Annotated in this window: 50 protein-coding genes (2 of these 50 running past the window's edge); 20 read left to right on the top strand and 30 right to left on the bottom strand. The window is 48.0% G+C overall.

The features are described 5' to 3' along the window. The 3 genes from HPY28_RS09960 to HPY28_RS09950 form a co-directional block, all read right to left on the bottom strand. A protein-coding gene (locus HPY28_RS09960) for an ABC transporter ATP-binding protein (RefSeq protein ID WP_017247480.1) crosses the window boundary here: on the bottom strand, positions 1–79 show its 5' end (the start). Its footprint begins 1,706 nt before the window's first position; only the first 79 of its 1,785 coding nucleotides appear in the window; it begins with the start codon at positions 77–79; its stop codon lies off the left edge, out of view. Further along, the gene (locus HPY28_RS09955; RefSeq protein WP_174230507.1) at positions 76–609 is read right to left on the bottom strand and encodes a TlpA family protein disulfide reductase; all 534 of its coding nucleotides are present in this window, start codon (positions 607–609) and stop codon (positions 76–78) included. Before HPY28_RS09955 ends, HPY28_RS09960 begins: the two co-directional genes overlap by 4 nt. Before the next feature lie 210 nt (positions 610–819). Next, positions 820–1,737, bottom strand: coding sequence for a PhzF family phenazine biosynthesis protein (locus tag HPY28_RS09950; RefSeq protein ID WP_174230506.1), 918 nt, complete (start codon positions 1,735–1,737; stop codon positions 820–822). 127 nt (positions 1,738–1,864) lie between these two features. On the opposite strand from HPY28_RS09950, the gene HPY28_RS09945 reads away from it, so the two are divergent. Together HPY28_RS09945 and HPY28_RS09940 are read left to right on the top strand one after the other, a co-directional pair. Further along, entirely contained in the window at positions 1,865–2,734 is an 870-nt protein-coding gene (locus HPY28_RS09945; protein ID WP_174230505.1) for a LysR family transcriptional regulator, read from the top strand. Between the two features lie 18 nt (positions 2,735–2,752). Then, positions 2,753–3,130, top strand: coding sequence for a DUF3899 domain-containing protein (locus tag HPY28_RS09940; RefSeq protein ID WP_017247476.1), 378 nt, complete (start codon positions 2,753–2,755; stop codon positions 3,128–3,130). 51 nt (positions 3,131–3,181) lie between these two features. Here the strand turns inward: HPY28_RS09940 and HPY28_RS09935 are convergent, their stop codons facing one another. The 10 genes from HPY28_RS09935 to gmd all read right to left on the bottom strand — a co-directional run bounded on the left by HPY28_RS09935 (position 3,182) and on the right by gmd (position 17,364). Continuing rightward, the gene (locus HPY28_RS09935) at positions 3,182–4,132 is read right to left on the bottom strand and encodes an ABC transporter ATP-binding protein (RefSeq protein WP_026042968.1); all 951 of its coding nucleotides are present in this window, start codon (positions 4,130–4,132) and stop codon (positions 3,182–3,184) included. Next, on the bottom strand, positions 4,129–5,151 hold the full coding sequence (locus HPY28_RS09930) for an ABC transporter ATP-binding protein (protein ID WP_026042967.1): 1,023 nt from the start codon (positions 5,149–5,151) through the stop codon (positions 4,129–4,131). The genes HPY28_RS09935 and HPY28_RS09930 overlap by 4 nt, the downstream gene beginning before the upstream one ends. A 20-nt stretch (positions 5,152–5,171) precedes the next feature. After that, positions 5,172–6,107, bottom strand: coding sequence for an ABC transporter permease (locus HPY28_RS09925; protein ID WP_039960745.1), 936 nt, complete (start codon positions 6,105–6,107; stop codon positions 5,172–5,174). 9 nt (positions 6,108–6,116) lie between these two features. Further along, entirely contained in the window at positions 6,117–7,049 is a 933-nt protein-coding gene (locus tag HPY28_RS09920; protein ID WP_017247474.1) for an ABC transporter permease, read from the bottom strand. A gap of 15 nt (positions 7,050–7,064) precedes the next feature. Continuing rightward, positions 7,065–8,498 carry a dipeptidase PepV gene (gene pepV, locus HPY28_RS09915; protein WP_174230504.1) on the bottom strand — a complete coding sequence of 478 codons (1,434 nt, stop codon included), beginning with the start codon at positions 8,496–8,498 and terminating at the stop codon, positions 7,065–7,067. Further along, positions 8,495–10,570 (bottom strand): sigma-54 interaction domain-containing protein, encoded by a 2,076-nt coding sequence (locus tag HPY28_RS09910; RefSeq protein WP_173622427.1) that lies wholly within the window; start codon positions 10,568–10,570, stop codon positions 8,495–8,497. The genes pepV and HPY28_RS09910 overlap by 4 nt, the downstream gene beginning before the upstream one ends. 75 nt (positions 10,571–10,645) lie before the next feature. Then, on the bottom strand, positions 10,646–12,310 hold the full coding sequence (locus HPY28_RS09905) for a peptide ABC transporter substrate-binding protein (protein WP_174230503.1): 1,665 nt from the start codon (positions 12,308–12,310) through the stop codon (positions 10,646–10,648). An 81-nt stretch (positions 12,311–12,391) separates the two neighbouring features. Next, the gene (locus HPY28_RS09900; RefSeq protein ID WP_174230502.1) at positions 12,392–13,417 is read right to left on the bottom strand and encodes an asparaginase; all 1,026 of its coding nucleotides are present in this window, start codon (positions 13,415–13,417) and stop codon (positions 12,392–12,394) included. 356 nt (positions 13,418–13,773) lie between these two features. Then, positions 13,774–16,242, bottom strand: a complete 2,469-nt coding sequence (locus HPY28_RS30825; protein WP_174230501.1) for a BMQ_0737 family morphogenetic spore coat protein — start codon at positions 16,240–16,242, stop codon at positions 13,774–13,776. A 153-nt stretch (positions 16,243–16,395) separates the two neighbouring features. Next, on the bottom strand, positions 16,396–17,364 hold the full coding sequence (gmd, locus tag HPY28_RS09890) for a GDP-mannose 4,6-dehydratase (protein ID WP_017247466.1): 969 nt from the start codon (positions 17,362–17,364) through the stop codon (positions 16,396–16,398). 229 nt (positions 17,365–17,593) lie between these two features. Between gmd and HPY28_RS09885 the strand changes: the two genes are divergently transcribed. Next, positions 17,594–18,388 (top strand): glycosyltransferase family 2 protein, encoded by a 795-nt coding sequence (locus HPY28_RS09885; protein ID WP_174230500.1) that lies wholly within the window; start codon positions 17,594–17,596, stop codon positions 18,386–18,388. Between the two features lies 1 nt (position 18,389). Here the strand turns inward: HPY28_RS09885 and glf are convergent, their stop codons facing one another. Continuing rightward, positions 18,390–19,511 (bottom strand): UDP-galactopyranose mutase, encoded by a 1,122-nt coding sequence (gene glf, locus HPY28_RS09880; RefSeq protein WP_174226514.1) that lies wholly within the window; start codon positions 19,509–19,511, stop codon positions 18,390–18,392. 106 nt (positions 19,512–19,617) lie between these two features. Between glf and HPY28_RS09875 the strand changes: the two genes are divergently transcribed. Beyond that, a complete protein-coding gene (locus HPY28_RS09875) occupies positions 19,618–21,354 on the top strand; it encodes a phospho-sugar mutase (protein WP_174230499.1) in 1,737 nt (578 codons plus the stop codon). Positions 21,355–21,360: 6 nt separating this feature from the next. Here the strand turns inward: HPY28_RS09875 and HPY28_RS09870 are convergent, their stop codons facing one another. Beyond that, positions 21,361–22,068, bottom strand: coding sequence for an FkbM family methyltransferase (locus HPY28_RS09870; protein ID WP_017247462.1), 708 nt, complete (start codon positions 22,066–22,068; stop codon positions 21,361–21,363). A 227-nt stretch (positions 22,069–22,295) separates the two neighbouring features. Here HPY28_RS09870 and HPY28_RS09865 point away from each other — a divergent pair, with 227 nt between their 5' ends. The 6 genes from HPY28_RS09865 to HPY28_RS09840 all read left to right on the top strand — a co-directional run bounded on the left by HPY28_RS09865 (position 22,296) and on the right by HPY28_RS09840 (position 29,094). Then, on the top strand, positions 22,296–23,162 hold the full coding sequence (locus HPY28_RS09865; RefSeq protein WP_254613022.1) for a hypothetical protein: 867 nt from the start codon (positions 22,296–22,298) through the stop codon (positions 23,160–23,162). A 125-nt stretch (positions 23,163–23,287) separates the two neighbouring features. Continuing rightward, positions 23,288–24,259, top strand: a complete 972-nt coding sequence (locus HPY28_RS09860) for a GDP-mannose 4,6-dehydratase (protein WP_017247460.1) — start codon at positions 23,288–23,290, stop codon at positions 24,257–24,259. Positions 24,260–24,301: 42 nt separating this feature from the next. After that, a complete protein-coding gene (locus HPY28_RS09855) occupies positions 24,302–25,537 on the top strand; it encodes a glycosyltransferase family 2 protein (protein ID WP_174230498.1) in 1,236 nt (411 codons plus the stop codon). A 30-nt stretch (positions 25,538–25,567) separates the two neighbouring features. Beyond that, positions 25,568–26,524: a GDP-L-fucose synthase family protein gene (locus tag HPY28_RS09850; RefSeq protein ID WP_174230497.1), complete on the top strand. Its 957-nt coding sequence runs from the start codon at positions 25,568–25,570 to the stop codon at positions 26,522–26,524. Further along, entirely contained in the window at positions 26,521–27,627 is a 1,107-nt protein-coding gene (locus HPY28_RS09845) for a glycosyltransferase family 4 protein (RefSeq protein WP_174230496.1), read from the top strand. Before HPY28_RS09850 ends, HPY28_RS09845 begins: the two co-directional genes overlap by 4 nt. Before the next feature lie 27 nt (positions 27,628–27,654). Next, positions 27,655–29,094, top strand: coding sequence for an FkbM family methyltransferase (locus HPY28_RS09840; protein WP_017247456.1), 1,440 nt, complete (start codon positions 27,655–27,657; stop codon positions 29,092–29,094). Between the two features lie 51 nt (positions 29,095–29,145). Here HPY28_RS09840 and HPY28_RS09835 read toward each other — a convergent pair whose 3' ends face one another. The 6 genes from HPY28_RS09835 to HPY28_RS09810 all read right to left on the bottom strand — a co-directional run bounded on the left by HPY28_RS09835 (position 29,146) and on the right by HPY28_RS09810 (position 34,917). Next, a complete protein-coding gene (locus tag HPY28_RS09835) occupies positions 29,146–30,033 on the bottom strand; it encodes an NAD-dependent epimerase/dehydratase family protein (RefSeq protein ID WP_174230495.1) in 888 nt (295 codons plus the stop codon). Positions 30,034–30,058: 25 nt separating this feature from the next. Then, positions 30,059–30,652 (bottom strand): FkbM family methyltransferase, encoded by a 594-nt coding sequence (locus HPY28_RS09830; protein ID WP_174226502.1) that lies wholly within the window; start codon positions 30,650–30,652, stop codon positions 30,059–30,061. 14 nt (positions 30,653–30,666) lie between these two features. Continuing rightward, a complete protein-coding gene (rfbF, locus tag HPY28_RS09825; protein ID WP_017247453.1) occupies positions 30,667–31,446 on the bottom strand; it encodes a glucose-1-phosphate cytidylyltransferase in 780 nt (259 codons plus the stop codon). 24 nt (positions 31,447–31,470) lie between these two features. Continuing rightward, the gene (rfbG, locus tag HPY28_RS09820; RefSeq protein ID WP_174230594.1) at positions 31,471–32,562 is read right to left on the bottom strand and encodes a CDP-glucose 4,6-dehydratase; all 1,092 of its coding nucleotides are present in this window, start codon (positions 32,560–32,562) and stop codon (positions 31,471–31,473) included. Continuing rightward, entirely contained in the window at positions 32,555–33,958 is a 1,404-nt protein-coding gene (locus HPY28_RS09815) for a sugar phosphate nucleotidyltransferase (protein ID WP_017247451.1), read from the bottom strand. The genes rfbG and HPY28_RS09815 overlap by 8 nt, the downstream gene beginning before the upstream one ends. A 113-nt stretch (positions 33,959–34,071) precedes the next feature. Then, positions 34,072–34,917, bottom strand: a complete 846-nt coding sequence (locus HPY28_RS09810; protein ID WP_017247450.1) for a hypothetical protein — start codon at positions 34,915–34,917, stop codon at positions 34,072–34,074. A gap of 207 nt (positions 34,918–35,124) precedes the next feature. Between HPY28_RS09810 and HPY28_RS09805 the strand changes: the two genes are divergently transcribed. Both HPY28_RS09805 and HPY28_RS09800 read left to right on the top strand, forming a co-directional pair. Then, on the top strand, positions 35,125–35,973 hold the full coding sequence (locus tag HPY28_RS09805; protein WP_106836735.1) for a DUF1698 domain-containing protein: 849 nt from the start codon (positions 35,125–35,127) through the stop codon (positions 35,971–35,973). A gap of 123 nt (positions 35,974–36,096) precedes the next feature. Then, positions 36,097–37,284, top strand: coding sequence for a glycosyltransferase family 2 protein (locus tag HPY28_RS09800; RefSeq protein ID WP_174230494.1), 1,188 nt, complete (start codon positions 36,097–36,099; stop codon positions 37,282–37,284). 4 nt (positions 37,285–37,288) lie between these two features. On the opposite strand, the gene HPY28_RS09795 is transcribed toward HPY28_RS09800, so the two are convergent. Then, complete coding sequence (locus HPY28_RS09795; RefSeq protein ID WP_017247447.1) at positions 37,289–37,636, bottom strand: DUF1360 domain-containing protein; 348 nt, start codon at positions 37,634–37,636, stop codon at positions 37,289–37,291. 95 nt (positions 37,637–37,731) lie between these two features. Between HPY28_RS09795 and HPY28_RS09790 the strand changes: the two genes are divergently transcribed. Next, a complete protein-coding gene (locus HPY28_RS09790; RefSeq protein ID WP_174230493.1) occupies positions 37,732–38,829 on the top strand; it encodes a peptidoglycan-binding protein in 1,098 nt (365 codons plus the stop codon). Positions 38,830–38,884: 55 nt separating this feature from the next. Here HPY28_RS09790 and HPY28_RS09785 read toward each other — a convergent pair whose 3' ends face one another. Then, positions 38,885–40,270 (bottom strand): hypothetical protein, encoded by a 1,386-nt coding sequence (locus HPY28_RS09785; RefSeq protein WP_017247445.1) that lies wholly within the window; start codon positions 40,268–40,270, stop codon positions 38,885–38,887. Positions 40,271–40,405: 135 nt separating this feature from the next. Here HPY28_RS09785 and HPY28_RS09780 point away from each other — a divergent pair, with 135 nt between their 5' ends. From HPY28_RS09780 to HPY28_RS09760, 5 genes are all read left to right on the top strand, one after another. After that, complete coding sequence (locus HPY28_RS09780) at positions 40,406–41,290, top strand: glycosyltransferase family 2 protein (RefSeq protein WP_017247444.1); 885 nt, start codon at positions 40,406–40,408, stop codon at positions 41,288–41,290. Positions 41,291–41,398: 108 nt separating this feature from the next. Continuing rightward, positions 41,399–42,601 carry a BMQ_0737 family morphogenetic spore coat protein gene (locus HPY28_RS09775; RefSeq protein WP_017247443.1) on the top strand — a complete coding sequence of 401 codons (1,203 nt, stop codon included), beginning with the start codon at positions 41,399–41,401 and terminating at the stop codon, positions 42,599–42,601. Positions 42,602–42,753: 152 nt separating this feature from the next. Further along, entirely contained in the window at positions 42,754–47,172 is a 4,419-nt protein-coding gene (locus HPY28_RS09770) for a hypothetical protein (protein ID WP_174230492.1), read from the top strand. An 83-nt stretch (positions 47,173–47,255) separates the two neighbouring features. Continuing rightward, a complete protein-coding gene (locus HPY28_RS09765; protein WP_145958313.1) occupies positions 47,256–47,444 on the top strand; it encodes a hypothetical protein in 189 nt (62 codons plus the stop codon). A 22-nt stretch (positions 47,445–47,466) separates the two neighbouring features. Then, a complete protein-coding gene (locus HPY28_RS09760; RefSeq protein WP_052168357.1) occupies positions 47,467–47,856 on the top strand; it encodes a M67 family metallopeptidase in 390 nt (129 codons plus the stop codon). 36 nt (positions 47,857–47,892) lie between these two features. Here HPY28_RS09760 and HPY28_RS09755 read toward each other — a convergent pair whose 3' ends face one another. The 6 genes from HPY28_RS09755 to HPY28_RS09730 all read right to left on the bottom strand — a co-directional run bounded on the left by HPY28_RS09755 (position 47,893) and on the right by HPY28_RS09730 (position 54,026). Next, positions 47,893–48,081, bottom strand: coding sequence for a hypothetical protein (locus HPY28_RS09755; RefSeq protein WP_017251140.1), 189 nt, complete (start codon positions 48,079–48,081; stop codon positions 47,893–47,895). A gap of 16 nt (positions 48,082–48,097) precedes the next feature. Continuing rightward, positions 48,098–48,394: a ferredoxin family protein gene (locus HPY28_RS09750; protein ID WP_007726971.1), complete on the bottom strand. Its 297-nt coding sequence runs from the start codon at positions 48,392–48,394 to the stop codon at positions 48,098–48,100. Next, complete coding sequence (locus HPY28_RS09745; protein WP_017251139.1) at positions 48,394–49,689, bottom strand: FAD-dependent oxidoreductase; 1,296 nt, start codon at positions 49,687–49,689, stop codon at positions 48,394–48,396. Before HPY28_RS09745 ends, HPY28_RS09750 begins: the two co-directional genes overlap by 1 nt. Further along, positions 49,682–50,704: an electron transfer flavoprotein subunit alpha/FixB family protein gene (locus tag HPY28_RS09740; protein WP_173622415.1), complete on the bottom strand. Its 1,023-nt coding sequence runs from the start codon at positions 50,702–50,704 to the stop codon at positions 49,682–49,684. The genes HPY28_RS09745 and HPY28_RS09740 overlap by 8 nt, the downstream gene beginning before the upstream one ends. After that, positions 50,701–51,531, bottom strand: coding sequence for an electron transfer flavoprotein subunit beta/FixA family protein (locus HPY28_RS09735; RefSeq protein ID WP_069845507.1), 831 nt, complete (start codon positions 51,529–51,531; stop codon positions 50,701–50,703). Before HPY28_RS09735 ends, HPY28_RS09740 begins: the two co-directional genes overlap by 4 nt. A 233-nt stretch (positions 51,532–51,764) precedes the next feature. Then, positions 51,765–54,026 (bottom strand): immune inhibitor A domain-containing protein, encoded by a 2,262-nt coding sequence (locus HPY28_RS09730; protein WP_017251136.1) that lies wholly within the window; start codon positions 54,024–54,026, stop codon positions 51,765–51,767. A 397-nt stretch (positions 54,027–54,423) separates the two neighbouring features. On the opposite strand from HPY28_RS09730, the gene HPY28_RS09725 reads away from it, so the two are divergent. Continuing rightward, positions 54,424–55,182 (top strand): TrmB family transcriptional regulator, encoded by a 759-nt coding sequence (locus HPY28_RS09725; protein ID WP_017251135.1) that lies wholly within the window; start codon positions 54,424–54,426, stop codon positions 55,180–55,182. Between the two features lie 124 nt (positions 55,183–55,306). Next, positions 55,307–56,494 carry an MFS transporter gene (locus HPY28_RS09720; protein ID WP_174230491.1) on the top strand — a complete coding sequence of 396 codons (1,188 nt, stop codon included), beginning with the start codon at positions 55,307–55,309 and terminating at the stop codon, positions 56,492–56,494. A 77-nt stretch (positions 56,495–56,571) separates the two neighbouring features. On the opposite strand, the gene HPY28_RS09715 is transcribed toward HPY28_RS09720, so the two are convergent. After that, positions 56,572–57,671 carry the 3' portion of an ATP-binding protein gene (locus HPY28_RS09715; protein WP_254613029.1) on the bottom strand. The gene runs 187 nt beyond the window's last position, so only the last 1,100 of its 1,287 coding nucleotides appear in the window; its start codon lies beyond the right edge, outside the window; it ends in the stop codon at positions 56,572–56,574.

Below are 57,671 nucleotides of genomic sequence, written 5' to 3'. Positions count from 1 at the left end.
GGGCAATGGAACAAATGAGCCATAGCTTGCCATGTGCCCAAATCAATCGAACCGTTTTTGTAAAATAGGAACGCGTCATATTGCCTCACCTGCTAGCGCCAGGAGCTTATTTTTGGTTTCCACGGCGGTTATTGGTTTGGCACGAATGACGTCCTGTTCGTCGATCACAAAAACGCTTGGGAAATGATTGATCTGATAGGTTTCAAGCATCGGTTCGTTGCCAATCAGTACAGGGATGCCGGATATGTTGTTTTCTCGCAGCCATTGGGAAGTCGATATGTGCTCGGATTCTGTTGAGATGATAACGGATGCATCTGTGAGTACCCCTCCCTCTGACAATAGTTCGTGCACATGATTGGCACAGTGCCCGCAGCCTGTATGTGTGAAGTTTACGATCAGTGGGCGGGGCAAATGGTTTAGTTGTTGCTCTTGGCCGTTTAGCGTGCGGAAAGGTAGTGATTGTAGTTTGGTGCCGATTGCCGGTCCTGTTTCCGGGATGAAAGGGTGGAAGTGATGGACCTGTCTCTGGGTTTGTTTTAATAGGGTGAGAAGTTTTGCCAATATAAAGGCAAAGATAAGTAGAAAGATCATGTTTAAGGCTATGAGCAAATCTATCGATCCCCTTCCATGCGACTCGAGATTATACGAGAGGCGTAACATATTTTTACAGAGAAAATACCATAATATTCTAGTTTTGTCATTGTTTTATGTTTCAAATATGTTTGTTGGTAGAAAAGATTTTGGTGAGAAAAAGAAACCCCAAACAAGTATTTTACTACTCGCTTGAGGTTTAACTCTTTTTTGCATACATCATAATCTCTATTTCTGTCTCGATTGTGTTAACCCACATATCTGCCCCGCAATCGTCAAATGCGCCTCACCTGCTACTCGAATAACAGGCTCCTCTCCAGATCGATCAACCGTTACATACAGCTTTCCTGGTCGACCAATCGCATGTCCTTGCCCTACGACAAGCTGTGTCACTTTTCCAGCAGGCAGTCTTTCTTCCAATGCCAGATAGCCAGCCAACGCCCCGTTTGCAGCACCTGTTACGGGATCTTCCGCAATTCCGATCGCAGGCGCAAAATCCCTCGTATACAAGTCATAGCCTTCAGGAGCATCCCACGTAAACAAATGGGTTGTTGTGATGCTGTGTTCCCTGTTCATTTCTGCGAGCGAAGAGAGCAGTGGCCGCGCTGCATCAATCGCCTGTCTGGTGCGGACTGGAACGAGTAGATGCATATTGCCAGTGGAAGCGAGCTTCATTGGATAGCGATCGTCCAGATCAGCGGGTGTTATGCCTACCAGCCTCGCTACCTCTTCTCTGTCGAAATCAATCTCCTTCACAGAAGGCTTGATTTGGGTCATTTCCACTCGCTGTAACTGACCATCTTCCATCACCAATTGAACAGGTATCAACCCGACGTTGGTCTCAAACACAATACGGCTACCCTTTTCCAACCATCCGCGCTCTGTTGCCAATAGCCAAGCAGAACCCACTGTCGCATGGCCGCAGAAATCGATCTCAACCGAAGGAGAAAAGTAGCGAATACGAAAATCTGCTTCTGGATGGTCAGACGGCATCAAAAAGGCAGACTCAGGAAGATTCAACTCATTGGCAATTTTCTGCATTTGTTGTAAAGTCAAAGTACCTGCTTCCGGGATGACGCCTGCGGGATTGCCTGCAAATGGCTCTCTCGTAAAGGCGTCCACATGGTATACGCTCACATGATTCATGGTTATTTCTCTCCTTTTGTTAAACGAATGCTTCTCTTACTTTTCATCTTAAAGTGATGCAACCGCGCTGTAAAATGAAGCTTTCGCATACCAACCATGATAAAAACTTCATGAAAGGAGGAGCTCCATGACTTTGTTTCAAATGGAAGTCCTTGTGGCTGTCACGAACGCTGGTAATTTCACGCGAGCTGGAGAACAAATCGGATTGAGCCAGTCAGGAGTGAGTCATACCATCGGCGCACTGGAGAAAGATCTTGGTATTTCCTTGTTCATCCGAAATCGTGGCGGTGTTAAGCTGACCGCAGCTGGCGAAAAAATCGTCGCCTCTGCTCGGACCATATTGGAAAACGTCTCGTTGATTAAACAGGTAGCTGCCGAATCAAGCGAGCATTTGGAGGCGACGCTCCGGATTGCTTCTTTTCCCAGCGTAACCGCTCAGCTCCTGCCAAAATTGCTAAAAGCAATGCAGAGTCACTATCCGCATATGCAAACAAAGTTATATGAAGGAAGCTATCAAGAAATAAAAGAATGGGTTCGCTCTGGGGTTGTCGATGTCGGGTTTCATGTGTGGCCCGATGACGAGCTAGAGGGAATTCTACTGACGACAGACGCCCTGCATGCTGTCGTGCCAGCCCATCATCCTCTGGCAAAAGAGCCCTCTCTTACCTTGGAGCAATTAGCCCGCGAATCGTTTCTCATGCCCATGGCTGGTTGTCACTTGTTGATAGGCGCGGAGTTTGCCAAGACTGGACTTACGCCAAATGTTTCCTATGAAATCGCGGATAATACAACGATACTCGCAATGGTAGAAAGCGGTGTTGGGGTGACAGTCGTTCCGTCACTGACTCTACCAGCGCAACTACCCGATGTCGCTGTCATAGAAATCACACCGCCTCTCTCTCGGCAAATCGGCTTGGCTGTACGCTCGCTTCGTGAAGCCCCACCTGCCGTTCGAGCTTTTTTGCGGGAAGCAGAGCGCATTGTACCCACACTATAAAAAGGACGTGCTTCTTCGTTGACAAAATGGCTCATTCTACTACTCGCTCTCTCGGTGATCAGCAGTGTGATTTTAGGAATTACCATTCAAGCAGGTACGTTGGTTCCATTGATTAACCAGAGCTTTTTAATCGGTCTTTTCCTATTGATCGTTGGGAGTATTGCCGTCGTTACACGCTCTGGATTTTTCACTATATTTCTACGGGGATTCAAACAGCTGAAAGGGATGTTCTTTCGCAAGCCGCGCATGATGGACAGTGACATCGTTCAGGCAAACGACCCTGCTTTCGAGGAAAAGAAAGAGTCATTCGTGCGAGTCGGAACCTCGTTTTTTCTCACGTCGGGCACTGGACTGATTGTCTTCTCGATCATTCTTACCTGTTTCTACTATTTATAATCTCACGAGAAAGGGCTGTCCCACCGATCGGGAACAGCCCTTCTTCCTCTCTTACGACTCTATCAAATGACAAGCCAGCCAATGCCCGGGCTGCGCCTCCTGCCACTTCGGCACTTCTTCCGCACAGCGAGGTTGTACGAGTGGGCAGCGCGTACGAAAACCACAACCACTCGGCTTGTTGGCTGGACTCGGCAAATCTCCCTGCAAAACGATACGCTCCCGCTTCACCGTCGGGTCAGGCACTGGCACAGAAGAAAGCAACGCCTGCGTATAGGGGTGCAACGGACGAGTGTACAGCTCATAGCTCGATGCAAGCTCAACCATTTTTCCCAAATACATGACGCCAATCCGGTTGGAAATATGTTTGACCATGGACAGGTCATGTGCGATGAACAAATAGGTCAATCCGCGATCATGCTGCAAATCCTCTAATAAATTGACGACTTGCGCTTGAATCGAGACGTCGAGTGCGGAGATCGGCTCATCAGCAATGATAAATTCCGGTTCCACTGCCAACGCCCGCGCGATTCCGATCCGTTGGCGCTGTCCCCCACTGAATTCATGCGGAAAGCGCTGCGCATGATCCTTATGCAAACCCACTAGATGGAGCAGTTCCGCCACACGCTCTCGTCTCATCCCGCGACTCAAATGATGAATGTCCAAGCCCTCTGCAATGATATCCTCCACGGTCATACGCGGGTTCAGACTGGCTTGCGGGTCCTGAAAAATCATCTGGGCATCCCGATTGAACTGCCCCGCTTCTTTTCCGCGAAGCTGATGAACATTCTTCCCTTTGAACAGCACTTCCCCATCTGTATGATCATATAGGCGAATAATGGTCCGGCCTAGCGTAGACTTCCCGCAGCCACTTTCGCCGACCAGACCGAACGTCTCCCCTTTGTTGATCGTAAACGAAACACCATCGACTGCTTTCAAATCAAATCCCGTTCCAAGCGAAAAATACTTCTTCAAATCGCGAACATCAAGCAAAGCTTCTGTCATATTCCCTGCCTCCCTGCTGCCACCAGCTCCTCTATTCGCGGTGCCCGTGGATCGTGGAGCCAGCAAACTGCCTGATGTCCACGCCCGAATTCGCTCGTCACGGGCATCTGCTGTTCGCATATCTCCATCGCAAAATCACAGCGGGCAGCAAACGGACAGCCGACGGGCGGATTGAACAAATCTGGAGGGCTGCCTTCGATGGGAATCAGCCGTTGCTTTTCACCTTCATCCAAACGAGGGAGAGAGCGCATCAGTCCCCATGTATACGGGTGACGAGGATTTGCAAAAACGTCCTCAACCGTCCCAGTCTCTACCACCATTCCTGCATACATGACAACCATGCGATGAGCGATCTCGGCTACGACTCCCAAATCATGGGTAATAATCACAACCGACAACTCCTGTTCCTCTTGCAGTCGCTTGAGCAAATCCAAAATTTGCGCCTGAATCGTCACATCCAGTGCTGTCGTCGGCTCATCAGCAATCACCAGCTTGGGTTGGCAAGCAAGAGCAATCGCAATGACCACACGCTGACGCATCCCTCCGCTGAATTGGTGCGGGTACTGATCGATTCGCTTTTCCGGATCGGGAATTCCTACGAGTGAAAGCATCTCTATCGCTCGCTTTCGCGCTTCCTCTCGCGATACTTGGTGGCTGCGAACGAACCCCTCTACGATTTGTGTCCCTACCTTCATCGTCGGATTGAGCGCTGTCATCGGGTCTTGAAACACCATGCCGATCTGCGTTCCGCGAATACCCAGCAGCTCTTTTTTGGGCAGGTGACTGATTTGGGCTCCTTCAAATACAACCTTTCCCCCGACGATTTTTCCAGGTGGATTCGGAATTAATCCCATGATCGCTTGAGCCGTAACGCTCTTGCCACATCCACTCTCGCCTACGATGGCAACCGTCTCCCCTTTGTCCACGTAAAAGGACACTCCCCGCACGGCTTGAACCTCACCACCATATGTCTTGAAATTCACCCGCAAGTTATCGATTGTCAGCAAATGCTGATTCATCCTCATTCCCCCTGTCGTCTCTAATCGCGTAGACGTGGATCAAGTGCATCCTGCAAACCGTCACCGAATACGTTGAAGGCGAACATCGTCAGCGAGATCATCAATGCCGGGAAAAAAAGTCGCCACCAATCACCCGTTAAAATAACGCCCAAGCCATCGTTTGTCATCGTCCCCCAACTGGCGACGGGAGCTTGTACACCGAGTCCAAGAAAGCTGAGAAAAGATTCCGCAAAAATCGCCGATGGAATCGTAAAGGTCAAATTGACGATAATGACGCCAAATGTGTTGGGAATCAGATGCTTTAGCAAAATTCGTGAAAACTTCGCTCCCAGTACTTGGGCAGCCAGAATGAACTCTTGATTTTTCAATTGCAGGATTTGTCCGCGCACCAACCTCGCCATGCCGACCCAACCAGTAGCAGACAGAGCAATAATAATCGTCAGCATTCCCGGTTCCATCACGACCATGAGCAAAATGACGACCAGCAAATACGGCAACCCATACAAAACCTCGATAATACGCATGATGATCGTATCGATTCGATCCCCTCGTTTGCCTCGCCCTGCCATATAGCCTGCAATTCCCCCGACTGTCACTCCGATGACCAGGTCGATCAATGCTGCGACAATGCCAATCGTCAAAGAAATCCTCGCCCCGTACCACGTACGGGCAAACATGTCACGTCCCAGCTCATCCGTACCGAACCAATGCTCCGCAGAGATCTCCTGATTTTTGGTCAGCAAGCTCTGGTCGGAATAACTATACGGCACGAGATTCGGTCCAATAATCGCCATGCCAACCAAAGCGAGAATAATGAACAGGCCAAGCATAGCCAGCTTGTTTTTCAGCAGCTTCCGAATAACCTGCTGCCCATTGCTGAGACTGGGTCGTGCAATGACATTCGCCTGCGTATTTTTCGCCAACGGGCGAAATAACGGGTCCACTTTGTGCTCCATCGCCACAGTTTATCTCTCCTTGTTGGTCAGCTTGATCCGGGGATCAATCAGGGTGTATGCGATATCAATCAGGAAAATGGTAAAAATCAGAATCGCACTGTAAAAAATAGTCGTACCCAAAATGACCGGATAGTCACGGTTGAAAATACCGTCTACGAAATACTTGCCAATGCCGGGAATCGCAAAGATTTTCTCCACGACAAAGGTCCCCGTTATCAAACTGGCAATCAAAGGTCCGAGAAAGGTGACAACAGGCAGAATCGCATTGCGAATTCCATGTCTGACGACGATGATAAACATGGGAATACCCTTTGCTTCTGCTGTTCGAATGTAGTTCTGGTTCATGACTTCAATCATGCTGGCACGCATGTAGCGGGTAATGACCGCAACTGGACCAAAGGCGAGCGCCAGTGAAGGCAGTATTGTATGCAGCCAGGTCCCCCATGTCGCAACGGGAAAGAGCGGCAGCTTGATCGCGAAAAAATTGATCAGAAGCGGTGCCATAATGAAGCTCGGGATCGCTACCCCCAACACAGCAAGCGCCATGGCAACGTAGTCCAGCCATTTGTTGCGATTGAGTGCTGCGATGATGCCCAACGAAATTCCGAAAAGGAGTGCAATCCCGATCGCTTGCGCACCCAACCACGCAGATGCACCAAAGCCATCGGAAATCATGTCATTGACTCCACGAGAGTCTGATTTGATGGATGGGCCCAGGTCGAGCATTAACAGATTTTTCAGATATAAGACATATTGAACAGGCAACGGCTCGTCCAAGTTGTATTTGGCACGTAAATTATTGAGAATTTGCTCTGGCAGCTGATCCGACTCGGAGGCAAACGGGTTCCCCGGAATGGCATGCATCAAGGCAAACGTCATCGTCACGATAATCCACAGGGTGACGAACATCATCAAAATACGTTTTACCAGATAGTTTGACATGGAAGTCCTCCTCGTTTACTTAGCCAGCTCGTAAATGGCATGCGCGTAAATCGCCATGGCACACAGCAGGTCGTCAATCTCGGCATATTCATCAGTCAGATGGGCCATGGATTCCTTGCCTGGAAAGAGCGGGCCGAAAGCAACACCATACGGCATGATTTTGGCATAAGTTGCTCCTCCTGAGGAAAGAAGGGTCGCTGGCTCTCCCGTGTGCTCCTCGTACACCCGCGACAAGGTTTGGATCACAGGATGATCTTTTGGTACATAATGCGACTTGGATGTTCGCAAATCGGCAATCGTCCAATCCAGCTCTGCCGTCCTTTGCTTCAATTTCTCAACGTATTCCTCACAGGAAACAGTCGCTGGATAACGGATATTGAGCCGAACGGTCCCCCCTTCGCTGGAATCGTAACGCAAAATTCCCGCGTTGACCGTCAGCTTGCCTGACACTTCATCCTCGCAAGCCATATGTAGATGGTGAGCAAAATAATCTTCATGCAGGACGTCAGACAACATCGTAAGAAAGGACAAGCAGGAGCCACCAAACGGGTACGAGCGCAAAAAAGTAGCCAACAAGGTTCCCGCATTCACGCCCTGGAATGGCGCCATCCCATGAGCCGGCTTTCCTGCGAGCGTGAATTGCAATTGTCCCAGCCCTACCAGTTCCATACGACCAGTTGTGTGGTTTTCATTCAGAAACATTTCCCATTCTTCCGCCAATCGAGAAAGGACGACCTCCTGCCGTGCCTGAGAGTCCAGTCGTACAAGAGCGATTGCTTTTTCGGGAACACTGTTGCCTTGATCACCGGAGACAAATGACGCTAATTGCCATGCTCCATTTCGTTCGATTGGTTCGATCACTGGAATCGTCAATGTCGGGTTGATCTGTCCCTTCTCGGCATGTGTCATCGGGAAGGAGGAATCTGGTGAAAAGCCAATCGGCGGGATGCGATCATACTCGGCAAAATGCTTCATGCACAGCCAGCCGCTCTCTTCATCTGTTCCGATGATCATTCGCACACGTTTTGTCAGTGGCAAACCTGAATCCTTGACCAGCTTCAACGCATAGTACGCAGCCATCGCTGGGCCTTTGTCATCAATCGCTCCACGCGCATAGATGCGACCGTCGCGAATGCTCGGTTCAAAAGGCGGGGTCGTCCAACCTTCTCCCACAGTGACCACATCGATATGAACGAGCACACCGATCTCTTCTTCCCCCTCGCCGAACTCGATTGTCCCTGCGAAACCATCCAGGTTTTTGATCTGGAAGCCATCCAGCTCACCGCGAGCGAGCATTGTTTCAAGCGCCGCGGCAACACCTTCGCCAAATGGCTTTCCTTCTTTTGCAGTCATCATATCTTCGATGCTGTTAATGGAAAGAAAGGATTTCAAATCATCCAGGTACTGCTCTCTTTGCAGAAGCGCTTGCTGCCGCCAGTAATCGCTCATATGCGTTCCCCTGCTTTCATCTGATGTAGATAGGCAAGAAACGATTCACCTTTTGAGGAAATCTGACTCCCTTGTCTTCCTTTTCCCACTTGAATCAGCTCATCTTGCTGCAAAAGCTTCAGGCGATAGCGCAGCTGTTGCAAGGTAACCGAGTGGCCTCTTTCTTGTAACTGTGCAAGTAGCGTATAGCGTCCACCGCTGCCTTGCCCCAGCTCCTGCAAAATAGCCGTGATTTCATCCAGAAATCCTCGTTTTTTATATTCAGTGACGATGATTTCACATTCCTTGTTTAGACCATCTACAGGCAACGGCGCTTCCGGTATTTCCCGCAGAAACGGCAAATGATACGGATACGCTTCATCCTCGACGACGTGTGCTAAATACTCAATCACATTTTCGAGCTCGCGAATATTTCCAGGCCAATCGTACTCATGGAGCGCCCGCATGGCTTCATTGGTCAACGTAAACGGTGGGCGGCGTAAATCATAGGAATATTTCTTCATAAATTGATGGGCCAACCACGGGATATCCTCCCGTCTGTTTCGCAGCGGTGGCAAATGAATCGGCAAGATATTCAGACGATAATACAAATCAGCACGGAAGGCTCCTTCCGCAATCATCCGCTGCAAATCTTGATTCGTTGCTGCGATGACGCGAATATCTGTCGGGATGATCTTGCTGCCGCCTACGCGCATAATCTGGCGTTCTTGCAATACACGCAGCAGTCGGTTTTGAATAGCCGTGCTGGCATCTCCGATCTCATCAAGAAAAATGGTCCCTTTGTGGGCCAATTCAAACCAGCCGATATGTCCACCTTTGCGCGCTCCGGTAAAAGCCCCTTCTTCATAGCCGAACAGCTCGCTTTCCAAAAGAGATTCCGATATGGCAGCGAAGTTGACCCCGACAAACGGCTCTCTTCTGCGTGGCGAAGCGTTGTGGATAGCCTGGGCGAGCAATTCCTTCCCTGTCCCTGTCTCTCCCAACAACAGCACGGTGGAGTTGCTTCTTGCGATTTTGCGGGCAATCTGAATCACTTTTTGTACAGGCACGCTCTCCCCATAGAAATCATCAAATTGGTACTTGGCTACCAATCCTTTGCTGTAAAGGCGCATGCGATAATCGTGCTCCAGCTTTTCAATTTCTGCAGCCTGACGAAACAAAAGCAGACTCCCGAGAAAGCTTCCTTCCATGACGATGTGCATTTTGCGGAAAAAGTAGGTTTTGTTCGCCCAATCTACCAAAACATCTTTGTTCTCTTCACACTGCCGGATCAACTGATAAAAATTCGCAGGCAAGCAATTGGACGCCCGCTCACCGACGACTTCATTCCCTTCCAACTGCAACGTATCGATTGCTTTTTGATTGACAAAACGAATGTTTTCTTTTTCATCCATGGCAATCACCGCGTCCTCGATCCGATTGACGATGGCCTCCAAATATTTACTCAACAGATGCGCATGCTGAATTTCGTTGTTCAGCTCTTTGGTGATATCGACCAACGATTGCATGGCGCGTGCGGTCACCTTTTGAAAATTGCCGTTTTTAAAATGAGAGTAGATGGCAAGCCACGTAGATAAATCGATAATCCGATACCCGATATCGACAACTTTGCGAATATGCGGGGGGACATGCTCTGCCTCTCCTGGCGTTACAGCAATCTCGATGTCAGGTGGATAGTCAGCACCTGGATAGTAGGGATACAGTTCAAAATCCATCCCAGAGGCACGCAGCAATTCCACATTTTCTTCAGCAGTCTCTTTGGTGTCACTGACGAGAAGCACTTTCACGCCTTTCGGAATTTCCAGCATGCCGCGCAAATTATGGTATGGCAGCATTCGCTTGGCAATGATGATGCTGGATTCTTTTGGCACATACGTTTGTACAAGTGGGACAATGCTTTTGGTGGATACAATGACGAGGGCACCAGGCGTGATCGGGCGTAACGGAAGCTGGTCGACTCGCATCGCCTCGACATGGATATCATCGCCGATCCCCAATTCATGATACTGACTAACGACGGACTGTAGAAACTCATCCATTCTTGCAATAAATATGATCGATTTTTTGTCCATATCAGCCGCTCCAAGATGTAAAGTGAAGACAAGAACGTTTCGAATATTCGCTCTTGTCTTCGCTTATTTTACTTATTACTTATTGCCGATTTCTACCCATTTGTAGTCAATCGTACCAACTGGATGGCGAACGATGCCTTTTATGTTTGGCTGCTCCATAAATACTTTTGTCCCGAAATAGATAGGTACGAGTGGCATATCATCCATGAAAATTTTCTCCGCGTCATGCATGAGCTTGAAGCGCTCTGTTTCGTCGGCAGTGTTGCGAATCTTCTCTACCAGTGCGTCATACTCTTTGTTGCTGTAGTTGACACGGTTTCCAGGATGGTCAGTCACGAACAGCTCCAGGTAATTGACCGGGTCTCCGTAGTCAGCAGGGATCGTCGAGCGGGAGAATTGAAGACTGCGGGCACGCTGTTCAGCCAGGAATACTTTCCACTCTTTGTTTTCCAGCTTCACATCTACCCCGAGATTTTTCTTGTACATTTCCTGCAAAACTTGCGCGATGGCCTTGTGCGCATCACTGGTGTTATACGTCATGGTGACAGGCGGGAGGGTCGTCCACCCTTCTTCCTCCATCCCTTTTTTCAGCAGTGCTTTTGCTTGCTCTACATCGTTATCCTTGAAGAAATCCCCGCCCTTTGTGCGGAAATCCGCTCCGTCTGGCTCTGGGAAGCCTAATGGTACGTGAGCCATGGCAGGTGTCTGTTTCCCTTGCACGACATTGTCGATCAAGGTCTTGCGATCGATGGCCAGCGCAAATGCTTTCCGAATGTTGGCGTTAGTGAATGGAGGCATTGTGGTGTTCATGCGGTAGTAGTAGATGGATGCTTCCGTTTCTACCTTTGCTTCCCCAGAATCGATCAACTGTTTCTTCATATCATTGGGAACGGTCTGGATCATGTCGAGCTGACCTGTTTTGTACATTTGGAATTGCGTATTTTCATCGTTGACCATGACAAACTCGATTCCCGCATATTTGATCGAATCACGGTCCCAGTAGCCGTCGTTTTTCACCAGCTTCACTGATTGGTCATGAACCCAATCTTCCATTTTAAACGGTCCATTCGTCACGATGCTTGCAGCGCCTTCCGCCCATTTTGGATTGCTCTCCACGACTTTTTTATTCACCGGGAAGAAGGTCGGCTGCGTCAGAATGTGGAGGAAGTAACCTGTTGGCGCCTTCAGCTTTACCTCAAACGTCTTCTCGTCTACGGCTTTTACCTGTACGCCGTCTGCATTTCCTGTTCCTTTGTTGAACGCTTCTGCTCCATCAATGTAATAGGCGAGGAAAGCAGACGGGAATGCATTGTTCGGATCGACAATGCGTTTAAACGCAAACTCGAAATCCTGCGCTGTCACTGGTTCACCATTCGACCATTTGCTATCGCGCAGTGTAAAGGTATACGTTTTCCCATCCTCACTCACTGCCCATTTCTCGGCCATGGCTGCTTGCGGCTTGTGATCCTTGTCCAGACGAACCAAGCCTTCCATTGTGGCATTCAACACTTCGTTTGAAGTACTGTCAAAGCCTTTTGGTGGATCGAGCGAAGGTGGTTCCGTCTTCAGATTGAGCTTGAGTTTTCCAGCGACATTGGCTTGTCCACCTGTATCTGTGGACGCTTGACCTGCTGTACCTCCCCCTGCTGGTGGCGTTGCCGACTGACTACAACCGGTAATGGCAAGAACAGTGACAAGTGCAGCGGTACTAAGCAGCTTCCATCCTTTTCGAATGTTCATTGCATGTGACCCCCTTTTCTTTTTTAAACAACAATTAGCCTTTGTTGCTTTATGAATAAACGGCACTGCTGGGAATGCCATTTATACACGTAAAGAAAAATCTGTCTTGGTGAGAATAAAGGATGTCTCGATCCGTCCAACAACGTTACCACTCATGTTTGTAATGGGCGGGTTTGTATATTCCGCGAGCGTTTCCAAAGGACCGTCCATGCCGATTCCCAGTTGACGAAGCACTTCATTGACGACCGGATTGATCGCCCGTGGTCCTCCATCCTCAATTTTGATGGCAATGCCCCATCCTGTTTCTCTATCGCCCAGGCAGTACACGGACTCGGCGCCTGCCTTCCCTACGATACGACCGCCAAAGGCTGTCATGAGGTCTGTGCAATATCGATTCTCGCCTCCGACCATTTCGGGATGAGCGGTCATAGCATCCGTAATTCGCTGAACGGCTTTTCGTCGCTCGGTATTCTCGATCACCTCTGGTCTTGCCAGCTTGGCGAATGCCCACGCGTAATGAGCGAGCGGCAATTGATGGACGGGAACCCCACATCCATCTGTCCCGAGGTTGATTTTGTCTTTGGGGTAGCCTGTTATGTCTTCGACTACATCAAGAATCCGCTGTTGCACTGGATGCGTAGGCAAATGATAGGTAGTCACGTCCTCCCCCATATGTGTCGCGGTGGCAATCATGCCGGAGTGCTTACCGGAGCAATTCGAGAATACAGGTGTAAGCGGCTTGCCCTCTCGAATCAGCTGTTTGTAGCTCTCCTCATGACGTGGCACATGTGTCCCGCATTGCAATGTCGCTTCTGGCTGACCTGCTCGCGTAAGCATAGAGAGCGCACGTGCGCGATGGCGTGGCTCTCCACTATGAGAAGCACAACAGAGCGAAAGATCAGCCGGCTCAAAACCATACCGATCTGCCGTCCCCGTCTCGATTACTGGAATCGTCTGCAACGGCTTCATACTGGAGCGTGCATATGTAAGGCGATGGGGATCACCGTACAAATAGAGCAATGTCCCCTGCGAATCAACGACTGCGATATGTCCGAGATGTGAGCTCTCTACCTGTTCTCCCCGGTATACGTTGGCAACGACGTTCATAGCAAGTCTCCTTTGTGTACATAAGTTTGAATGTTTGTACTTTTCTAACTAAGCAAATAGTGTGCCAATAACTGAAACAAATACGCAACAGGTGGAGTTTGGCTATTTACCATAGAAAAAGAGCAACCCTTTCCCTAGAATGAACAAGAACAGGCTAACTCATTATCTGTAATAGGTTCACCTTAAAAAGCAACAGGGTGACATTTCCGTTTTTATTTCAAAACGGAGTACGATCAGAACACTGCCATAAGCCTATGAGCCACCGCGTTTAGCAGAAAGCTTTGCACGCTACGAAAAAAGAGACGTCCCCTATGAAACGTCCCCTTGGCTCGTGTTGTGATCCTACTTTGTCCCCCCTAATCCTGACTCGGGAAAATCGATTGGCATTGCCGAGGAAATACGAAAGAAGGGCAACGAAAAAAGGGCGTAGGAGTAGGAGCAGGGATGTTATTTGGACGCGGGGAACAAAATTTCCCCAGCACCTCCATTTTGACTTCCGCATGTACCTGAATCTCCTTGCAGATGATCACTTCCAATTCGACCCTTCCGCCAAGTAGAAAGTGTGCATTCGGCGTGCACTCAATACCTGTGATCCGGCAGGTTATATTGTTTTCGTCCAAAGGCTCAGGCAAGCATAGAATCACTTCATCGTCGAACGAAACGACAACCGGGAATTCGAACAAAAAGACTCCGTTCGCAAAGACGCGGAGTAGGACAGTTGCCTGAAAAACAAACTGTACCATACCTGCCAGAAAAGTCGTTTGATTGATTGTCATCTGCACTCTTCGAACGTTGACGATCCTGCAAGAAAAATCGGAGACACATTCCGTGTGTGAGCGTTGAAAGAGCGGAAATGGCGGAGGGACGACAGGCTCTATGCATTGAATAGAGATGTCCTGACCAGATTGTATGGCTTCATCAACCAACGGAAGGAATTCATCTGGGATGGATACCTTGCTCCGTTCCCGATTCGTAGAGACTACCCAGTCGTATACCTCTTGAACCATGATGCATCTAGCCTCCAAATTGTTCGGGATCGGAGGCGTGGCAGTTGGAAATACGTTCGTAACTGTAACAGTAAACGAACAGGAGCTCGTATTTCCAGCCGCATCCGTTGCCGTGCACGTCACCACTGTCATTCCCTGCGGAAACGCCATGGTCTCAACCACTTCCGCTACAGGTAAAGACGGGAAATTGTGAACGACGCCGGACGGACTGCAGGAAATCGAGACGATACCGCAGCTAGGACTTGTCGCTGTTACCGTGTACGTTACCATGCCGAAATCCACACCTGGATCCGTACTGGTGCTGATATCAGGGGGACATGTGATGGTCGGGGGTCCGACGAAAGGAAAACTGATGATGACCTGACCATTGCCAAGCCCAATCCTCGTCAAGTTAAGCTGATTGCTCCCCCCGTTGAATGAGCCACCTCCGCCACCGAGCCCAGCGACTAGAGGAAACAAGGGATCTAATCCGTTTCCGCCTCCGCCACCACTAAAGCCTCCACCACCTCCACCGCCACTAGCTCCGCCTCCGCCGCCTCCTCCAAAACCGCCAGTTCCGCCTCCACCATCAGGAGCTCCACCCGCGCCACCGGCATTGATCGCGGTTCCACCTCCGCCTCCACCTGGGGAGGAAGAACCATTTCCAACAATGCCTGCTCCACCGCCTCCTCCATCGTCTGGCGCTCCCGCACCACCACCTAACCCATTGATCCCTCCAGCTCCGCCAGGCGCTCCTGCCGTTCCGCTTGTGGTTAAAGCTGCATCCCTTCCAGGCAGTAAATTGGCTTCCCCGCCTCCGCCACCCGCTGCTACGAGCAGATTGGCGGCTGTCACCGGGTTTATAGTCCGCCATACAAATGTACCGCCACCGCCACTCTGACTATTTCCCATTCCACCAACCAAAACGGTCAATACTTCACCCGGCGTGACGGAAAAATCCCCCTGGATGAACGCTCCTCTGCCAAAATCAAGTGAACCTCCGCCTCTCGCCCCTACTGCCTGTATCGTCATAGAAGTAACACAAGGAGGGACGACGAAAGTCTGAAGCTCGCCCGTAAAATTGAGTGTAACAGCCGCAAACGTGATGACTACGATACCATCGCCTGTTCCCACACCGGAAACGTTTTTCTGATTGAGTCCGGCATTAAAGGAACCTCCGCCTCCACCTCCTCCGAATGATTCTACAAGGTTTGTACCACCTCCACCCCCACCGCCGCTGTATCCTCCACCGCCGCCGCCACCTGCGCTCCCTGCTCCGCCGCCGCCAAAACCCCCAGTACCTCCCCCGGCACCCCCAGCATTAATAGCCGTTCCTCCAACAGCACCCGTGGAGCCGTTGGCACCGTTTCCAACGATACCAGCTCCTCCAGCACCTCCACCCCCTAGTAATCCGCTGCCCCCTCCACCTCCGAGGCCATTCACTCCCCCTGCGCCACCTAATGCCTCATTACCAGCTTGACCTGATATACTGGACTCATTCGCATTGCGGCCTGTGGAGCCTTGGGTACCGCCACCTCCACCACCTGCTGCAATCAGAATGTTGGCGGCAGTAACGGGACTCGTCGTGCGCCAAACAAATGATCCGCCGCCTCCACCACCTGCCGTTAAGTCACCGCCACCACCTGCTCCGCCTACGAGGATAGACAATACCTCACCTGGTGTCACAGGAAAGTCGCCCTGAATATACGCCCCCCGCCCTCCAGTTGTGAGTCCGTCACCGCCTCGGGCACCTACCGCCCGGATCGTCAACGAGGTAACCGTTGGAGGGACGACAAAGGTTTGAATGGCGCCAGTAAAACCAACGTTCTGTGTAGGCATTGCCCACCATTCCTTTCCAAGCATGGTTATACACACATCATTGCCCATTCCTATATATATGTGTTGACTGTAGATGCGACATAGGCGAGAGAATAGAAAAAGACGTCCCATAGGCAGGACGCCTCGTCACTTGGTCATAGTCCTTTTGAAGCCCTATGCTTTTGCCACCCGCTGCATATCCGCTTCGACCATCATGTGAATCAACTCTTCCAGCTTTGTTTTCGGTGTCCAATCGAGCTCTCTTTTCGCTTTTTCCGGATTGCCCAACAAAATGTCCACTTCTGCTGGCCGATACAATTCCGGGTCGATCACGACGTAATCCAGGTAGTTCAACCCAACATAATCGAAGGCGATTTTGCACATCTCTTCCACCGTCGAAGTTTTGCCTGTCGCAATGACATAGTCATCCGGTTTATCCTGCTGGAGCATCAGCCACATCGCTTCCACGAAATCTCCGGCAAAGCCCCAATCCCGCTTCGCCTGAATATTCCCCATCCGCAGTTCCTTTTGCTTGTTCGCGGCAATTCTCGCTACAGCATGTGTCACTTTCCTCGTTACAAATTCCAGCCCCCGCAAAGGTGATTCATGATTGAATAAAATGCCGTTTGTGCTAAACATCTGAAAGCTTTCCCGATAGTTTTTGGTCATCCAGTAGCCAAACAGCTTGGAGACTGCATATGGGCTTCTTGGGTAAAAAGGCGTTTGCTCCGATTGCTGTGGCTCCTGGATTAATCCGTACAGCTCACTTGATGAAGCCTGATACATTTTGATTGCGGGGTCCGTTTCCCGAATCGCCTCCAGTACATGCAGGACACCCATTCCAGTTACTTGCGCGGTCAAAATAGGCTGCTCCCACGAAGAACCGACAAAGCTCTGCGCTCCTAAATGATACACTTCCGCTGGTTTACATGCCTTCAGTGCACGCGTCAACGACGACACATCCAATAGATCGCCATCCTTGTACTCTACGTGATCTGCGATGTTCAAATACTCCAGCCGCCACCTGTCCACCGTGCTACGGCGTGGTACCAGTCCTACCACATGGTACCCCTTCTCAAGCAAAAATTTTGCCAGGTAAGCGCCGTCCTGACCTGTGATTCCTGTAAGGAAAGCTGTTTTCATCCGCTACTACTCCCCTTCTTCAGGCTGTGCCGTAATATCATTCCGGTAAGTACCCTTGAGCATCTCTTAAGCTTATGCCGGACCATGTTCATACGTTCAGTTGTCAGGGTGAGGGTCAAGAATAAAAGTCCGTAATAAACTAATGAAAGCAAACCGTTGTCAATGATCAATAAGGAGGTAGGCAGGTGACAGATATTTTAAAATGACCAAAAGAGGGGGTTCGACCGCCATGTCGCTCATTACTGTCGTGATTCCAACCTATAATCGGGAAAAGTATCTTCCGACAGCCATCGAAAGTGTGTTGAACCAAACGCACAAGGAATGGAAGCTCCTCATTGTAGACGATGCCTCTACTGACCACACACCGACAATCGTAGAAAAGTACCTCAATGATCCCCGCATTCACTACGTGCTACTCCCTGAAAATTCAGGGATCGGCAAAACAATGGCGGCTGCTCTTGAACGGATTGACACGCCCTACTTTGTCTCACTTGATTCGGATGACTGGTTCGACGAAAAGACCTTGGAAATTTTGTTGGATGAAATGGAACGCCAGCCCGTAACCACGAACGTCGTGTTCTCCAACACCGTTTTTTGGAAGGAAGTGGGTGACACGCGAGAACTGTCCGAAATCATGCGGCCTCCGATCTATGAAGATAAGTATGATTACTTGGAAGCTCCGATGGTTTGGCCTCGTTTTTATCGGACACAGGCGGTTCGTGATGTCGGTGGATTTGAATGTGATGATCCGATGCAGGGAAGGTTTTCTCATGACAAGTACATGTTATTAAAATTGATAGGAACAGGTGATATTCACTGGGTCGATACGAACCTCTATCATTATTTGATTCACGAGAGCAACAATTCTCACACAAAAAACTGGCCGCAATGGGCAAAAGCAAGAAAGTACATCCTTACAAAAATCTTGAAACTGTGGGGCGACGAGTACGAGCCTGCCTTTGTTTACACACCCGAGGGATGGATCTATGTGAACGAGCTCATTCCGAAAGAAAAGCCTTCCTAAACTATTCTGTGACAATCTGCTTAAACAAGGTCAATGCCCGCGCCACTGCTTGATCCATGTTGTAGTATTGATAGTCCGCGAGTCTCCCGGCAAAAAGCACCTGATCGCGTATTTGCTCCGCCTCTTGTTTATAGAGGCTGTACCGTTGGCTGTTTTCCTTGCGAGGAATTGGATAATAAGGCTCGTTTTCGCCAGGTGAATACGGCTGTGGATAGACGAAGGATATGGTTGTGTGAGGAACGACTTGACCTGTGAGGTGCTTTTGTTCGAGGATTCTGGTGAAATCATACTCATTGGGGTAATTGACAGTCCCCACTTCTTGGTACCACTCCTTTTGATGCGTCTCAAAATGAAAGCGCAGGCTTCGATAAGGCAACTGTCCATGCTTATAGCCAAAAAAGGAATCGATCGGGCCTGTGTAAATCATACGTTTATACCTGATTTCATCCGCAATTTCTTGATAGTCCGTATTGAGAAGCACCTTTATATTCGGATGGTCGAGCATACGTTGAAACATTGTCGTAAAGCCATGCAACGGAATTCCTTGATACGTGTCCTGAAAATACCGATTGTCCCTGCTGACATACACAGGAACCCTTGCGGAAACAGACTGATCCAGCTCCTCCGGCTTCAAATCCCATTGTTTAATCGTATACCGATGAAATACTTTTTGATAAATGTAATCAGCCAAAAAACCTAGCTCTTCATGAGCACTATCCCGTAGCTTCAGAATCGGAATCTTCGCCCCGAATCCATATTGACGGATCAGTAAGCTCTCCAGTTTCTGCGCATATTGCGGGGAAAACAAAGCAGACAATGCATTCAGATTGAAAGGCAATGGTATTTTTATGCCATCGACATAGGCACGCACCTCATGGAAGTACGGCCGCCACTGCGTAAAACGCGACAAATAGTCCCAGACCAGCTTGGAATTCGTATGAAAGGTGTGCGAACCGTATTTGTGAATCAGTATCCCCTGCTCATCATAGCAATCATAGGCATTTCCTCCGATATGATTGCGCCCCTCTACCACCAACACTTTTTGATCAAGCCCGTTGGCAATCCGCTCTGCGAGTGTAGCACCCGTAAATCCAGCTCCGACTATCAGCCAATCCACCTTCATGTTAGACTCACATCCTCCAGTCTTAATCACATCCACTCACTCCCTCACCATTTCGTTAATACCCTAGTAAATGATGTCGTACTCTACACACGGGAGTGAACTCTACATGAATGCAAACTGGCACGCACACTATACACGCTGGAACGAGTGTGAATCCCTCGATCCAGAGCTTCGTCAGCAGTTAACCGCCATGCACACTGATGAAAAGCAGCTTGCGGATTGCTTCTCTGCCCCGATTGCATTTGGAACCGGAGGCATGCGCGGGGTCATGGAGCCCGGAATAAACCGCATCAACTTATACACGATTCGCAAAGCGAGCGCAGGGCTAGCTCTTTATTTGCTCGAAACATACCCGGATCTGTCCGTCAAAAAAGTCGTCATTGCCTATGACTCACGGAAACACTCACAATTGTTTGCCACAGAAACCGCCAAAGTTCTCGGTCAGTATGGGATTACTACATGTATATTCAATCAACTGACTCCTACCCCTCTGCTTTCCTTTGCTGTCCGCCACTTTTGCGCGTGTGCTGGCATTGTCATTACAGCAAGCCACAATCCTCCCGAATATAACGGCTACAAAATTTATGGCGCAGACGGGGGGCAAATTACGCTCGCGACAGCCGAACGACTGATGGAACATATCGTTGCAGCCGGAAATGAACTCGAAATCACCCCAGCCGATGAACAAGAGCTGTACAAAAATGGACTTCTCCACTACATTGACGATTCTCTCTTGCATGCGTATTTGGAAAAAGTAAAGCAATTGCGCGTCCATCCAGACTTATCTCCTGCGATCCGGGAGCAAGTGAAGATCGTCTTTACTCCCCTGCACGGAACGACGCATGACTCGATCACACGTGGATTGAAATTGTTCGGGTATAAACAAGTGAGTGTCGTTGAAGAGCAAGCTGTCCCCGATCCTAACTTTTCGACTGTAACCTCGCCTAATCCCGAAGAGCCTGAAGCCTTTCGATTAGCGATTTCATACGCCAATCAGGTGGATGCCGACGTGATCATGGGGACGGACCCTGATGGAGATCGCCTCGGTGTGCTCGTCAAAAACCAGGCAGAAGACTACAGCGTCCTGACAGGGAATCAGCTGGGAGCCTTGCTTCTTCATTACCTGCTGGAAACCAAACAAAAAAAGGGGGAGCTCCCCTCTAACGGCATTGTATTGAAAACAATCGTCACCTCTGAAATGGGCAGAGCCATTGCGACAGACTTCGGTGTATCGACAGAAGATACTTTGACAGGCTTCAAATATATTGGCGAAAAAATCGAAGCCTACGAAAATAGTGGCGCGTACGTCTTCCAATTTGGTTACGAAGAAAGCTACGGATACTTAATCGGCGATTTTGTCCGGGATAAGGATGCCGTACAAACTGCTTTGTTGCTTGCTGACATGTGCGCGTATTACAAATCACAGCACAGAAGCCTCGATCATACACTGAATGACTTATTCATCCGTTACGGTTATTATGCGGAAGAGCTGATTTCTTTCACATGCAAAGGAGGAGATGGCATGCAAAAAATATCGGCAACGATGTCTTCCCTGCGCAGTCAGCCACCTTCCCAAATCGCCTCCCACCCCGTCATAGCCATCGAAGATTATGCCAGCGGAATCCGCACAGATTGCCAAACACGTACATCCACACCGCTCACCTTGCCTGCCTCAGATACGATCAAATACTTTTTCCACGATCATTCGTGGTTTTGTGTCAGACCCTCAGGTACGGAGCCCAAAATCAAAATTTATTTAGGGGTGAAAGGAACGAGTAAGCAGGATAGCCAAGAAAGGCTTTTCACCTTGAAACAAGCTGTCTTGCAGATGCTCGAATTCTAGTAACGACTAGATTTCCAAGTACGGACCGGATTGATGAGGATGTCCGCCCGCGACTGTTCCGTACCGAGGAGGATGATAAGCTTGTTCTGGTGTTCGTTCAGGAAAACCTGATTGGAGAAGCAAGTCGCGTCTTACAAAAAAAGCGTTGACGCCCTTTGAATCTGTCCCCACCAAGGCATACCCCAACCTGGTTCCCAAAATAGCCAAGGAACTCAAGCTGGCACCATAGTAGGTAGTGCCACCCCATTTAAAATCAGGCTGATAGGCAATCACCATTTTTTGTGGGGGTGGAAAAGCAGCATTGTACTCAATAACAACAAGCCGCGGTGTGTAAATAGAAAGAGCTTGCCATACCCAGTAATCATTGCCGTCAATGTCGATGGAGAGCAGATCAAATTCCTTTGGAACACCATTTTCTTCGAATAACCGAGAAATATTTTCTTTCGTGATCAACTCATTCTTGATGATGACCTGGGGATAGGCAGCATAATCAGCAGACATTTTATTGCAACTGTTCAGATCGCCTTCCATCGCCAATCCGCTCCATCCATGCTGCGTGACGAGTTTTTTTATCATGCATTCCGAGCCATCTCCAACTCCGAATTCTACACAATAGCGATTCGTAGCTCCGATTCGCGAAAATATTTCTTCAATGATGCCGTCTTCTCCATTTTGGGAATACACTCGTTTTTCATATTGGTTTAACACATCCATTCTTGCCATGCCTCCATTCACAACATCCCTCTTTACGTATCTTATTTATCTTTTTGCGGATACGATTGGTCATTCAATGAACAGGCTGCAAAACAGGCTATTTGCACGTCTCTCATACAAAATGTTCCACGTAAGAGGCGCCTGCCGTTTCAAGGCCCTCCTCGGGACATATATTAGGAGAAAGTTTACCAATAGGAGCCTATCAGACATTTTGTAAGACAGAGGAGATGTGTATCTTGAGTTTGCCCATCGTGTTTATTCACAGAACGGCTGAAGAGCATGTAGGATTATGCGTGCAACAGGCGAAATACAGCAATCCTTCCTCTCGTGTCATTCTTATTGGAAAGCCAGAAACCAAGCAACTTAGTACCGATAATATAGAGCACTACCTGTTGAGTAAGTATTTCAAAAGCGCCCAAGCTTACTCTTTTGTTTACAAGCACTCCTCCCCCACCTCCTACGAATACAATCTGTTCTGCTTCCAACGCTGGTTTATTCTACGCGATTTTATGAGGAGTCAGGGTATCGATCGTTGCTGCTACCTGGACTCTGACGTGATGCTCTACACCGACATCAGCAAGCAAAACGAAAATGATTTCCACGATTTCACATTCGAGTTTACCTGGACAACAGTGTGCGACTTGGATAAACTCGATCAATTCTGCGAATACACCACCAAATTTTTCCGCGATCCTCTTCACTATGAGAACTTGCTTCAATTTGCAAAAGAAATCGGTGATGTTCCTATTTCAGATATGGTATTGTTTACTCTTTTTCACAATTACGCACTTCGCCGTGGCGCTACGTACGGCTTGGTTGCAAACGGCTTTTTCGATCATAATCTCAATTGTCCGTTTGCCCCATCCTGTCCGCAAGCAAACAGCTTGGAAACGAAGAAACAGATCTATCAAAAGGACGGCATGCTCTTTTGCAAAATAACAGAGACGAATAACTACCTCCCAGCTCATTCCTTGCATTTTCAAGGACATGCAAAAGAATATATCCCCTATTTTCGCTCACAAGACATCCCGAATACAGATGATTACATGTATTTCGACTATCCGACCTGCAAATGGGTGCGAGCCGAACCCTAATCCCAATAAAATTCCCTTTGGAAACGAGCTGTGCGCCGTGCCATTTTTCACGTTTTTCCATATTCATAATATGTTAAGCTGTTCATCCTTCGCTATGAGCATCATGGACAGGGGGGATTCGACTCATGAAGGCATTGATTACCGGAGTAACGGGATTTGCCGGCAGTCACTTGGCTGAATATCTACTGTCGCGGGGGGATGTGGATGTTTACGGCACATTCCGGTCCCTTACCAAAAAAGAGCAACTGGGGCACCTGATGGACCGCGTGCATATGGAAAACTGTGAATTAAAAGATCCCCAATCTGTAAATGAACTCATCCAGAGAATAAAGCCTGATCTCCTTTTTCACCTAGCTGCCCAAAGCTTCGTCCCCACCTCGGTGTCGTCTCCTGCAGATACGATGGTGAACAATATTGTCCCACAGTTAAATTTGTTCGAGGCGGTACGCAACCATGCTGTTCCGTGCAAGATTCAAATCGCTTGCTCCAGTGAGGAATATGGTTTGGTCTATCCGGAGGAAATCCCTATCAAGGAGACCAATCCCCTCCGTCCCCTCAATCCATACGCAGTCAGTAAAATTGCCCAGGATTATCTCGGGTATCAATATCATCACAGTTACGGTCTGGCGATCATCCGTACCCGTACGTTCCATCATACAGGGCCCAGAAGAGGCGAAAGCTATGTCACCTCCAATTTTGCCAAACAAATAGCCCAGATTGAGCTAGGCCTGCAAGAACCAAAAGTAAACGTCGGGAATCTCAGTGCGATTCGAGACTTCACAGATGTCCGTGATATTGTCAGGGCGTACTGGTTGGCGCTTACTCGTGGCGAACCAGGAGATGTATATAACATATCCGCTGGTACTCGCTATACCATCGAGGACATGTTGAAGACGTTGCTGGCGCTGACAGATGTGCAGGTGGAAATACATGTCGACACTGATCGACTAAGACCCTCCGATGTAGACATCGTATTGGGCGATTCCTCGCTGTTTCGAAAAAAGACTGGGTGGGAGCCCGAAATCTCTTTCCAGCAAACGATGGAAGATTTATTGAATTACTGGCGCTCTGTGCTACGCCAACATAACAGCTCTTGAAAACGCCGAGTGGATGTTTAGAAAAAATCAGGAGGAACCTCTATGTCCATGCAATCCCTTCCTCTCGTGAGTGTTATCACCCCTTCATACAACCAAGCAAAATTCATCAAACGAACAATTGATAGCGTACTGACGCAAGACTATCCCCATATTGAGCTTATCGTGGTTGATGGCGCCTCAACGGACGGTACAGTGGGCATCTTGCAGCAGTATAGCCATCTGCAAGACCGCTTCCGCTACGTTTCCGAACCAGATCGCGGCCAATCCCATGCCATCAATAAAGGATTACAAATGGCCCGTGGAGAGATCATCGGTTGGCTTAATTCAGATGATACGTATTTTCCCGGGGCGATTCGAAAGGCCGTCGCAGCCTTGCAGCAGCATCCCGAATGGGGAGTGGTTTACGGAAAAGGGCTCCACATTGATGAAAATGACAAAGTAAAGTATCCATACATTTGGGTAGAGTTTGACAGAAAAAAATTGTTCAATTTCAACCTCATCTGCCAACCCGCTGCTTTCCTGCGCAAACATGCCTTTGAAGCAGTTGGTGGTGTAAATGAAGAACACGACTGGTGCATGGATTACGATCTGTGGAACCGGATCTCCCTGCATTATCCGATTGGGACGATACCAGAGTTTTTGGCCAATTCCCGCTTGTACAGCGCGTGTAAAACGTACGTTTATGAATTGGAGCCAGGCTTTTCCGAAATTTTGAAAACAAGCGTGAAGCATCATGGCACCATCTCGAATGAATGGCTCTATCACTATACGCAGAAGCATTACAATCAAGGAGCATTTTGGTTTCTCCACAAGCTCAAAGCGTATCATGCGTTCGGACCCTCTCCCCAAATCATTGCATCCAACCGCTACTCAGACGCATGGGCTCCCCAAAACCTGCGAATGACCATCGAAGCCAGCTATGGACCGATGCACGCTTTGCTTATCAAAGGAAGCAACCATAATACCGCCCCTCTCCTGCATTTTCATGTCATGAGAAATGGGAAACTCGTACACAAATTCCAAGTTACCCACGAGCGTTTTCAAGTCGTGATTCCCATTACCTCAGAGGGACAGCGATGTGAAGTGAGTATTTTTTGCAGCCAGCAGATCCTTCAGAGCCACCCCAACAATCCTAAAGTCAAACGATCTATCAGCTACCACCTAGAAGAAGTCCTCCCGCTTTCCTATGAGGAGTACCAATTTTATCAGGAATTCACCAAAGGCAAGGCCCAAATCGAACAATGGGTAAATCGCAGAGTCCCATCGCCTCGAACATGAATGCGGACGAGAAAGGCAGGTTGACACGAATTGAATCTGGCGAAAAAACGGATTGTGGTTACTGGCGGATCAGGATTTCTAGGAAGCCACGTCGTTCATCAATTGCGCAAATTGGACTGTACGGACATCTTCATCCCTAGAAGCCATGAATACGATCTTCGCAAAGAACATGATGTGAACAAGATGTTGCAAGATTTCCGTCCCGATATCATTCTTCACTTGGCTGCCGTCGTCGGCGGAATCGGCGCGAATCAAAAAAATCCCGGAAAATACTTTTACGATAATTTGATCATGGGGACCCAGCTTATAGAGCAATCCCGGTTATTCGGTGTCGAAAAATTCGTAGCCATCGGAACCATTTGCTCCTATCCGAAGCATGCGCCCGTACCGTTCCAGGAAGAAAATATATGGAATGGTTACCCTGAAGAAACCAATGCTCCGTATGGCTTAGCCAAGAAAATGATGCTGGTACAATCGCAAGCTTATCGCGAGCAATACGGGTTCAATTCCATTTATTTGCTCCCTGTCAATTTGTACGGTCCAGGCGACAACTTCGATTTGGAAACCTCTCACGTCATCCCTGCCATCATTCGAAAATGCGTGGACGCTATACGAAATGGTGAAAAGAAGATCGTGCTCTGGGGATCAGGGAGCGTGACGAGAGAGTTCATCTATGTCGAAGATGCTGCACAGGCGATTATTGCTGCTACACAGCGCTATGATCAATCGGAACCGGTCAATATCGGCTCCGGCCACGAAATTTCCATAAAAAATTTAGCCGAAATCATCAGGCAGCTAAGCGGCTTCCAAGGAGAGATCGAGTGGGATAAAACCAAGCCTGACGGACAACCGCGCCGCTTGCTGGATGTGACCAAAGCAAAAGAACGGTTCGGCTTCGTGGCACAAACTTCCTTACTCGCTGGCTTGGAAAAAACGATCGCTTGGTACATGGCACATCCTCACGTACAAGGGAGGATTCCTACATGAGAGTCGGAATCAATCTGATGTCAGTGATTCCTGGCAAAATCGGCGGGATGGAACAGTATGTCAGGAACTTGCTGGCCTACTCGATGAATGCTGGGGACGGCCATCAGTGGTTTCTTTTTTTATCGTCACACAATTTCCATACCTTTGAGGCGCAAAAGAATGTGCGCAAATTCATGATCCCCGACCACGGAAATGCACACGCGATGCTTCATTTCTGGATTAACTCCTTGCAGTTGAACTTGTGGTTTTGTCCGTTGCTTGTCTTGAATCCAACCGATGTCACAATCCCTTCTGTTATCAACATTCCTGATATCCAGCATGAGTATTACCCGGAGTTTTTCGATGCTCATTCCTTGCGCTGGCGAAAAGACAACTACCAATCGTCTGCACAGCATTGCAGTGCCGTGCTGACTCTCTCGGAGTTTTCCAAACAAACGATCCTCCAAAAATTCGAGCTTCCTCCGCACAAAGTACATGCGATCCACCTGGATGCTTCGCGGGAATTTTCCTTGCCGCATAATGAGGCACTCAATCAACAGGTCATACAAAAGTATACGCTGCCCAGTGGCTACGGCTTTTTCCCTGCGAATACATGGCATCATAAAAATCACCTGAATGTATTCAAAGCACTCGTCACTTTGCGAGATAAACACAATATACGGATTCCCATGGTTTTCACTGGTTTTGCTCAAGAGGCTCATCAGAACGTCATGAATTACATCACGAATAACCAGCTGTGGAACCAAGTCAAATGGCTCCACTACGTACCACAGGAAGAGATGCCTTACTTGTATCGGAATGCCCAGTTCCTTTGCTTCCCTTCCCTTTTCGAAGGCTTTGGCATACCGCTAGTAGAGGCCATGAAGTCCAACATTCCAATCGTTTGCTCCAATGCAGGGAGCATTCCTGAAGTGGTAGGTGACGCTGCTCTCACCTTCGATCCGAATATTTCCGACGATATCGCGGTGAAAATCGCCCATCTTTATTTGTCACCTGACGCAAGAGCAGAGCTGGTTGCCAAAGGCATCCATCAAGCCAAGCACTTTTCGTGGGAGAAATGCGCGCGCGAAACGCTGGCTGTCTTTTCTTCCGTCGCACGCTAATGTCAATTGAAAGGAGGTCATCTTTGTATGTCACGCATGCAGCAAATTCGGGAGACGTGGAGGAAGGAGCGCCGAATCCCGTTTCCATTAACAGAACAAGAGACTTGGGATTTTTGGATATTGGAAGCACCGACAACCGATTTGAAAAAGTCGAAGATCAAACATATAGCAAAAACGATGGGCATACGCACCTTGATCGAGACAGGTACATTTAAGGGCGACATGTTGCAAGCGATGAAAAACCATTTTGATTTGCTCGTTTCCATCGAGCTGGATGAAGCCTTGTTTATAGCGGCAAAAGAGAGATTTTCAGGCGACAGCCACATCCATATCCTCCACGGTGACAGCGGAGTAGTATTGACCAACCTGATGCACTCTGTTACATCACCTTGCCTGTTTTGGCTGGACGGTCATTACATCCCCCGCTCAACTGAGGCAGCCAAAGGAGACCTAGACACCCCCATCTTGCATGAGCTGGCTGCCATTCTGCAGCATTATGTTCAAAATCACGTCATTTTGATTGATGATGCTCGTTGCTTTATTGGTCCCAATCCATTGTTGAACGATTATCCCACTATCCAAGAACTACGAGAATTCGTTCATTCTATTCGTCCCGACCTCTTATTCGTCGTAGGAAATGACATCATCATGATCTACAATCCACTTGAAGGAGCAACGAATTCGATGAAGAAAGTTGACTTTCACCTACCGTTTGACAATCAAACCTTTACCGTCTATGGGGACGGCTCCGATCAAAGCGTCCTGTACTTTATGGAGTATTACAATGGATACTATGAAGACTACGTTATCCTTCCTCTGAAAAAAATCGTACAACCTGACCATGTTTGCCTAGACATCGGTGCGAACATCGGTCCGATCTCACTCGCTCTGAGCTATCTTGCGCCCCAAGGCAAGGTGTACGCATTCGAACCCTCCGATGTCAATTATCCTTATCTCCTGCGAAACCTGTCCGAGAATCACATCACCAATGTCGAGCCACTCCAGCTCGGAATAGCAGACCGGAACGGGAACATCCATTTTAAAGACGACCCGCGTGGAGGCGGATGGTCTTATATCCCGCATGAGCCAGAAGACGTGGAGAAATCCACCCAATTCATATCATGTGTCAGGCTGGATGACTGGGTAGAGCAGAATATGATATCGCGTCTCGACCTCATTAAAATTGACGTGGAAGGCTCGGAGGTCATCGTCTTGGAAAATGCCATGCGAACGCTTAAGCAGTGGGACCCGGATGTGATCATTGAATTCAACCCAGAGAGCATCAAGGAAAACTTCGGGAGACATCCACTCGTGCTATACACACTGCTGGAGAAATTGTTTTCCCATATCTATATGTTTAAGCGGGACAATACGGTGGTGAAGGTGAAGAACTACAACCATTTGCTAGACGAAATGAAACCTTTCCACGCTGATCTGTTCTGCACGAACAAGACCTTCCTCGATTAAGGGCACACGAAAAAACATGGCTGCAGGCTCGCCATGTTTTTTGTTTCGCTGTTAGTTGAAATCGGCCATTACCTTTTTCAATCCATCTTCCAGCTTCACTTGATGATTCCACCCTAATGCTTGCAGTGGTCGATTATCCGCTTGTGAATGCATGATTTCCATATCTGTATAAGCAATCGATCCGAACTTCAGAACCGTGCTTGATTTCGTTATCTGATGAACCAGTTCTACAAACTCGCGGATCGAAGTAGCAGTACCTGTCCCTACCTGGTATTCCGTAAAGCCTGCGGGTAGACGGGCAGCATGCGCCAACAGCACGCGAAAGGCAGAAACAACATCATCCACATAAATAAAGTCCCTTGCTTGCTTTCCTTCTGTTAGCCTTAGTTCAGGCTGATTTTCGAGACAGCTTTTGATGACAGTCGAGACAAATTTATTCGTATTGTCAAAAGGACCATACAGATGCTCCAGCCTGACGTTTATGAATGGCAGGGAAGATGTATCTGCTAGGCATTTTCCCCATTCTCGAAACTGACGCTTCGTCAAATTGTATGGTTGTAGATGCTTGGATAATCGGACGGGCGCACTGGAAAACGTATCTGTATTCAGAAAAACAGGGGTGCCAAAGCGCATAGCCACATCCAGTAGTTTCAGCGGAAAGGTCACATTGGCATCTACCATCGTGGCATTGCTCTCGTTGTTGCGTCCATAACAGGTTGCCGTATGGATGATCGCATCGATTCTCTCCTGCTCGAGAAAAGGAGCTTCCCATTGACCGCAATCCGTATCATAGGTAATCAAATCAGGTAATATGTCCTGGATGCGCGAGCAATCGGAAGTGCTCCTTTTCAAAATGATGACGGTATGTCCGTCCAATCGCAGCGCTTTTACGAGCTGGCTTCCGAGAAAGCCTGTCGCGCCGGTCACAAGTATCTTCATTTGGGATCGCTCCCCTTCACCTGCTTTATACCCAGTTCAAGTCGATGTTGTGAATTCGTTTTTCTTGCATGACCCTCCGAAAGTGATCGGCTTTCGTTTTCAAGTCTTCGATCAGCCATTCATGATTTTCTACGACGATTTTTTCTATTTGCAGGTGTAAATTTTGCTCCACGATTTTTTCCAACAGTTCAAATTCTGCCCCCTCGATATCCATTTTGATCAATTTGATCGGACGATTGAGCATTTGGATAAACTGTGTCAAATCGATCACCTCTACCTCTACATACTTTTCGGGATTCGTAACTGGATGATTAGTCAGAAGAGAAGAGGCATAAGCAGACCCTGCCGGATCCGTATGGTAAAGATCATGCAAATGCAAGCGTAGCTTGTCGTTTTTATGCCAAACCGCTTTATTTATACATATGACATTGGGATAGGATCCCACCCTTTTTTTCAATTCCTCAAATACGTATGGATTCGGTTCAAACGCAAAGACGAGGGCGCCTTTATCCGCCATTTTTTGAGAAATGAGCCCGTGATTTGCCCCACAATCGATGGTAATGTCCCCGTATCCGATCGGAGAAAAAACCTCTTCACTGTTCTCGTTTAATCCGCCCACTCCTGCTTCCTCCTTCATATTCGGCTGGTTGCCCATGCTGCTTTTCCGGATTTCCACAGTTCTTCCAAGTAGTTTTTATCTCTGAGCGTATCCATTGGATGCCAAAAACCGGTATGCTTGAAAGCCATCAGTTGATTCGCCTTGGCCAAGCTCTCCAGCGGCTCTTTTTCCAATACCGTCTCATCACCCGCAATATAGTCAAGTACGCCCGGCTCCATGACAAAAAAACCAGCATTGATCCAGCCGCCGTCCCCCTTTGGCTTCTCTTGGAATCCTCTTACGGTGTTCCCATTGACAATATCCAATGCTCCGAATCGGCCTGGCGGTTGAGTCGTAGTGATCGTTGCGAGTTTTTTATGCGTGCGATGAAATTTTACCAACTGTTCAATATCAATGTCGGATAAGCCATCTCCATACGTCAGCATGAATGTTTCTTCTCCCACATACTTCTGTATCCGCTTCACCCTTCCACCTGTCCCTGTGTCTTTCCCCGTATCAATCAATGTGACTCGCCACGGCGCAGCATTATGGTTGTGAAAAGTGACCTGATTGTCGTTACGAAAATCAAACGTCACATCAGAATGGTGAAGGAAGTAGTGCGCGAAGTACTCCTTGATCATGTAGCCTTTGTATCCGAGACAGATGATGAAATCATGGAAACCGTACTTGGAATAAATGGACATGATATGACAAATGATGGGCCAATCACCGATCTCAATGAGCGGCTTCGGACGAAGATGCGTTTCTTCTCCAATGCGCGTGCCATACCCTCCTGCTAGGATGACGACTTTCATTGGTTGCCCTCCTTCCTCTGTTCTTCATTGGGTCCTATCTGTATACGCTGCGATTTGGGCCAAACAGATTTCCCTTACGTCTTGCTTTTGCTGATAAGCCTTATGCCAAAAAATGATACTGTCCAAGGTCTGCTCGAGTGACCAAGTGGGCTTCCAGCCTATTACACTTTTGGCTTTGGAACAGTCCAGCTTTAAATATTGGGCTTCGTGCCACTGTGGATCTGTTCGCTCTGCTTCAAAGCAGGCACCAGCTCCCCAACGCTCACACAACTGCTGGACGATCCACTCTACCGATTTGGCATCTTCCTCATTCGGACCAAAATTCCAGCTCTGGGCGTAATCCTTGCCATTTCCCCACATTTTTTCTGCGAGCATTAAATACCCCTTCAATGGCTCAAGGACGTGCTGCCACGGCCGAATCGCTTTTGGATTTCGGATGGTGATTTTTTCTCCCTTTATCAAGGCACTCAGGCAATCCGGTATCAAGCGATCAAGAGCCCAATCGCCGCCGCCGATTACATTGCCTGCTCGCGCTGAAGCAATAGCTACGCCATGCTGGTGATACCGATCGGGGTGAAAGAAAGCATTGCGATAGGAGGCAGTCACCTGCTCCGAACATGCTTTACTGTTGGAATACGGGTCATAGCCGCCCAATACATCTTGCTCACGGTATCCCCACACCCACTCCCGGTTTTCATAAACCTTATCCGTCGTAACATTGATGATTGCTTTGATTTTCATACCGTTCTGCACAGCCACTCTCGCCGCTTCGAGTACATTCACCGTACCCATGACATTGATTTCGTAGGTTTCCGCCGGATATTGATACGATAGACGCACCAGCGGCTGAGCGGCCATGTGAATGATGATATCCGGGTTTGCTTGGTTGATCGCTTTTTGAACACTTTCCTTCGATCTGACATCATCAATGATCGAATCAACCAATGAGCTGATTTGGGCACACTGAAAAATACTCGGATTCGTCGGCGGCGACAGCGCATACCCTGTTACCTTCGCCCCTAAATGATGCAGCCATAAGCACAGCCATGACCCTTTGAACCCCGTATGACCTGTGATCAACACTTTTTTGTCTCGCCAAAACGCTGGATCAATCATCGTGATCACCGTGCTTCCCTAACTGCTCCAGGATCGCTGACCACGTCATTCCGAGTCGAACGATATCTTCTTCCACCAGCTGACTTCCCATCTGTACTTCGATGAATTCCAGCTCGGTCGTAGCTTTGATTGCATGTTTGGCTCCTACCGGGATTTGCAATACGTCACCTGGTCCAATCTGGCTCAGCTGATCATCCAAAATGAACTCGCCGCAGCCCTCTACGATGATCCATACTTCGCTACGATGGTGATGGTACTGATAGCTCAAATTTTTCCCGGCGTATACATGGATTCTTTTCGTTAATACTTCCACGTCGTCTTCATTCTTCTGTAAATGCATAACCTGATACCATCCCCAGCGCCGCTCTTCATACATTGGGCGCTTTGTCCAATTCAAAGCCAAATTTTTGACCATATGGCTTTGTTCCTTAGAAGAAACGAGGATGCCATCAGGACTGGCCGCCACGATCATATCCGATAAACCGATGGACACGATAGGTATGTCCAATTCGTTGATAACGTGTGTATTCGTGCAACTCTCATCGATCAAAACCTTACCGATTGCATTCCCGCTCATTTCTTCTGTGAGCGTATTCCACGTCCCTAAGTCCTTCCAGGCTCCGTCATACGGGAGAACGACTACTTTCTCTGCCTTTTCTACAATCTCATAGTCAAAGCTGATGGCAGGCATTTGGCTATATTGCTCAAGCATGCGGTTGTATTCAGTAGGCAATCCTTTTTGCTCCAATTCGCGAATCAGATAACCCAATCGAAAAGCAAAAATTCCACAATTCCATAGAGCCTTCTTTTCTACTAAATCCTGCGCTTGCTCAAGAGTCGGCTTTTCTTTGAAGCTTTTTACTTTTTGATAGGCATGAGGCCTTTCACCCTGACCCGACTCTGATTCCAGCTTTGGAACAATGTAACCGTATTTCGTAGATGGGTACGTAGGCTTCACTCCGATTAATGCGAGATTCGCACCTGATCTGAGTATGACGTTCTCCAGCTCCTTGATCCTGTCCATGAAGCGATCCTCAACGAATGGATCGACAGGCATGATGGCAATGACTTCATCCGGGTCCATTGTCAAAGCAGAGTACAAATAGGTCACCGCTAAAGCAATGGCAGGGAAGGTATCCCTTTTTTCCGGCTCCACGATCAAAGGAACGCCTTCTCCAAGTTGGCTTTGAAGCAAGTCAACATGCGAACGGCCTGTTGAAATATAAACAGGCTCCGACCAATTGCGGGAGGCTAGCTGCCTCCACACTCGTTGAACCATCGCCTCTGGTTGGGCATGTGCATTGCCTATCAACTTCAAGAACTGTTTGGACCTGACATCATTGGAGAGCGGCCACAGCCTTTTCCCTGAACCACCCGATAGTAATATCAGTTTCACCCAGGCCACCTCTATCCGTTTATCGTGTTGTATGCACCATCTTATGCGTTTGTCGCAGTCGATGCTCTATGATCCAATGAAAATGGTCAAATAACACGAGGGATGATAGAAGCCTATAAAAACTGAATCCATCGATTGGAAATATAATCGAAAATGTAAGAACCTGCTTGGGGGAGATAGGGAGCCGTAAAAAACTTCATATGGTGCTTCGTGTATCCTTGAAAATGAAGAGAAAACAACGGGACAAATTGACTCGTTGCCTTATCCTTGCAGCACAGGACACCATTTATCGAGTAAATTTTCTTAAAGCCATACAAGTTCTCCACCGAAGCAGACTGCTGAATATTGCCGTCAAAAAAGCCATCATGAAACAAGCCGTTCGTCATTTGGTAATCCTTAAATTGCGAAAGAAATAGCAAGGCCAGCACCATATCTGTAATTAAAGGTTGATTGAATCTGACATGTTCCTTTCTCTGCATCGTGTAATGAACGACTTTCGCGAATGTAATCGGATTGGCAAACTGAGACGTCATGAACTCGCAAAATTGTTCTAGCTTCTGCCTATCTAAGAAATTGGTCCATACGAATTCCATCATAAAGTTGTCAAAGCGCGGATGGTTTACGTCGGTAAACAGCATGACATCCGTATCGATATAACAGCATTTTGGAATCTGATGCTTTTTCATAAACGCCAACAAAATAAACCATCTTTGAAAACAAAATAGGTTGTATTCATAGGGCATGAAATGAATATGTTTATAGACTCTCGTCATTTCGATAGCGGCAGGCATGTAATCGTCTATTATCTCGTGAATGATGCCGTTCATAGCATACCTTCTGTTTCCCCCATTCCCTATCAGATAGACGGGCGAATGGGGGTTGCTTCTTTTTGCTTGCTGCAAGCTGTATGTGAGATAATCATCGTCCCCGCGATGGATGATCACGATAGGCAAGGCCATACTTTTTCCGCCTCCTTTTTCTCCCCATACTTTATGTACGTTACAGACAACGAGAAACGGGCATATGCCTTTTTTCCGAAAACATGCATGTTGGCAAGCAACTTTAGACCTGAATAGGACGAAATTAATGCATTTATATCATTTCCCCCAGCACGGTCCGAACATATCGTATAGGGCAAGCACTCTGCAATGAAGGGGGACATGTCGATGGGAAGATTTTGGACAGATCAGGAAATTCTCGATGAGATCAGCAAACGGCGATGGTACCATAAGATCGCGCTGCGACCCGGTATTGTCACACCCGGGATTACGCTTCTGGAAGGTATATGGAATATGACGAGACAATCCAGAGAATACATCCAATATTCGGGGAAACGCGTCCTTGATCTCGCTAGTTTTGACGGAATGTGGGCGTTTGAAGCGGAGCAAAGAGGGGCAAGTCTTGTCGTGGCTACGGACTGTATGCAGCCGCTCTATTTGAATTTTGAGTTTTGCAAGAACATCCTGCAAAGCAAAGTTTTGCCGCTGTACAATACTAGCCCTTATAAACTTTGGGAAGGGCTGCAAGTATTGCTGATGGACGATTTTATTGAACCCCTGCCGTTCCCACATCAAATTCGGCACAATCAATTTGATGTCGTCCAGCATCTTGGTCTGCTCTATCATCTGCGCGATCCGATGTGGACATTGTCACAATGCCGGAGCGTGATTAAACCAGGTGGGCACCTCTTGTTGGAAACTGCCTGTATTTTGGATACAACCCAATCGATCATGGTCTACAACGGAGCTCCTGGACAAATGAACCGGATTTATAAGGACGATACCACTTGGTGGCTGCCGTCCGTCCTTTGCATCGAGGAGATGCTCCGAGGCACACTGTTTGAAATCATTCCTGAATCGGTTCGGACCATCCCTTCCGGCAGAATCAACAATTACGATGCAGGTCGCATCAGCCTCGTGGCAAGAGCCATTTCTGGCAAAGAGATCGACCCTAACTGCCACGCGGAATTGCTCCGTATCTTCCGCAATCCAGGGATCGTTCCGGACTACCTGTAATCTCCGGGTAAATTGAAATCGGGTGCACAAGATCAACGATGCTTGTGTACCCGATTTTCCATTCTTTCATAGTCTGATGGTAGTGCATGCATTTTTTATGATGGAAAGATGGGAGTGAATCTCGTGTCCCACTCACAGCAACCATTAGTGAGTATCATTACCCCCTCTTACAACCAAGGCCGGTTTATTCGTGAGACCATAAATAGCATATTGACTCAGGACTATGTAAACCTTGAGCATATCGTGGTAGATGGAGGCTCGACTGACGATACCCTCTCCATCTTGCAAGAATATGCACAAAAAGATCCGCGCTTCCGTTTTATTTCCGAACCGGATCGCGGACAGTCTCATGCGCTTAACAAAGGCTTGGCATTGGCAAGAGGGGAAATCATCGGCTGGCTGAATTCAGACGACACCTATGTACCTGGCGCCATTATGAAGGTTGTTCACGCTTTTGCGAGTAACCCCGCCTGGGGAATGCTTCATGGCAATTGCCATGTGATGAACGAGTACGGTCAAGTATCCACCACCTATCCGTCAGAACAGGCTGATTCCAAGAAGTTGTATCAGAGCTGTGTGATTTGCCAGCCATCCGCTTTCATCAGAGCCCACGTCTTCAGGCACATGGGGGGCGTAGATGAAAAATTGCAATTTTGCATGGATTATGACCTGTGGATGCGCATCGCCAAATTTTACCCCATCGGTTATCTGCCTCACTATTTAGGAAACGCTCGAATCCACACAGCGTGCAAATCAGCTACCCAATGGCATTCCGTCGGCGTACCTGAAGTCTTACGATCTCTTGCAAAAAATTATTCGTCCATACCCAGCCATTGGATATCGTACGTTCCACAATACAAAGGCATGGGTGTACTCGACCTGTTGAGGCTCTACAAGTCCTTTCCATCCAATACAACCAGAATCACAAGCATGAATCGGGGGATGGACTTGTGGGCGCCTCCTGTCCTGCGCGCGATTGTTGAATCAGATCCTTCTGCACCGGCTCAAATGTTGTTAGTAAAGGGCAAAGTCCCTGGCTCCCCCGTAAAATTGCCGAAGCCCATTGTTTTGACTGCGCTCGTGAATGGCGTAAATGTAAAAAGTTATACCGTTGATAAGCCCACCTTTGCCCTCGAAATTCCACTCGATCCGAATGCCACGACGGTTCGTGTGGACATCGCGTCTTCCAGTATCGGTGTACCGAGCACTCCTCAAGTCCAGCAAAGAATCGTAGGAGGATACATGGCCGAAGAGATCATTCCTCTTTCGTATGACGAAGTGATCGTATACAAAATTTTTTCGAGGAGCTAACCTTTCAACTCGAATATAGTTTTGTCTCAATGACAGCCGCCGCTCCGGCTATGGCAAGCAGGAGCAACAACGGATAGGCGGCTGGCACATACATATACAACCCAACGATCAAAGCGCCCACCCAAATTCCCACGCACCAATGGCAGCTCAACAATCTGCCTATCCATTGGCGCACCCTCCCGCCTTTAAATTGAAAGTCCCGAACCATTTGCCCCGACTCATCGGGTACATATAACACCTGATAAAATGGGGTTCGCAGAAAAGACGTGATCTCATCAAAAACAATCAAATGCGTGAGACGAAAGCTTGCCAGCACGAGGATGATTAGGTCGATCCAAGAGAGGTCAAACATTCCACCTCCACCTCTTTCCAATATTTTGTGCTTTTCTCATTTGTTCCACATTTAGTACCATTGTGGTGCGACAAATCAGAGAAAGGCGTGATGTGATGAATCGCAACATAAAGAAAATGGCAACGATCCTTTCCCTGTCCGTCCTCGTTACTATGATCGGACAACCTGCATTTGCGAAAACAAGCTTTACCTCTTTGAAAAAAGGGATGAAAAACTCGCGCGTGCTTGAAGTGGAAAAGATGCTCGATGCACTTCATTACGACTACAAGCTGGTAGTGGACAAGACATACAACAGCTACACGGCTTCTAACGTCAAAGCATTTCAGAAAAAATACAAGCTGGCGCAAACCGGGATTGTAAACAAAACCACTTACGATAATCTGAAGAGCGTGTACCAAGCACGCAATCAAGAGAAGCCGATTACGCCGAGCACACCGTCCAAGCCTACTGAACCCACAGAATCCAATAATTACGTTACGCTGAAATTGGGTGCTAGTGGGGAAAGCGTGAAGGAATTGCAAACAATGCTCGCTGGACTCGGATACAAAGTAACTGCTTCGGGTTATTACGATGAATCTACTCGCTTTGCCGTCATGCTATTCCAGTCACGTAATAAGCAAACTTTGACCGGTGAAGCTGACGCCAAAACCTTTACAGCCATAAAAACACAATACAAGAACAATCCAGTACAGCCTAAACCAGATACGAAGCCGACCGTCCCAACAAATCCAACGACTCCCGTAACACCGAGCAAGCCTGAGCAACCACAAAACCCTGGTGCCGGCACACAAGTTCCTCTTCCCGCTGGTTTGACGGCTGAGGAAAAAGAAATGGTTCAACTCGTGAATCAAGAGCGCACCAGCCGTGGTCTCGCACCATATCAAGTGGACATGCAGTTGGTGAACGTTGCACGTGTAAAAGCCCAAGAGATGGTGAACAAAGCCTACTTTAGCCACACCTCTCCCACTTACGGCTCACCGTTTCAAATGATGGACACTTTTGGTATTCGCTATATAGCTGCTGCTGAAAATATTGCGCAAAACTACTCTGTAAGCAGCGCTCATCAAATGTTCATGAACTCCTCCGGGCACAAAGCCAATATCATGAGTCCGACATACGACTACGTAGCCATTGCTGTCGTGAATGGCGGTCCGCACGGGAAAACATTCGTGCAAATGTTCTTGAAAAAATAGAGGCGCGGAACGGAAAAGCCATCATTTCTACTGAAATGGTGGCTTTTCTTCCATATTAGAAAGACACAGCAATCCGGTTATTTGCCGAAAAGTGTACCGTCTGATCGTTGCACAGCACGACACCCTCAACGACGATTCCCTTCCCCGCTTCTTGTTTCATAAATGAAATCTGAAAGTTTTGGAAGGATTCCGTCGATTCCGGCGCAATGGTTACAGGTTGGATCGGCGCTATCCAGTATTCCCCTCTCTCCATCGCTTGGGCAAACCAATCGTCTTCCAAGTATCTCCATCCTTTTAAGCCCGATGTACCTTGCACGGCCATCGTCTCCACGAGCTTCGGTGGCAATACCTGCCCTCCCATTTTGATCGAATCGACAGGCGAGACACGCAGGCAAACGATTGGATTGTCCAGTTCAACGTTCCCCGTATTTTTCACCTGAAGCGTCCCAATCAACAGGTACGGCTTCTCAACTGATTCAGAGTGAATCAACGTGTAATCAAAATACACTTCTGCCGTTGTACGCAATTCAACCAGTTCAGGCACTTCTTCGACCGGATGAATGGTCACTACCTGTTCCAGGAGTTCTTCTTCTGCCAAGATCATCAGTTCTTCCCGTTCACTGTCTGACTCGCTGTTTGATTCGCTGTTTACTTCACTATTTGAGTCACTATTTGAGTCGCTGGCCTCAGCACTCGGCTGTTCACTTTCCTGAATCGTGATTGGTTCCTCTGCCAATGGCTTTTCATCTGCTCCCTGCTGACTTTCCTTATCAGAGGTAAAGAGCATCGTGGAATAAAACAGCTTTAAAATATTGGGAGGTAAAAACGCCATTGGTTGAATGTGTAATCCATTTTGGAAATACTCCAAAACCCCTGACGCTAAGTGTAGCGCAATTTTTTCCGCATAGATCTTACGCATGCTCACTTCCGTATAAAGCGGCAGCTGCAACTGGATGTGAACGATCGATGGTTGCTTTTGATTTTTGGTTACTTTATAGTGACACGGGATTCCTGACTGCTGCATTTCTGTACGTAGACACTTGACCAGATCTTGCCGCTTATCATCCTCCGACTGAAAGAAAATCAGTCTCGGTTTTTCCAGGACTCGCATTTCCTTCAAGCTGAAACGTATGGCGACATCCGTATTTTTCGCCAGAGACGGATTGTTTTGGCTTAAGACAACCTCCATCCCGCTATCTGAAAGAAATTTTTGAACGTTCCCCAATACCTCCCACTCGTAGGCGGTCCCTCCTGAAGAAGATATGCCTGTAAAAAGAACGCAAACTTTTCCTTTCAACCCCGAATCCAGGTCAACTCTTTTATTCGTCGAATCCCACTTCAATTGAAAGCCATTTTTCTTGCAAAATAAACGAAACGCTGGCAGAGCCGCGTACGGCATGGTCCCGCCACGTTGACCACTGTAATATACCTCAACATCCATTCCCATCTCTCCTCACGCACTTTCCTTCAGTCCGCGATATTGTATGAATGCCTAGTGTCCAAAGTGAACATTTTTGGCGATGACTGTTCCGAAGAAGCGCTTTGCGCATACGATGCTACAGAAAGGAGTGGTCATATGCCCACCTCACAAATGCCCCTAATCTCCATTATCATTCCTGTAAAAAATGAGGGGGACAATGTGCGTTCTACCATCACTTCCCTTTTGAATACAAGAACCACGTATCCATATGAAGTGATCGTAGTCGATGATGCCTCAACTGATAACGGTTGTCACTTTCTACAAGGCCACGGGCAAAATGAAAAAATAAAATTAATCACAACAGAAGGCATTGGTGCTGCTGCAGCACGAAACTTGGGCGTGAATCACGCACGCGGCAACTACTTCATTTTTTGCGATGCCCATCTGTCTTTTGAAAACTTTTGGATCGATCGCATGATGGAGCTCATCCTTACAAAAAAAGCAGATGGAGTTGCTCCGGGAATTGCCTCCATGACGGAGCCACATAAAATTGGTTATGGGCAAAATCTGAATCAAAAGCTTGAGATCAGCTGGTATCCAAAGCCAACAGGTCCGTCACCGGTTGCGATATTGCCAGGGGGATGCTTCTTGGTCACCAGAGAGGCTTTTATGAAAGTCGGGGGTTTTGACCGTGGTTTTCGCATATGGGGATTTGAAGATATCGAGTTTTCCATCAAAATGTGGCTCTTTGGATATACGTGTCTGGTCCAGCCATCCGTAAAAATTTTGCATTTGTTCAGGCAAGTTCACCCTTACACAATTGCACATGAGCACATTTATTACAATATGCTTCGCATGGCGTACAGCCATTTTAACGAGCAGCGGATTGAGGCAGCGAAAAAACTTGTACTCTACGCAAATGCGAGTGAAATTGCGGATGACGTGCTGACTTGCGGGGCTGCCGCTCAGCGTGTTCGATACACTGCCCAAAGAAAATTCGACGACAATTGGTTCTTTCAAAAATTTCAAATTCCATTCTGACAAGATAGTGACCTAAAAAATAGGCGCATGCTCAACATGCCAAACTCCGGTTGCCCACATAGTATGTAACTGCAAAGCAAACTCCCTAGGAAAGGAAGGATTCTTACGGTGAAACATCACGTGAAGCCCATTATGGGTCGCCAGCTCCCTACACCGACGCCTACAGCAACTCCTCCTATATCGAACAACCTGCAGGAAGAGTGCATTCGCGTCAATAAGGTGTATGACTGGGTAGTATTAGCGAACAGCTACCGAAACAAGATTGCCCTTCCCGACGATTGTCAAGCTCTGGTAGACGCTGCCATTCGTGCAGGGCAAGATATCACGATCTCCTGCGTTGAGCCAGTTTCTCCTGGTCCTACTTGCAGAGTCGTCAGTATTCGCCGCGAGAACATTGTAGTCAATGGGACCACTGTTCGGGTCGGTGTCGTTCGCTTCGTGTTCGGAGCCACTGTGCTCGTTCGCGTCTTCGCAGACGGAACACCTCTCTGCGAATTCACAACGACAGTGCAATTCGATCAGGAAGTCGTACTCTGCCTGCCTGAACCGCTTGATGAGGACAATATCTTGTGCCGAATCAGTGCTTTCGAGTGCTCACCAACCGGTACTGTTCTCCTCGGTGGCATGGTTCAACTCGACGTCATTGTCTGCGTAGAAATCCAGGTAGAAGCAGAAGTCAAACTAGAAGTATTGGCGAAATTCTGCTCTCCACGTCCAAACAACATTCCAATTCCATCGCCAACGCCATCTTTCCGTTGCCCGCCGATCACATTCCCACCACAATGCCCACCAATCTTCCCAGTACGCAACTGCGATTGCCAGGCGTCCGTCAACGCGTTGGTACCAAACGTCTCCGTATCGATTGGTATCCCGCTCGCCATTGCCGTCGGTACGATCCAGCTCATCGCGGATATCTGCCCAAGTTGCGATCCATCCAGCAGCTCGTTTACCTTTAACTTCTTTGATGCTCTCCTGCCTGATGTCCTTGGCGATCAAAGCTTCAGCTTCTCGCCAACGACTATCAGCTCTCCGACATGCATTAGCGTACTGCCTATCCTGCCAATTGTGACAGGTCTGGTCGTAACAGGTACTGGTGTACGGACATTCACAGCAACAGGCGCACAAGAAACGGTGACCTACTCTCTGACACTCGCCGAAACAGGACTCAACCTGCCAGACGTTATCATCCTGACACTCACCGACTCTTCTGGCGTCCTCGTCTTCAGTGCCACAATTACAATCGTTCCAGACGAACAATTACTGGTTGCCGATTGCATCACGTTTGGGGATATTGTCATTACCACTCCGTAAGAAATAAATATTCGTTTCCAATCAGGCGGGAGAAGACTAGCACTTCTCCCGTTTTTTCTATATAGAAACCCGTCACTACAATACAGGCACCAATTCCCACCCCGTACATATGTCTATATGGGAAAGCCAGACGGAAAAAGGAGGACAACACTGTGTACAAAAGGAGAATCTCCAATGCGAACAAGTCGAGAGAAAATGAGAAGCTCCTCCTGCTAAAAAAACAAGCACACTACTACGAAGAAAAAGCAAACCAACTCATGCAAGAAGTGTGGTACCTACAGAAGCAGATAGAGGAAACATCCCAAAAAAATGAAACATACAGAGAGCAGCTTGAACAATTGAACCAGAACCTCCACGATTTGGACAGCAAAGGGGCAGAATGGAAGCAGCGCTTGAATGATTCACAAGACATGCTTCAAGAAATGAAAAGCAAGCTCGACTACTACGAGCATCTCCTGAAACAACGGGAAAATGCCATAACCGACCACCAGGAAACAGAAGCAAAACTAAAGAGTTCGATCGACAGCTTGCAAACCGAGATCAGAGAGCAGCGAAAAGGTCCACGGCTTGAAGAAATCATGTCCAAACATCAAGCGCAGGAATCACACTTACGCGAGCACATAGAATTGCTCCAACGGCGAGTACAAAGTTACGAACAAAAAGAGGCACAATGGCAAAAAACGTTACACGAGCAAGATCAGCAGCATCTGAGTCAAATCGAGGAGATCCTGCATGAACGCCAACAGCATTTAGACATGATAGAACATCTGGAGCAGCAACAGCTCACATGGAAACAAGCTTTGGATCATGTAAATGAAGAGTTTGAAAGTGCGCAGATGAGACAGCACGAGCAACTATCCAAAATGGAGTCATTGAATCAGCAGTTGGAGGAAGCACGGGCACGGGAAGAGCAGACACTCTCTGACCTAAAGCAGTTTACAGAAGCAAACGCAAATTGGGAGCAACGAAAGCAGGAACTACAGGTGAGGGAGCAAAACCTCCACGCATTTGAGCATAGTCTCACGGCACAGGAGCAGGAACTTCACGATCTTGAGCAAGAGTTGCTGGGGCAAGGGCAGGAACTGCATTCCCTAGCGAGTAGCCTTCAGACGAAAGAGCAGGATCTACTCTCTCTCGAACAAGACCTCCAATCGAAGGGGCAAGAGCTGCATTCTCAGACGCAACACCTACAAAAACGGGAGCAGAAACTTCTCGATCATGAACAAGAGCTTCAGACGCAATGGTTAGAACTGCATTCTCAAGCGGATAAACTGCAGACGAAAGAACAAGATCTGCTTGTTACAAATCAAAGGCTCGAGGCTAAGGAGCTGGAGCTGCATTCTCAGACACAAGAACTTCAAGCACGGCATCAGGAACTTGTCGGGCTTGAGCAAGAGCTCCTTGTTACCGACCAAAAGCTCGAGGCTAAGGAGCTGGAACTGCAATCTCAGACACAGGCACTTCAAGCACGGCATCAGGAACTTGTCGGGCTTGAACAAGCGTTACAAGCGCAAAGATTAGAAATGCACTCTCAGGCACAAGACCTCCATGCACGAGAACAGGATCTTCACGTTCTCGAACAAGTGCTTCAAACTCAAGGGCAAGACCTTCAATCCCTAGCTCATAACCTCGAGACGAAAGAACAACAGCTCCAGTCCAAAGAGCTCGTGTTGCATTCTCAAACGCAAGACCTCAACGCACGGGAACAAGAACTTCTGGGGCTCGAACAAGCGCTTCAGACTCAAGGGCGAGACCTTCAATCCCTGACTCAAAACCTCGAGACGAAAGAACAACAGCTCCAGTCCAAAGAGCTCGTGTTGCATTCTCAAACGCAAGACCTCAACGCACGGGAACAAGAACTTCTCGATCTCGAACAAGAGCTTCAGACTCAAGGCCAAGACCTTCAATCCCTAGCTCAAAACCTGCAAACGAAAGAACAACAACTCACGTCCAAAGAGCAAGAGCTGCATTCCCAGACGCAAGACCTCAACGCACGGGAGCAGGAACTTCTCGATCTCGAACAAGAGCTTCAGACTCAAGGCCACGACCTTCAATCCCTGGCTCAAAACCTGCAGATGAAAGAGCAGCATCTCACTTCCAAAGAGCAAGAGCTGCATTCCCAGACGCAAGACCTCAACGCATGGGAGCAGGACCTTCTCGCTCTTAATCAAAAACTTCAGACGAAAGACCAAGAACTTCAATCCCTGACTCAAAACTTGCAGACGCAAGAACAACAGCTCCACTCAAAAGAGCAAGAACTGCATTCCCAGACGCAAGACCTCAACGCACGAGAACAGGAACTTCTCGATCTTGATCAAAAACTTCAGACGAAAGACCAAGAACTTCAATCCCTGACTCAAAACTTGCAGAAGCAAGAACAACAGCTCCAATCCAAAGAGCAAGATCTGCATTCCCAGACGCAAGACCTCAACGCACGGGAGCAGGACCTTCTCGATCTCGAGCAAGAGCTTCAGACTCAAGGGCAAGACCTTCAATCCCTAGCTCAAAACCTGCAGACGAAAGAGCAGCATCTCACTTCCAAAAAGCATGAGCTGCATTCCCAGACGCAAGACCTCAACGCACGAGAACAGGAACTTCTCGATCTTGATCAAAAACTTCAGACGAAAGACCAAGAACTTCAATCTCTGACTCAAAACTTGCAGAAGCAAGAACAACAGCTCCAATCAAAAGAGCAAGAACTGCATTCCCAGACGCAAGACCTCAACTCACGAGAACAGGAACTTCTCGAACTTGATCAAAAACTTCAAACGAAAGACCAAGAACTTCAATCCCTGACTCAAAACTTGCAGAAGCAAGAACAACAGCTCACTTCCAAAGCGTTAGATCTACATTCCCAGACGCAAGATCTCAACGCACGGGAGCAGGACCTTCTCCATTTTGAGCAAGAGCTCCAAGTACAAGGGCAAAAACTGCAGACACAAGCAGATAATCTGCAAACAAAAGAACAAGAACTAACCATCCTCGAACAAGGTATTAAAGCTCGGGGGCAAGACCTTCTCACCCAGGCGCAATACCTTCAAGCACGAGAGCAAGACCTTTACACTCTCGAGCAAGAGCTGCAAACGCGCGGGCAAGAACTTCTCTCTCAAAATCAAAACCTCCAGACGAAAGAACAAGAGCTGCTCACTTTCGAGCAAGGGCTTCAGGCACGAGATCAAGAACTTCTCGCGCAGACGCGAGACCTTCAAGCAAGGGAAGAAGAACTAAACGGTTTTGAACAAGATCTGCAGGTACAAGGAAAAGAGCTACAAGCTCATGCACAGGCGTTGCAGGTTCAAGAACAAGAGCTCAAGACCCATGAACAGGGGCTTCGGGATTGGGAACAAGCCAACCTCTCCCAGGAGCAGGCGCTTTTGGCTCAGAGCCAAGAACTACAGGTTCAAGAACAAGGGCTTCAATCCCGAGAGCAAGCACTACAGCTTCGCGGACAGGAGCTTCTCTCACATGAGCAGGAAATCCACTCCCACGAGCAAGAGTTACTCACACTAAAACAAGAGCTGAACGAGCGAGATCAAGAGCTACACAACCAAGAGCAGGAGCTCCAGGCTCAAGGGCATACCCTACACAATCGTGAACAGGAATTGCTTACTCGGGAGCAAGAACTAAATACACTGGAATTGGCCCTCCTCTCTCAGGAGCAGGAAATACATGTTCAGAGGCAAGATTTGCAAACCCGAGAGCAGGAGCTACAAGTGCAGAATCAAGATAGATACACCCGAGAGCAGGAACTTGAAGCGCAAAAACAGGATTTACGTACGAAAGAGCAAGAGCTAGAAGCCACCCGCCACGATATGTTGCAAAAAGCAATAGATCTCGAACAAAGTTGGACAGCAAAGCACGAAGAGACTTCTCAGCAATTAACAGAAGCTCTCCTTGAGCTGGAAGCAGCTCGGTTAACGAAAAATCAACTCGTCGCTGACTATAAAAAGCTGGCCGAATCGCATTCCCTACATGAGCAAGAATTGCAGCAAAGCATCCAAAAACGCGACGAAGAAATCCAACAAACACAAAACACCGTTAAGAGTCTCCAGTCGGAGTTAAAAGATACACAACAGAAATTAACGGAGGCACAGGATCGTATCAAAGCTTTTCAGCAACAAGCCAAGGAAACCGACGAAAAGCTCGCAAACGTCTCTCTTCAAAAAACTAAATGGAACGAAGTACTGGAGAAAACTACCCAAAAATACGACTCTCTGTTAACAGAAAAAGAAAAAGCTATTGAGCAGTTTACATCCCAGGAGCAAGTATTGAAAAAGACGATCACCGGACTCAAAAACGTGGTGAAAGATCTCCAAAACACCGAAGAAAAATACAAGCAAATCATCAAAGAATTCACGCAAAAAGAAGCTCGAACCAATAAAGCCTTCAGTCAACTCCAGCATAATGCCCAATTTCAACCGAGTACTCAATTCCAGCCAAACACCCAATTCCACCCAAGCACGCAATTCATGCCAAGCTCCGACCCCTCCACTCAACAACTATCTTCCACACCAGTAAAGATGCAGATGCCCTATCCCAAAAATGGCAACGAGTTCAACCCCTTTCGTTGAAAAGTTGAAAATGTGCGAGAGCCGTTACCATGTGAATCTATCCTGAATACAACATAATACAGTACAGAAAGGGAGGAAAAACCATGACACCTGAACAAATGCGTGCACTGTATCAGCAACGTCAACAACATCAAGTCCATCCTGCTCAGCGTCCATCGAGAATGCCGCCATCACCATTGCCAAAATCCGGTCCGGTTCACAGAGTCCAACCGCAACCGTCCGTCCAGAATAGAACGAGCGGAGGTTGCTGCGGCAGGCGTTGGCAGGGCTAATCTTTTAGAGATCCCCTTTTCCTTGACCCGTGCAGTCTGGGATGAAATCATCCGAGATTCCCTGGAGAAGAAGCCAAATGAAACGTGCGGATTGCTTTCCGGTAGAAATGGGAGTGCACAGACGGTTTGGCGTATGGAAAATACATTGAAAAGCCCGGTCGCCTTCGCCATGGACCCCAAGCAGATCCAACACGTTTTCCACAAAATGGCGTTACGTGGGGAGCATTTGGTCGGGATCTATCACTCCCACCCTACTGCACCTCCCATTCCGTCACCTGAAGATATTGCTTACTGTCATTACCCGGAGGTCGCGTATCTCATCGTTTCGCTCGCTTCTCCACAACCAGTTCTCGGCTGTTTTCAAATTGAGGGGCCTTTTGCTCGGGTGTATCCTTATACAGTCCGTAACTAGTGTCAAATTCACTCAAAACAAAAGAACAGTGGGAATTTACTCCCGCTGTTCTTTCTGTTTTTGAAGATCGCCATGTTCCATTGAACTGGGCAGCAGCCATTCCCTTTTCTCCCAGCTGACAAAATCATCTTCCCACTTTACCTGGAAGCGGTCCTCCTCAATATGAATAACGACTCCCTTTGCACCATCCTTAACGTATACGACCAGATCGCCTACTTGTATCACCGCTCATCGCCGCCCATTACCCGAGTCTGAAGATGATTCCGTGCCCACCCTTCGGATACACCCATTTGATATTTTCGTACGGACAACCAATGCGGCAGCTCCCACACTCGTGACACCCTTCGTAACCGACGTGCATCCGCACTTCTTCCCATTTGTATACTTCCGCAGGACAGAAGATCGTACAGAGCTTATCAGGGCATTGCGTCGCACAAACATCTGCGGAGAGCACATGCAGATGTGACTCCGTATCCGCTTTGAAGCGCACAAGGTACTGTTTCTCCTCGATTGACTGGCCCTTCGGTAGATCCTGCATCACTTCATCACCCTCCACGCATTCATCAAGTCACGCGCCATTTTCCATTTGTCCTTCGCAGAGCCGAGGTCGCTCCAGATTTTCTTCTGCTTGCTCCATTTCGAGCTGCCATCAACAGTAAACATTTGACTCGCCGCTTTGTTCATCATCGGAATATACTGTTCGAAATACTGCGGGAATTTTTCAAAGTGATGCGTTGCGTCCTTGTACTTTTTCAAATCTTGACCGACAAAGCTATTCAACAGATTGATTCGGTATCCGTCGAGCATTTTTTCGGAATAGTCCCCTGCCTCTTTTGCCGCCAGGATCGTTTCCGCCGCCATGACACCAGATGCCATTGCCATATTCGATCCCTCTCGATGGATTGCATTGACGAGCTGGGCAGCATCTCCTACGACAAGTACACCATTGCCGACAACTTTGGGAATGGAACGATATCCACCCTCGGGAATCAGGTGCGCCAAGTATTCCTGCTGCTCACAGCCTTGGATATACGGCCGAATCATCGGATGATTCTTAACATAGTCTAACAACTCATAAGGTTTGATCTTGTTTTTGATTAGACCTGACAGCATCGTCCCTACCCCAATGTTCAAGCTGTCCTTATTCGTATACAACCACGCCGTCCCCAAAATCCCTTTGGTCGAATCCCCGAAAATTTCAATCGTACAACCGTGATCGCCCTCTAAGTTAAAGCGATCCTCGATTATTTTGCGATCCAGCTTCAGTACTTCCATGACGGCGAGCGCTACTTCATCTGGGCGAAACTCTTTGTGGAAACCTAACGATTTCGCCAGCAAGGAGTTGACGCCGTCTGCCAGTACGACAACATCTGCATATAGATCCCCATCCGGTCGATCTGTTTTGATACCGACTACCTTGCCATTTTCAACAATGCACTGCAAGGCAACGGTCTCATTGAGTAACAGTGCTCCCTGCTGCACGGCTTTATCTGCAAACCATTGGTCAAATTTCGCCCGCAGCACCGTGAAATTGTTATAGGGTTCCTGGGCCCACTCCATGCCTTTATAACTGAAATTGATGGCTGATTCCTTATCGAGCATCATGAACCGCTGTTCGACGATCGGACGTTCAACAGGCGCCTCTTTGTAAAATTCGGGAATGATGTCTTCCATCGTTTTACGATACAAAACACCTCCCATGACGTTTTTGGAACCCGGATATTCCCCGCGCTCCATCAACAGAACATTTACACCCGCTTTGGCAAGCGTATAAGCACAAGCTGTGCCAGCCGGACCTGCTCCGACAATGATTACATCAAATTTCTCAGCCATACGTTACCTCCTTGTCCGGCTCCTTTTGGAATGCTTCAATGAGCAATGGCACAATTTCAAAAGCATCACCGACAATACCGTAGTGACAAGACTGGAAGATGAGTGCATTCGGATCTTTATTGATGGCAATGATCAATCCCGAGTTGCGCATGCCGACCAAATGCTGGATAGCTCCCGATATGCCGATGGCAAAGTAAATTTTTGGCGTAACAGTCACTCCCGTCTGCCCTACCTGATATTCATGACCGATCCAGCCTGCTTCCACCGCATCTCTGCTGGCCCCAACGGTTGCCCCGATTCGTTCTGCAAAGCGATGAATAAGTGCAAAACCTTCCTTGCTTCCGAGTCCTTTGCCACCAGCGACGATCACATCAGCCTCATCCAGACGCACCTTTTCCTTCGTCTCCCGGACGATTTTCAGTACTTTTGTGCGAATGTCTTCTTCACGTAGCTCCATGCTTTCTTCGATAATCTTTCCTGTACGTGACTCGTCTGGCTCAAGCGCTTTCATGACTTTTGGGCGGACGGTCGCCATTTGCGGTCGATGTTTTTTGCACAAAATGGTCGCCATGATGTTACCGCCAAACGCTGGACGGCTCGCCTCCAATAAACCTGTCTCCGCGTTCACATCGAGCATGGTCGTGTCAGCGGTCAGCCCTGTCTCCAAGTCCGTCGCGACAGCGCTCGCCAAATCTTTTCCGGTTGAAGTCGCACCGTACAAGATGATTTCCGGCTTGTGCTTTTGAACACATTCGATAACAGCTCGCATGTACGACTCTGTTCGGTAATCATGAAAAATCTTTTGATCGTATACATACACTTGGTCCGCACCGTATGGAAACGCCGTGTGGGCCAACTCCTTGATTCCATCTCCGATTAACAAGCCAGCAAGCGGCACGTCTCGCTTGTCAGCCATTTGTCTTCCCGCCCCCAGCAGCTCGAGTGATACAGGCGCGATACGGCCGTCACTCACCTCTAAAAACACCCAGATGCCACGAAAATCATCCAGATTCATATCTGCTCCTCCTTCACCCGAAACAGTCGCTGTTTATCGTGCAAAATTTCCATCAAGCGTGCGATTTGCTCGCTGGCGCTTCCTTCGAGTATCTCGCCACCCTTTGGCTTCTCTGGGGGCCAAACTTTTGCAACGATGGTAGGAGAGCCCTTCAGACCTAACTGCGTCCGATCGATATCCCCCAAGTCATCGACGGACCAGACAACGGGATTATATTTAGCAGCTCGAAGCATGTTAGGCAGCGGAGAATAAGGTACCTCGTTAATCTCCTTCTCCACGGAAAACAAACAAGGCAAGGTCGACTGAATGACTTCATAACCATCCTCCAGCTTTCGATGCACGATGGCGTAACCTTGTTCTTTGTTTATTTCCACTACTTTTTTCACACACGTGAGCGGCGGAATATCCAACCTTCTGGCGACACCCGGTCCGACTTGTCCCGTATCACCGTCGATGGTCATCTTCCCGCAAATGACGAGGTCGACTGGCTGGCTTTCTGCAATCTTCTCAATGGCTTTGGTAATTGCATAGCTGGTCGCCAATGTGTCTGCTCCGGCAAATGCACGATCCGTTACCAGATAGCCTGCGTCTGCTCCGATCTCGATACATTTCCGAATAGCCTTCACCGCTGGTGGCGGTCCCATGGTGACGACGGAGACCACACCCCCATATCGATTTTTCAAACGAACGGCTTCCTCCACCGCATGTGCATCATACGGGTTGAGAATGGCTGGCGCACTGGCGCGATCCATCGTATTCGTCTTCGGATTCATCTTGATGATTTTGGTGTCCGGCACCTGCTTAATGCAAGCAACAATATGCAGCATGATTGATCCCCCCTTGCTGCCGGGCGCGATACCTATGCCTGTACAAAAGGTTGCCTTTCTTACGCGCAATCAGATCGGGCAGCTTGTCGTTCATTGTTATAGCCTATTGCGATGAAGCCGAGCTTAGACCAGTAAAAACAGGCCTCTGAATTTAGATATCAGGGGCCTTCATGGAAACGTAAAAAGACGCCAAACATCAGCTTAGCGATGCGTGGCGTCTTTTGACTTATGAATTAATCTTTATCAATGGAGAGTTCAATCGTAGCATCCGTGAACTTCTTGGCAACTCTTTTCAGTTTGATTTCCAAACCGATTTGCGGCAGGATTTTACCGACTTCGGGCACTTCCGGCATCGAGTAATCATCACTGTCTTCAAACTCAGTTACTCCATCCAACGGCTCGTATTCCATGGTTCCCATAATGTAATCCAGCTTGATTCCAGAAGTGTCGTTCGGGCTAAACGCAGCGTCATTCACTTGGTAACGGGAGTCTGCAATTGCCTTTTTGTTACCTTCATCATTGTTCCAGTAACGTACTTCCTGATGGGCATCTACTACACCGAGCATGCCGTAGCCTGGATGCAGGCTCGTATTGTTGTCACGGGTTCTTTCATAGCGACCATCAAAGTACCAGATCACCATACCTGGATCATACGTGAAGAAAGAGTCGTTGCGTCGGAAATGCTTCAGACCAGCGTCAATTCCTTCGTGAGAACGCAGCTCAATTAGGTAGTACGCATCGAACATTTTTCCTTTTCCATCGAAGTGAGAGAAACCATCCAATTTGAACTTCTTCTCACCCTCTGCATCATCTGCGAAGATGACTTGTCCATCCGCCTCTACTTCAAAGTTATCCAAATAGAAGCCATCCATCACGAAAGCGACATCCGTTACATAGTTAAACTCGACTTGTACCTTTTTACCAGCGAACTCGTTCAGGCTGATTTCTTCTTTGTCCCAGCCTTTTGTTACGTCATCGTATTTTTGAACTTCTTTTTTCTCGCCTGTATCCGCGTCGATTACATTGACGCTCACGTAGTCATAGCCTTCCTCAATGCTTCTCCACGAATCGAATTTCATCGTTGCGGAGCTGACCCCTGATAAATCGATCACATCAGACGTCATTTTTGTATTCAGCTTGTTGCCTTCATCCGAGAAGTAGGCGTATCCACCATCTTTTGGCTCAACCGGCGGTTTCTTTTCGACCTTTGGCATGTTCAGCTTGATGACCTTGCCGTCCTTCTCAAGGCTGCTCGCATCAATGAGTCGAAGGGATCTCTTGCGCTTCTCTACATCCTTGTAGTCCAGCACGTACGGATTAATCCAGTTTCCACCGAACATTTGTTGCAGCACCATTTTGGACCAAGGATCAAGGCCAGTAGGTTCTGTTTGGAAAACCTTACCTGTATGGCTACCGGACGACATGAGGGACCAAGCACCTACTGGCGAATCTTTTCCGCCTCTTGTCGTGTCATACAAGTCTGGCAAACCGAGATTGTGTCCGTATTCGTGAGTGAATACGCCTGGTGCGCCATCCTCTGGTTGAATCATGTAATCAAACGCTTTGAGGCTTGTACCTGGAATTTCTACAGGTCTCTTCAAAGTCCAACGGTGGGACCAAATCGCATCTGCGTCTTCCCCAGTTTCTTCGCCGATCCCAGCATGAACGAGCATGAGGTTGTCCAGATTGCCATCTGGCTCCATCAGATCACCATCGCCATCGAAGTCATACGGATCGCGCTGATCGTACAATTCCTCTTTCCCGGCAATGGAATCCCCAACTGCCTCAAGCGTCTCGATTACTAGATCGCGCGGATTGGAATCGTCACCAGCCTTGGAATTTTCGCCATAATACTTGTAGCTATTCTCAGCCATCTGCCATGGCGTTACCACACCATCAACCGTCCACGTTTTTCCCGATTGCAGATAGAAATATTTCGCCATCGTTGTCATGCCGATACCTTCAGGAGTTTCGTACCCCTTCTGATCAAACAGCATCTCTTTGTAGTGCTTCTCGTTGAAGTCTTTCGTCCAAAGCGAGTCATTCACTTTTGGTAGCTGATTATGCTCCCGGTCAGGGAACTCGACAAGAGCGACAACGATGTTATCAGTATGTAGTCGTTTGGAAGAGCGCAATTCATCGCCATCCTCCATCTCAGCCACTTTCTGGGCTGCCTTCGCCAATGCTGCCTGCTGACCTCTGCTTGCTTCTTTACCGAAAGAGGTCGATTCGTCAACGCCGTGTGGTACTTTTTTGTCTTCCAAGTACTCGAGCAACGCCTCGTCAATCTCATCCTGATCGGCGTCTTCATCAATGATTCCTTGCTCCATTAACCCTTTAATCAGTCGCTCCAGGTTAACAGTGGACAAGTCTACATGCAGATCATGCTTGTCCTCTTTTGATTTGGCCAAACCAGCTGTAGGTGCAGCCACGAAAGTACTGAGCACGAGTGAGGAGGAAAATAAAACGGATAAGAGCTTCTTGCTTTTCTTCACTACGGTTCACCCTCTTTTTCTATCTATTTGTGATGCATCGGAAAAATCAAACCCCCAATTCCGACTATTCATAATTATTGCGTGATACGTAATTTTTGCCAAATTCTTTTCTTCGACAAAAAATACTTCCCGTTCAAAAGAAATTGCTCAATAAGGCTATCGAACTAGTTACGACAAGTGCCGAATTTTCGGCTAATCATTTATTCAAAGGGTATCTGTTCGATATATTACCGTTGTGTCTACATCCTAAAGACCTATAGAAATTTGTTGAATTTTGTCGAAAAAACCCGATATTTTTCTATCATATATTTCTTTCGCCCTCCTCTCTTTCTTGCAAAACAACTCGATTATCGGTACGATCGAATAAAAATGCTCGTGTTTTCCATGGAGGATTTTGATGCTGCAAACATTTGGTTTTTCTCTGTATGAGAGTAAAGTTTATGAAGCGTTGGCGTCTAGCGGCGAGCCTCTCGATGCAGCAATGGTCGTGAAGCATTCGGGAGTGCCAAAAGCAAAAATTTACGAGGTGTTGAATCGTCTGGTAGAAAAGGGGATGGTTCTTGACACCGTATCGGAAAAGAAAAAGCGGTATACAGCCCTGCCTTTGGACAGCCTGGTAGAAAAGCTGACCCGCCAATTTCAAACAGACGTCAAAAAATTGACCAGCTCCCTTTCTCATAAAACTGTACGTGATGACCGAGTCTGGAGCCTGAAGGTTGATGAATCGATCCGCGCGGAATGCAAACAATTGATCCAACGAGCAACACGGTCTATTCGCATCTCTGCCTGGTCCAATGATTTTTTGGAGTATGTACCCCTACTGGAGATGAAAGAAAAAGAAGGGGTGGAGATCGAAGCCTTGGTCATCGGGCAGATTAACACCAAGCTCTCCTGTGTTCATTCCTTTATCCCTGTGCAAGAGCATCAAGGCTTGGAGCGCTATCAGCTAATCGTAGCGGACCAAGATGAAATGATTTTTGCAGGCGAGGAGGACACGGGCTGGCATGCGATCAAGACACGCGGTCAACCTTTCGTCAAATTTTTTGCTGATTCGTTTTACCATGATGTCGCGTTGACAAAAATCACCCAAAAATATGTGGATCAACTCTTTGACGATGAAGAAATCCGCAAGATGATCATTCGCCTCCGATACTGACAATACCTGGACTTTGGCTTTTGGCCAGAGTCCTTTCTATTTGTAAGGAGAAATTTCTAGTTGCACATGATCAAAAAGGTTACTATTATGGTAGTAACCTTTTTACTTGAGAGGAGCTATTGTTTTGAATCCACGTGTCTTCATCTTAGCGATTGCTACCTTTGTTGTAGGTACGGTGGAATTGATTATCGGTGGTACGCTCGATCTGATTGCTCGTGATCTTCAGATATCGATTAGCGCTGCCGGACAATTAATCACCATATTCTCACTTGCATTTGCTGTTGCCGCTCCTCTGCTCCTGCATGTTACGAGGCGTGTTGAGCGCAAAAAGCTATACTTGTATGCATTAGCGGCCTTTTTACTGAGTAATGTGCTCGCGGCACTTAGTCCGAGCTACGCTGTATTAATGACGGCGCGCATCTTGAGCGCAGCAAGCAGTTCCATCCTGATTGTGCTGTCGATTACGATTGCGACGAGCCTTGTGGAACCTGCTTATCGCGGCCGTGCCATTGGCGTTATTTTCATGGGGATTAGCGGTTCGCTCGTACTCGGCGTCCCTGTCGGATTGGCTCTGGGGAATGCCTTCGGATGGCGTGCCCCGTTTTGGCTAATTGCGGCACTGAGTATCGTCGCGATGATTTTTATCCTCTTGTTTTTGCCAAAAGTCCAAACTGCACCGCCGATTCCGCTACGTGATCAAATGACTACCCTCCGTAGCAGCAAGCTATTCAGCGCCTTATTTATCGTCTTGTTAATGCTGACAGGTCACTTGACGCTGTATGCATACTTTACTCCTTATCTGCAAACGACGATGAATGTGGACGGAACGACACTGAGCTGGATTTATCTCTTGTTCGGGATTGCTGCCGTTGCAGGCGGTGGTATTGGGGGGTGGATCTCAGACAAATGGGGAGCAACCAAAAGCATTCTGTTCATCATTCCAGTGTTTGGCTTGATCATGTGTGTCTTGCCGTTTTTTACAGGCTCGCTATATTTGTTCTTGCCGATCATGGTAATCTGGAGTGCACTTAGCTGGGCTATTTCGCCAGCACAACAAAACTATTTGATCTCCTGCTCACCTGCTACCGCAGACATTCAATTAAGCTTGAATACTTCTGCCCAACATTTAGGTATCGCCCTTGGCTCTCTGGCTGGCGGTCTCGTCGTCGAGCGGTCATCTGTCATCTACACACCTTGGATTGGAGCAGTGTTCGTCCTGCTTTCGTTCGGGTTTGCCTTTTACTCGATCTCACGTCCATTTCAAGCACAGGAAAGCCAAGTAGCGCAGCCTGCGCCAGGACAAAATGCATAGCGACTCACCAAAGCAAAAAGCCGTCAAATCATTGACGGCTTTTTCTTTATCATCCTAGAATCGTTTTCGTTTCTTGCCTATTTCACTGGCAACCAAACGGTAAATCTCGTGATTCCCCGCTCCGACCCAACCTCAATTTTCCCCTTGTACTTGTGAACAACTGAATCTACAATCGTCAGACCCGTTCCACGCGAGCCACATTTTTTCTCTGTTTTCGTTGTATAGCCCTTCTCGAAAATACGTGCACGTTGTTCTGGCGTTATTTCCGGTCCTGTATTTTCCACTTGGAAAATAATATGTTCTTCATCACAGCAAAAATAAATGCTGATTCGCTTTTCCCCATCCGCTAATTCAGCCGCTTCAATCGCATTATCAATCAGATTCGATAAAATTTTGATCAGATCAATGGAAGGAATACTATCCATTGGATCAGAACATTCTTCAAATTGCATTACGATTTGTTTGGATTTAGCCTGCTCCCATTTCGTGTGAAGCAATACCATTAAGGCAGGATTCGCAAACCTCACGGTGAGGTCCAGAAGCTTGGTTTCTTTCAGCAGCGACTGCACGTAATCTCGTGCTTTTGGATAATATCCGCATTCGATCAATCCGTACAGCACTTGCATGTGATTGACGAAATCATGGCGTATGGAGCGCATCGAACAAATGACTGAGCGTAATTCATCCTGATAGGTTTCTTCCGTCTCGCCAACTGCTGCCTTGATGGCGCGTTGGTACCAGCGTTCCATGCAAAGAACCAGGAAGATCAGTACGACGACAAAAAAACCTTGAATCGCAAAAACAGGAATGCTGTTACGAACGACATCATTTCCAATGTCCTCGACGATGGCTACGTCCGTATCTACTCCGATGATTCCAATGATTCTTCCTTCTCTATCTCTAAGCGGCGCACCCGCAGACATGTAAACCCCGTAATCTGGATCTCTGATAATATCTGAGTAGTACGCTGATGATCCTTCGTAAATCATTTGAATGTGCTCAGAAGATAGAACAATAGGCATACCGATATCAAAATTTTGCTGCGCACTTGGAGGTCTTGCGACGATCATCGCGCGACCACTCTGCCTGTCTTCATTGACTTGAATCGTGTATAAATACAGCAGACCGAATTGCTCACGTGCTTGATTCAATTGCTGTTCGATTCGTTTATAGGCGG

It is taken from the genome of Brevibacillus sp. HB1.2, assembly GCF_013332495.1.
Lineage (GTDB): Bacteria > Bacillota > Bacilli > Brevibacillales > Brevibacillaceae > Brevibacillus > Brevibacillus porteri.
This window is presented reverse-complemented; position numbering and strand designations above follow the sequence as displayed.

What these genes read in the sequence shown, in the direction of transcription:
- HPY28_RS09950 (WP_174230506.1), bottom strand. Translation starts at nt 1,737, where the DNA reads ATGAATCATGTGAGCGTATACCATGTGGACGCCTTTACGAGAGAGCCA.
- HPY28_RS09945 (WP_174230505.1), top strand. Translation starts at nt 1,865, where the DNA reads ATGACTTTGTTTCAAATGGAAGTCCTTGTGGCTGTCACGAACGCTGGT.
- HPY28_RS09935 (WP_026042968.1), bottom strand. Translation starts at nt 4,132, where the DNA reads ATGACAGAAGCTTTGCTTGATGTTCGCGATTTGAAGAAGTATTTTTCG.
- HPY28_RS09930 (WP_026042967.1), bottom strand. Translation starts at nt 5,151, where the DNA reads ATGAATCAGCATTTGCTGACAATCGATAACTTGCGGGTGAATTTCAAG.
- HPY28_RS09925 (WP_039960745.1), bottom strand. Translation starts at nt 6,107, where the DNA reads ATGGAGCACAAAGTGGACCCGTTATTTCGCCCGTTGGCGAAAAATACG.
- HPY28_RS09920 (WP_017247474.1), bottom strand. Translation starts at nt 7,049, where the DNA reads ATGTCAAACTATCTGGTAAAACGTATTTTGATGATGTTCGTCACCCTG.
- pepV (WP_174230504.1), bottom strand. Translation starts at nt 8,498, where the DNA reads ATGAGCGATTACTGGCGGCAGCAAGCGCTTCTGCAAAGAGAGCAGTAC.
- HPY28_RS09910 (WP_173622427.1), bottom strand. Translation starts at nt 10,570, where the DNA reads ATGGACAAAAAATCGATCATATTTATTGCAAGAATGGATGAGTTTCTA.
- HPY28_RS09905 (WP_174230503.1), bottom strand. Translation starts at nt 12,310, where the DNA reads ATGAACATTCGAAAAGGATGGAAGCTGCTTAGTACCGCTGCACTTGTC.
- HPY28_RS09900 (WP_174230502.1), bottom strand. Translation starts at nt 13,417, where the DNA reads ATGAACGTCGTTGCCAACGTATACCGGGGAGAACAGGTAGAGAGCTCA.
- HPY28_RS30825 (WP_174230501.1), bottom strand. Translation starts at nt 16,242, where the DNA reads ATGCCTACACAGAACGTTGGTTTTACTGGCGCCATTCAAACCTTTGTC.
- gmd (WP_017247466.1), bottom strand. Translation starts at nt 17,364, where the DNA reads ATGAAAACAGCTTTCCTTACAGGAATCACAGGTCAGGACGGCGCTTAC.
- HPY28_RS09885 (WP_174230500.1), top strand. Translation starts at nt 17,594, where the DNA reads ATGTCGCTCATTACTGTCGTGATTCCAACCTATAATCGGGAAAAGTAT.
- glf (WP_174226514.1), bottom strand. Translation starts at nt 19,511, where the DNA reads ATGAAGGTGGATTGGCTGATAGTCGGAGCTGGATTTACGGGTGCTACA.
- HPY28_RS09875 (WP_174230499.1), top strand. Translation starts at nt 19,618, where the DNA reads ATGAATGCAAACTGGCACGCACACTATACACGCTGGAACGAGTGTGAA.
- HPY28_RS09870 (WP_017247462.1), bottom strand. Translation starts at nt 22,068, where the DNA reads ATGGATGTGTTAAACCAATATGAAAAACGAGTGTATTCCCAAAATGGA.
- HPY28_RS09865 (WP_254613022.1), top strand. Translation starts at nt 22,296, where the DNA reads ATGTGTATCTTGAGTTTGCCCATCGTGTTTATTCACAGAACGGCTGAA.
- HPY28_RS09860 (WP_017247460.1), top strand. Translation starts at nt 23,288, where the DNA reads ATGAAGGCATTGATTACCGGAGTAACGGGATTTGCCGGCAGTCACTTG.
- HPY28_RS09855 (WP_174230498.1), top strand. Translation starts at nt 24,302, where the DNA reads ATGTCCATGCAATCCCTTCCTCTCGTGAGTGTTATCACCCCTTCATAC.
- HPY28_RS09845 (WP_174230496.1), top strand. Translation starts at nt 26,521, where the DNA reads ATGAGAGTCGGAATCAATCTGATGTCAGTGATTCCTGGCAAAATCGGC.
- HPY28_RS09840 (WP_017247456.1), top strand. Translation starts at nt 27,655, where the DNA reads ATGTCACGCATGCAGCAAATTCGGGAGACGTGGAGGAAGGAGCGCCGA.
- HPY28_RS09835 (WP_174230495.1), bottom strand. Translation starts at nt 30,033, where the DNA reads ATGAAGATACTTGTGACCGGCGCGACAGGCTTTCTCGGAAGCCAGCTC.
- rfbF (WP_017247453.1), bottom strand. Translation starts at nt 31,446, where the DNA reads ATGAAAGTCGTCATCCTAGCAGGAGGGTATGGCACGCGCATTGGAGAA.
- rfbG (WP_174230594.1), bottom strand. Translation starts at nt 32,562, where the DNA reads ATGATTGATCCAGCGTTTTGGCGAGACAAAAAAGTGTTGATCACAGGT.
- HPY28_RS09810 (WP_017247450.1), bottom strand. Translation starts at nt 34,917, where the DNA reads ATGGCCTTGCCTATCGTGATCATCCATCGCGGGGACGATGATTATCTC.
- HPY28_RS09805 (WP_106836735.1), top strand. Translation starts at nt 35,125, where the DNA reads ATGGGAAGATTTTGGACAGATCAGGAAATTCTCGATGAGATCAGCAAA.
- HPY28_RS09795 (WP_017247447.1), bottom strand. Translation starts at nt 37,636, where the DNA reads ATGTTTGACCTCTCTTGGATCGACCTAATCATCCTCGTGCTGGCAAGC.
- HPY28_RS09790 (WP_174230493.1), top strand. Translation starts at nt 37,732, where the DNA reads ATGAATCGCAACATAAAGAAAATGGCAACGATCCTTTCCCTGTCCGTC.
- HPY28_RS09785 (WP_017247445.1), bottom strand. Translation starts at nt 40,270, where the DNA reads ATGGATGTTGAGGTATATTACAGTGGTCAACGTGGCGGGACCATGCCG.
- HPY28_RS09780 (WP_017247444.1), top strand. Translation starts at nt 40,406, where the DNA reads ATGCCCACCTCACAAATGCCCCTAATCTCCATTATCATTCCTGTAAAA.
- HPY28_RS09765 (WP_145958313.1), top strand. Translation starts at nt 47,256, where the DNA reads ATGACACCTGAACAAATGCGTGCACTGTATCAGCAACGTCAACAACAT.
- HPY28_RS09750 (WP_007726971.1), bottom strand. Translation starts at nt 48,394, where the DNA reads ATGCAGGATCTACCGAAGGGCCAGTCAATCGAGGAGAAACAGTACCTT.
- HPY28_RS09745 (WP_017251139.1), bottom strand. Translation starts at nt 49,689, where the DNA reads ATGGCTGAGAAATTTGATGTAATCATTGTCGGAGCAGGTCCGGCTGGC.
- HPY28_RS09740 (WP_173622415.1), bottom strand. Translation starts at nt 50,704, where the DNA reads ATGAATCTGGATGATTTTCGTGGCATCTGGGTGTTTTTAGAGGTGAGT.
- HPY28_RS09735 (WP_069845507.1), bottom strand. Translation starts at nt 51,531, where the DNA reads ATGCTGCATATTGTTGCTTGCATTAAGCAGGTGCCGGACACCAAAATC.
- HPY28_RS09725 (WP_017251135.1), top strand. Translation starts at nt 54,424, where the DNA reads ATGCTGCAAACATTTGGTTTTTCTCTGTATGAGAGTAAAGTTTATGAA.